Annotated in this window: 54 protein-coding genes and 1 pseudogene (1 of these 55 only partly in view); 26 read left to right on the top strand and 29 right to left on the bottom strand. The window is 59.1% G+C overall.

All coding sequences use genetic code 11. The features are described from left to right. Positions 1 to 151: 151 nt before the first annotated feature. The 4 genes from rhtA to E4P00_RS26830 all read left to right on the top strand — a co-directional run bounded on the left by rhtA (position 152) and on the right by E4P00_RS26830 (position 2,949). The gene (gene rhtA / locus E4P00_RS26815) at positions 152 to 1,039 is read left to right on the top strand and encodes a threonine/homoserine exporter RhtA (protein ID WP_078820810.1); all 888 of its coding nucleotides are present in this window, start codon (positions 152 to 154) and stop codon (positions 1,037 to 1,039) included. Between the two features lie 162 nt (positions 1,040 to 1,201). Further along, a complete protein-coding gene (locus E4P00_RS26820; RefSeq protein ID WP_003190182.1) occupies positions 1,202 to 1,483 on the top strand; it encodes a hypothetical protein in 282 nt (93 codons plus the stop codon). A 108-nt stretch (positions 1,484 to 1,591) separates the two neighbouring features. Next, the gene (locus E4P00_RS26825; protein ID WP_032876930.1) at positions 1,592 to 2,323 is read left to right on the top strand and encodes an SDR family oxidoreductase; all 732 of its coding nucleotides are present in this window, start codon (positions 1,592 to 1,594) and stop codon (positions 2,321 to 2,323) included. A 35-nt stretch (positions 2,324 to 2,358) separates the two neighbouring features. Next, complete coding sequence (locus E4P00_RS26830; RefSeq protein ID WP_078820808.1) at positions 2,359 to 2,949, top strand: 2-hydroxychromene-2-carboxylate isomerase; 591 nt, start codon at positions 2,359 to 2,361, stop codon at positions 2,947 to 2,949. 37 nt (positions 2,950 to 2,986) lie between these two features. On the opposite strand, the gene E4P00_RS26835 is transcribed toward E4P00_RS26830, so the two are convergent. From E4P00_RS26835 to E4P00_RS26845, 3 genes are all read right to left on the bottom strand, one after another. Continuing rightward, positions 2,987 to 4,795, bottom strand: a complete 1,809-nt coding sequence (locus E4P00_RS26835; protein WP_078820807.1) for an aminopeptidase P family protein — start codon at positions 4,793 to 4,795, stop codon at positions 2,987 to 2,989. Positions 4,796 to 4,844: 49 nt separating this feature from the next. Next, positions 4,845 to 6,005, bottom strand: a complete 1,161-nt coding sequence (locus tag E4P00_RS26840) for an aminotransferase class V-fold PLP-dependent enzyme (protein WP_078820806.1) — start codon at positions 6,003 to 6,005, stop codon at positions 4,845 to 4,847. Positions 6,006 to 6,238: 233 nt separating this feature from the next. Further along, positions 6,239 to 6,508, bottom strand: coding sequence for a hypothetical protein (locus E4P00_RS26845; protein ID WP_032876941.1), 270 nt, complete (start codon positions 6,506 to 6,508; stop codon positions 6,239 to 6,241). 421 nt (positions 6,509 to 6,929) lie between these two features. Here E4P00_RS26845 and E4P00_RS26850 point away from each other — a divergent pair, with 421 nt between their 5' ends. Next, positions 6,930 to 8,033: a sigma-54 dependent transcriptional regulator gene (locus E4P00_RS26850; RefSeq protein ID WP_078820805.1), complete on the top strand. Its 1,104-nt coding sequence runs from the start codon at positions 6,930 to 6,932 to the stop codon at positions 8,031 to 8,033. On the opposite strand, the gene E4P00_RS26855 is transcribed toward E4P00_RS26850, so the two are convergent. Further along, positions 8,022 to 8,387, bottom strand: coding sequence for an antibiotic biosynthesis monooxygenase (locus E4P00_RS26855; protein ID WP_005786757.1), 366 nt, complete (start codon positions 8,385 to 8,387; stop codon positions 8,022 to 8,024). The genes E4P00_RS26850 and E4P00_RS26855 overlap by 12 nt on opposite strands. Positions 8,388 to 8,487: 100 nt before the next feature. Between E4P00_RS26855 and soxR the strand changes: the two genes are divergently transcribed. Together soxR and E4P00_RS26865 are read left to right on the top strand one after the other, a co-directional pair. Then, entirely contained in the window at positions 8,488 to 8,943 is a 456-nt protein-coding gene (soxR, locus tag E4P00_RS26860) for a redox-sensitive transcriptional activator SoxR (protein WP_078820804.1), read from the top strand. Between the two features lie 74 nt (positions 8,944 to 9,017). Further along, positions 9,018 to 9,476 carry a VOC family protein gene (locus E4P00_RS26865; RefSeq protein WP_248133356.1) on the top strand — a complete coding sequence of 153 codons (459 nt, stop codon included), beginning with the start codon at positions 9,018 to 9,020 and terminating at the stop codon, positions 9,474 to 9,476. Positions 9,477 to 9,595: 119 nt separating this feature from the next. Here the strand turns inward: E4P00_RS26865 and E4P00_RS26870 are convergent, their stop codons facing one another. From E4P00_RS26870 to E4P00_RS26885, 4 genes are read right to left on the bottom strand one after another with little or no spacing between them, the layout of a single operon-like run. Continuing rightward, positions 9,596 to 10,828 (bottom strand): MFS transporter, encoded by a 1,233-nt coding sequence (locus E4P00_RS26870; RefSeq protein WP_005786751.1) that lies wholly within the window; start codon positions 10,826 to 10,828, stop codon positions 9,596 to 9,598. Then, positions 10,825 to 11,541, bottom strand: a complete 717-nt coding sequence (locus tag E4P00_RS26875) for a 2OG-Fe dioxygenase family protein (protein WP_248133357.1) — start codon at positions 11,539 to 11,541, stop codon at positions 10,825 to 10,827. Before E4P00_RS26875 ends, E4P00_RS26870 begins: the two co-directional genes overlap by 4 nt. 4 nt (positions 11,542 to 11,545) lie before the next feature. After that, positions 11,546 to 12,913, bottom strand: coding sequence for an ATP-grasp domain-containing protein (locus E4P00_RS26880; protein WP_248133358.1), 1,368 nt, complete (start codon positions 12,911 to 12,913; stop codon positions 11,546 to 11,548). Then, entirely contained in the window at positions 12,910 to 14,046 is a 1,137-nt protein-coding gene (locus tag E4P00_RS26885; RefSeq protein ID WP_236648024.1) for a radical SAM protein, read from the bottom strand. The genes E4P00_RS26880 and E4P00_RS26885 overlap by 4 nt, the downstream gene beginning before the upstream one ends. A gap of 782 nt (positions 14,047 to 14,828) precedes the next feature. Between E4P00_RS26885 and E4P00_RS26890 the strand changes: the two genes are divergently transcribed. Genes E4P00_RS26890 through E4P00_RS26925 form a run of 8 tightly spaced genes read left to right on the top strand, consistent with a single transcriptional unit; the run spans position 14,829 to position 20,982 of the window. Then, positions 14,829 to 16,031 (top strand): PepSY domain-containing protein, encoded by a 1,203-nt coding sequence (locus E4P00_RS26890; protein WP_228309650.1) that lies wholly within the window; start codon positions 14,829 to 14,831, stop codon positions 16,029 to 16,031. Continuing rightward, positions 16,028 to 16,564 carry a thiamine pyrophosphate-binding protein gene (locus tag E4P00_RS26895; RefSeq protein WP_248133359.1) on the top strand — a complete coding sequence of 179 codons (537 nt, stop codon included), beginning with the start codon at positions 16,028 to 16,030 and terminating at the stop codon, positions 16,562 to 16,564. The genes E4P00_RS26890 and E4P00_RS26895 overlap by 4 nt, the downstream gene beginning before the upstream one ends. Further along, positions 16,561 to 16,884 carry a hypothetical protein gene (locus tag E4P00_RS26900; protein ID WP_005786738.1) on the top strand — a complete coding sequence of 108 codons (324 nt, stop codon included), beginning with the start codon at positions 16,561 to 16,563 and terminating at the stop codon, positions 16,882 to 16,884. Before E4P00_RS26895 ends, E4P00_RS26900 begins: the two co-directional genes overlap by 4 nt. Then, on the top strand, positions 16,881 to 17,441 hold the full coding sequence (locus tag E4P00_RS26905) for a DUF6162 family protein (protein WP_248133360.1): 561 nt from the start codon (positions 16,881 to 16,883) through the stop codon (positions 17,439 to 17,441). Before E4P00_RS26900 ends, E4P00_RS26905 begins: the two co-directional genes overlap by 4 nt. 19 nt (positions 17,442 to 17,460) lie before the next feature. Further along, a complete protein-coding gene (locus E4P00_RS26910) occupies positions 17,461 to 18,381 on the top strand; it encodes a metal ABC transporter substrate-binding protein (RefSeq protein ID WP_078820797.1) in 921 nt (306 codons plus the stop codon). Continuing rightward, positions 18,378 to 19,124, top strand: coding sequence for a metal ABC transporter ATP-binding protein (locus E4P00_RS26915; protein ID WP_078820796.1), 747 nt, complete (start codon positions 18,378 to 18,380; stop codon positions 19,122 to 19,124). The genes E4P00_RS26910 and E4P00_RS26915 overlap by 4 nt, the downstream gene beginning before the upstream one ends. Beyond that, on the top strand, positions 19,121 to 20,020 hold the full coding sequence (locus E4P00_RS26920) for a metal ABC transporter permease (RefSeq protein WP_005786732.1): 900 nt from the start codon (positions 19,121 to 19,123) through the stop codon (positions 20,018 to 20,020). Before E4P00_RS26915 ends, E4P00_RS26920 begins: the two co-directional genes overlap by 4 nt. Then, positions 20,020 to 20,982, top strand: coding sequence for a zinc ABC transporter substrate-binding protein (locus E4P00_RS26925; protein WP_216090997.1), 963 nt, complete (start codon positions 20,020 to 20,022; stop codon positions 20,980 to 20,982). Before E4P00_RS26920 ends, E4P00_RS26925 begins: the two co-directional genes overlap by 1 nt. Here the strand turns inward: E4P00_RS26925 and E4P00_RS26930 are convergent. Next, on the bottom strand, positions 20,963 to 21,688 hold the full coding sequence (locus E4P00_RS26930; RefSeq protein ID WP_032876981.1) for a UTRA domain-containing protein: 726 nt from the start codon (positions 21,686 to 21,688) through the stop codon (positions 20,963 to 20,965). The genes E4P00_RS26925 and E4P00_RS26930 overlap by 20 nt on opposite strands. A 351-nt stretch (positions 21,689 to 22,039) precedes the next feature. Between E4P00_RS26930 and E4P00_RS26935 the strand changes: the two genes are divergently transcribed. The 8 genes and pseudogenes from E4P00_RS26935 to E4P00_RS26970 form a co-directional block, all read left to right on the top strand. Beyond that, complete coding sequence (locus tag E4P00_RS26935) at positions 22,040 to 23,116, top strand: ABC transporter substrate-binding protein (RefSeq protein WP_005786727.1); 1,077 nt, start codon at positions 22,040 to 22,042, stop codon at positions 23,114 to 23,116. A gap of 179 nt (positions 23,117 to 23,295) precedes the next feature. Then, positions 23,296 to 24,102 (top strand): alkaline phosphatase family protein, encoded by an 807-nt coding sequence (locus tag E4P00_RS26940; protein WP_248133361.1) that lies wholly within the window; start codon positions 23,296 to 23,298, stop codon positions 24,100 to 24,102. Between the two features lie 5 nt (positions 24,103 to 24,107). After that, positions 24,108 to 24,944: an ABC transporter permease subunit gene (locus tag E4P00_RS26945; protein WP_177464543.1), complete on the top strand. Its 837-nt coding sequence runs from the start codon at positions 24,108 to 24,110 to the stop codon at positions 24,942 to 24,944. Next, positions 24,931 to 25,731: an ABC transporter permease gene (locus tag E4P00_RS26950; RefSeq protein WP_032876990.1), complete on the top strand. Its 801-nt coding sequence runs from the start codon at positions 24,931 to 24,933 to the stop codon at positions 25,729 to 25,731. Before E4P00_RS26945 ends, E4P00_RS26950 begins: the two co-directional genes overlap by 14 nt. Further along, positions 25,728 to 26,717: an ABC transporter ATP-binding protein gene (locus E4P00_RS26955; RefSeq protein WP_032876992.1), complete on the top strand. Its 990-nt coding sequence runs from the start codon at positions 25,728 to 25,730 to the stop codon at positions 26,715 to 26,717. Before E4P00_RS26950 ends, E4P00_RS26955 begins: the two co-directional genes overlap by 4 nt. A 33-nt stretch (positions 26,718 to 26,750) precedes the next feature. Next, positions 26,751 to 27,404, top strand: coding sequence for an HAD family hydrolase (locus E4P00_RS26960; protein WP_078820793.1), 654 nt, complete (start codon positions 26,751 to 26,753; stop codon positions 27,402 to 27,404). Positions 27,405 to 27,765: 361 nt separating this feature from the next. After that, the gene (locus E4P00_RS26965; protein WP_228309648.1) at positions 27,766 to 29,847 is read left to right on the top strand and encodes a carboxy terminal-processing peptidase; all 2,082 of its coding nucleotides are present in this window, start codon (positions 27,766 to 27,768) and stop codon (positions 29,845 to 29,847) included. 180 nt (positions 29,848 to 30,027) lie between these two features. Further along, positions 30,028 to 31,068 (top strand): annotated as a pseudogene (locus tag E4P00_RS26970) (GGDEF domain-containing protein); the annotation flags it as partial. Here the strand turns inward: E4P00_RS26970 and E4P00_RS26975 are convergent. The 4 genes from E4P00_RS26975 to E4P00_RS26990 all read right to left on the bottom strand — a co-directional run bounded on the left by E4P00_RS26975 (position 31,065) and on the right by E4P00_RS26990 (position 33,356). Beyond that, the gene (locus E4P00_RS26975; protein WP_005786715.1) at positions 31,065 to 31,436 is read right to left on the bottom strand and encodes a hypothetical protein; all 372 of its coding nucleotides are present in this window, start codon (positions 31,434 to 31,436) and stop codon (positions 31,065 to 31,067) included. The pseudogene E4P00_RS26970 and the gene E4P00_RS26975 sit on opposite strands and share 4 nt — an antisense overlap. Then, positions 31,433 to 31,771, bottom strand: coding sequence for a helix-turn-helix transcriptional regulator (locus E4P00_RS26980; RefSeq protein WP_078820792.1), 339 nt, complete (start codon positions 31,769 to 31,771; stop codon positions 31,433 to 31,435). The genes E4P00_RS26975 and E4P00_RS26980 overlap by 4 nt, the downstream gene beginning before the upstream one ends. Before the next feature lie 97 nt (positions 31,772 to 31,868). Next, the gene (locus tag E4P00_RS26985; protein WP_005786711.1) at positions 31,869 to 32,324 is read right to left on the bottom strand and encodes a DUF1232 domain-containing protein; all 456 of its coding nucleotides are present in this window, start codon (positions 32,322 to 32,324) and stop codon (positions 31,869 to 31,871) included. A 291-nt stretch (positions 32,325 to 32,615) separates the two neighbouring features. Then, positions 32,616 to 33,356: an FKBP-type peptidyl-prolyl cis-trans isomerase gene (locus tag E4P00_RS26990; RefSeq protein WP_005786709.1), complete on the bottom strand. Its 741-nt coding sequence runs from the start codon at positions 33,354 to 33,356 to the stop codon at positions 32,616 to 32,618. A gap of 247 nt (positions 33,357 to 33,603) precedes the next feature. On the opposite strand from E4P00_RS26990, the gene E4P00_RS26995 reads away from it, so the two are divergent. Then, positions 33,604 to 35,412, top strand: coding sequence for a di-heme-cytochrome C peroxidase (locus E4P00_RS26995; protein ID WP_148852238.1), 1,809 nt, complete (start codon positions 33,604 to 33,606; stop codon positions 35,410 to 35,412). Positions 35,413 to 35,441: 29 nt separating this feature from the next. Then, positions 35,442 to 36,575, top strand: a complete 1,134-nt coding sequence (locus tag E4P00_RS27000; protein WP_248133362.1) for a catalase family protein — start codon at positions 35,442 to 35,444, stop codon at positions 36,573 to 36,575. A gap of 270 nt (positions 36,576 to 36,845) precedes the next feature. Here E4P00_RS27000 and E4P00_RS27005 read toward each other — a convergent pair whose 3' ends face one another. Beyond that, positions 36,846 to 37,037, bottom strand: coding sequence for a hypothetical protein (locus E4P00_RS27005; RefSeq protein ID WP_050549313.1), 192 nt, complete (start codon positions 37,035 to 37,037; stop codon positions 36,846 to 36,848). A gap of 189 nt (positions 37,038 to 37,226) precedes the next feature. Here E4P00_RS27005 and E4P00_RS27010 point away from each other — a divergent pair, with 189 nt between their 5' ends. Beyond that, positions 37,227 to 37,802, top strand: a complete 576-nt coding sequence (locus E4P00_RS27010; protein ID WP_050549314.1) for an acyl-homoserine-lactone synthase — start codon at positions 37,227 to 37,229, stop codon at positions 37,800 to 37,802. Here the strand turns inward: E4P00_RS27010 and E4P00_RS27015 are convergent. The 15 genes from E4P00_RS27015 to ileS form a co-directional block, all read right to left on the bottom strand. Next, on the bottom strand, positions 37,795 to 39,333 hold the full coding sequence (locus E4P00_RS27015; RefSeq protein ID WP_078820789.1) for an amidase: 1,539 nt from the start codon (positions 39,331 to 39,333) through the stop codon (positions 37,795 to 37,797). The genes E4P00_RS27010 and E4P00_RS27015 overlap by 8 nt on opposite strands. A gap of 37 nt (positions 39,334 to 39,370) precedes the next feature. Then, a complete protein-coding gene (locus E4P00_RS27020) occupies positions 39,371 to 40,075 on the bottom strand; it encodes a LuxR family transcriptional regulator (RefSeq protein ID WP_050549315.1) in 705 nt (234 codons plus the stop codon). A 191-nt stretch (positions 40,076 to 40,266) separates the two neighbouring features. Beyond that, the gene (locus tag E4P00_RS27025; protein WP_032877002.1) at positions 40,267 to 41,658 is read right to left on the bottom strand and encodes an aromatic ring-hydroxylating dioxygenase subunit alpha; all 1,392 of its coding nucleotides are present in this window, start codon (positions 41,656 to 41,658) and stop codon (positions 40,267 to 40,269) included. Between the two features lie 39 nt (positions 41,659 to 41,697). After that, complete coding sequence (locus E4P00_RS27030) at positions 41,698 to 43,686, bottom strand: alpha/beta fold hydrolase (protein WP_050549316.1); 1,989 nt, start codon at positions 43,684 to 43,686, stop codon at positions 41,698 to 41,700. Positions 43,687 to 43,720: 34 nt separating this feature from the next. After that, positions 43,721 to 45,298, bottom strand: a complete 1,578-nt coding sequence (locus tag E4P00_RS27035) for a class I adenylate-forming enzyme family protein (protein ID WP_248133363.1) — start codon at positions 45,296 to 45,298, stop codon at positions 43,721 to 43,723. Positions 45,299 to 45,367: 69 nt separating this feature from the next. Further along, on the bottom strand, positions 45,368 to 45,751 hold the full coding sequence (locus E4P00_RS27040; protein ID WP_050549317.1) for a Rieske (2Fe-2S) protein: 384 nt from the start codon (positions 45,749 to 45,751) through the stop codon (positions 45,368 to 45,370). Further along, entirely contained in the window at positions 45,741 to 45,983 is a 243-nt protein-coding gene (locus E4P00_RS27045) for a hypothetical protein (RefSeq protein ID WP_032877005.1), read from the bottom strand. Before E4P00_RS27045 ends, E4P00_RS27040 begins: the two co-directional genes overlap by 11 nt. A gap of 144 nt (positions 45,984 to 46,127) precedes the next feature. Then, on the bottom strand, positions 46,128 to 48,365 hold the full coding sequence (locus tag E4P00_RS27050) for a polyketide synthase (RefSeq protein ID WP_078820784.1): 2,238 nt from the start codon (positions 48,363 to 48,365) through the stop codon (positions 46,128 to 46,130). Beyond that, a complete protein-coding gene (locus tag E4P00_RS27055; RefSeq protein WP_032877008.1) occupies positions 48,362 to 48,682 on the bottom strand; it encodes an acyl carrier protein in 321 nt (106 codons plus the stop codon). Before E4P00_RS27055 ends, E4P00_RS27050 begins: the two co-directional genes overlap by 4 nt. Continuing rightward, a complete protein-coding gene (locus E4P00_RS27060) occupies positions 48,676 to 49,449 on the bottom strand; it encodes an SDR family oxidoreductase (protein ID WP_078820783.1) in 774 nt (257 codons plus the stop codon). The genes E4P00_RS27055 and E4P00_RS27060 overlap by 7 nt, the downstream gene beginning before the upstream one ends. Continuing rightward, positions 49,446 to 50,801 carry a fatty acid--CoA ligase family protein gene (locus E4P00_RS27065; RefSeq protein WP_078820782.1) on the bottom strand — a complete coding sequence of 452 codons (1,356 nt, stop codon included), beginning with the start codon at positions 50,799 to 50,801 and terminating at the stop codon, positions 49,446 to 49,448. Before E4P00_RS27065 ends, E4P00_RS27060 begins: the two co-directional genes overlap by 4 nt. A 47-nt stretch (positions 50,802 to 50,848) precedes the next feature. Continuing rightward, complete coding sequence (locus E4P00_RS27070) at positions 50,849 to 51,778, bottom strand: VOC family protein (protein ID WP_216090991.1); 930 nt, start codon at positions 51,776 to 51,778, stop codon at positions 50,849 to 50,851. After that, positions 51,775 to 53,139, bottom strand: a complete 1,365-nt coding sequence (locus tag E4P00_RS27075; RefSeq protein WP_032877012.1) for a cytochrome P450 — start codon at positions 53,137 to 53,139, stop codon at positions 51,775 to 51,777. The genes E4P00_RS27070 and E4P00_RS27075 overlap by 4 nt, the downstream gene beginning before the upstream one ends. A 125-nt stretch (positions 53,140 to 53,264) precedes the next feature. Then, entirely contained in the window at positions 53,265 to 54,116 is an 852-nt protein-coding gene (locus E4P00_RS27080; RefSeq protein WP_078820780.1) for a 4'-phosphopantetheinyl transferase superfamily protein, read from the bottom strand. 60 nt (positions 54,117 to 54,176) lie between these two features. Then, on the bottom strand, positions 54,177 to 57,105 hold the 3' portion of the coding sequence (gene ileS, locus E4P00_RS27085) for an isoleucine--tRNA ligase (RefSeq protein WP_078820779.1). 164 nt of this gene lie beyond the right edge of the window; the window shows 2,929 of its 3,093 coding nt (coding positions 165-3,093); its start codon lies beyond the right edge, outside the window; the stop codon is at positions 54,177 to 54,179.

Here is a 57,105-nt window from a genome sequence, read left to right on the forward strand (position 1 = left end):
TGGGTTTTCTATTAAATCCGCGGCAAACTCAAGAATTACACTATATAGACAACCACTGCGTGCGATTTGAGCAATATATTGCTCATCGCTTGACAGTTAAGCATCATAGCGTCTTCTGCTTATTGACTACGACCTCAGAAGAGCCCTCTCAATGACCACTTCACCCCGCAGCCTGGCCTCGGCACTGTTTCCCGTCGGCCTGCTGTTGATCGCCATGGCCTCCATTCAATCCGGGGCATCATTGGCCAAGAGCATGTTTCCCGTTGTCGGCGCACAAGGCACCACCGCCCTGCGTTTGATTTTTGCCAGTGTGATCATGCTGCTCATATTGCGACCATGGCGCGCCAAGCTGACGGCCAAGTCACTGCGCACAGTGATCATCTACGGGATGGCGCTAGGTGGCATGAACTTCCTCTTCTATATGTCACTGCGCACTGTCCCCCTGGGAATTGCCGTAGCGCTCGAATTCACAGGCCCGCTTGCTGTAGCTATCTATGCCTCACGCCGAGCTGTCGACTTCGTGTGGATTGCTCTGGCGATCATTGGCCTGCTTCTGTTGATTCCGACGGACAAGGCCAGTAGCGGCATTGATCTGATAGGGGCCGCTTACGCGCTGGGCGCCGGCGTATGCTGGGCGCTCTACATTTTGTTCGGCCAAAAGGCGGGAAATGACAATGGCGTCCAAACCGCCGCGCTCGGGGTAATGATTGCCGCCCTCTTCGTTGCACCGATCGGCATCGTGCATGCCGGCGCCGCGCTGCTGACGCCGGCACTGATCCCTGTCGCCATCGGCGTGGCGATTCTGTCCACTGCCCTGCCCTACACCCTTGAGATGGTCGCACTAACACGCCTTCCCGCCCGTACTTTCGGCACACTGATGAGTATCGAGCCGGCGTTCGGCGCCCTCTCCGGCCTGTTTTTCCTGCACGAGCATCTATCGCTCGCCCAGTGGCTGGCCATCACCTGCATTATCCTGGCCTCGGTCGGTGCCACTTTGACGATGAGCCACAAATCCAAACCACTGGTACCCGCCGACTGATCATCTTTAACCCCAGCTCTGGTATTTGCCGCTCATTTAGGCCATGTTTAGGCCGTAACCGAATGTCATTCATGGAGAATTTCGACACGGACTGCATGAACGCTTCGCTCGAGAGCGAGTAAAGCAGCCCTGTTCTTTGCAGGGCGGCTATTAAGGATGGGAATGAAACGAATTTTGATACTGTTGCTGGTTGTGGGCATCGCGGGGTGTGCCGCCACCACTAAAACAGAAGTGAAACGCGGTAAAAAAGGACTGCATATCAACTGTTCGGGCCTGTCCTCCTCCTGGGACCAGTGCTACACCAGTGCCGCCAATTCATGCGGCGCCAAGGGTTATCGAGTGATTGCCAAGTCCGGCGACAACTCCGAAGAGCCAGGGGACTATCCCTTCGGTCTCAACCCTGCCGGCTATACCAGCCGCAGCATGATCGTCATCTGCAAATAGCTGCCCGAGCAGTCTCCCTGACTGCTCATCTTAAATTTCCACACAGGCCAGGCCATTTACGACATGGCGACTAAACTCCTGCTCGATCATCGAGCCAATGGAGTTCCCATGACGCACAACAACAAAATCGTATTGGTGGTAGGCGCCGGTGACGCAACCGGCGGCGCCATAGCCAAGCGCTTTGCCCGCGAAGGTTACATCGCCTGCGTTACCCGTCGTAGTGCCGACAAACTGCAACCACTGGTAGACAGCATTCAATTGGCGGGCGGGCAAGCCCATGGCTTTGCCTGTGATGCACGTAAAGAAGAAGACGTGATCGCACTGGTAGAGCAAATCGAAACGGAGCTGGGGCCCATTGAAGCGTTCGTCTTCAACATCGGTGCGAACGTGCCTTGCAGCATTCTGGAAGAAACCGCACGCAAGTACTTCAAGATTTGGGAGATGGCGTGTTTCTCCGGCTTCTTGAACGCGCGCGAAGTCGCCAAGCGTATGGCCACCCGTAAACGCGGCACCATCCTGTTCACCGGCGCCACTGCCGGCTTGCGTGGGGCCGCGGGATTTGCCGCATTCGCCGGGGCCAAACATGGTATCCGCGCCCTGGCCCAAAGCATGGCGCGGGAATTAGGCCCGATGAACATCCACGTCGCCCATGTAGTAGTCGATGGCGCCATTGATACCGAGTTCATTCGCGAAAATTTCCCGCAAAAATATGCCCTCAAGGATCAGGACGGCCTCCTCAACCCTGACCACATCGCCGAAAACTACTGGTACCTGCACAGCCAGCCCCGGGACGCCTGGACGTTCGAGCTGGACCTGCGCCCCTGGAACGAACCCTGGTAACACGCCCCTATAACAATAAGCAGCGAGTATCGACCATGAGTAAAACCCTGGAATTTTTCTTTGATCTCGGTAGCCCCGCGACTTACCTGGCCTATACCCAACTACCGGCACTCTGCACCGAGACCGGCGCGCATCTGGTCTATCAACCGATGCTGTTGGGCGGCGTATTCAAGGCTACTGGCAACGCCTCACCGATCACTGTGCCGGCCAAGGGTCGCTACATGCTGGATGACTTGGCGCGCTACGCCAAACGCTACAATGTACCGCTCAGGTTCAACCCGCACTTTCCCATCAATACACTGGTACTGATGCGCGCAATCACCGGCATACAAATCCATGAGCCTGAGCGCTTCTCCGACTTTATCGACTGCCTGTTCCGCGCCCTCTGGGTGGAAGGCCGACACCTGGGCGATCCCGAGGTCGTGGCCCACGTGCTGACCGAGCATGGGTTCGACCCAGAGCAGGTATTGGCCCTGTCCAATGATGAAGCCGTCAAAAACGCGCTCAAGGACAAAACCGAACAAGCCGTTAAACGCGGCGTGTTCGGTGCCCCCAGCTTTTTTGTAGGCAATCAGCTGTTCTTTGGTCAGGACCGACTGGACTTCGTGCGCGAAGCCCTCAGCTAAATATCGCTTGCAGCCGGCGCAGGCCGGCTGCAGCCAATCAAATAGCTGTGGTACGCACCTGCAACCACTCAAGCGCCGCACCACTGAGCAGCGGGCTCAAGCGCTCACGCACCTCGGCGTGATAGGCGTTGAACCATTCGCGCTCATCCGCCGTCAGCAACGACGGTTCCAGGCAACGGGTGTCAATCGGGCACAAGGTCAGGGTTTCGAACTTGAGGAACTCCCCAAACTCGGTCTTGCCCGCTTCACGGTTCAACACCAGGTTTTCGATGCGTACACCCCAACGACCAGGGCGATAAGTCCCCGGCTCGATGGAAGTAATCATCCCAGGTTGCATCGCTGTTTGTGGCGCGGCAGCGGCCTGGTAGGCAATAACCTGCGGCCCCTCATGCACATTGAGGAAATAACCTACGCCATGACCTGTACCGTGACCGTAGTCCACCCCTTCGGCCCAGATCGGCGCACGGGCAATCGCATCCAGCAACGGTGAGAGAATACCTTTGGGGAAGTGTGCACGGGACAGGGCAATCACCCCCTTGAGTACCCGCGTGCAATCGCGCTTCTGCTCATCACTCGGGGTACCGATGGGCACCATCCGCGTGATGTCCGTGGTGCCGCCCAGGTACTGGCCACCGGAATCGATCAATAGCAAGCCATCGCCTTCGATCAGGGCATGCTCTTGTTCAGTCGCGTGGTAATGCGGCATGGCGCCGTTGGCGTTGAACGCAGCAATGGTGTTGAAGCTCAGCGACACATAGCCAGGGCGGCGGGTACGCGCCGCAGTCAAGTGTTCGTCGATCGTCAGTTCGGTAATGCGCTCGCGGCCCAGGGCGCTGTCGAGCCAGGCAAAAAATTCGCACAACGCAGCGCCATCCTGCTCCATGGCCTGACGAATATGTTCCGCGTCCGCCAGGCTCTTGCGGGATTTTGCGAGCGTAGTCGGGTTGAGTCCTTCAACCAGCTTGACGCCGGCATCGAGATTTTCCAGCAAGCCGGCCGTCACGCGTGCGGGGTCCACTTGCAAACTGGCCCCCGACGGTACGGCACGCAGTGCATCGGCCACTTCGCTGTAGTCGCGCAACGTCACGCCATCCTGCTCGAGCATCACCCGCAACTCGGCATCGACCTTGCCCAGCGCGACAAACAACGTAGCCTGCTGTTGGTTGATCAACGCAAAAGATACAAATACCGGGTTGAAGGACACATCACCGCCACGCAGGTTGAACAACCAGGCGATGTCGTCCAGCGTCGCGATGAAATGCCAATCGGCGCCCTTGTCTTTCAAGCTGGCGCGCAGTGCGGCGAGTTTCTCGCCACGGCTGACGGTGGCTTGAGGCGGCAGATGCTGGTAGATCGGCTGGTTTGGTAGCGTCGGGCGGTCTTGCCAGACTTCGTCGAGCAGGTCGATATCAGTGCGCAAGCGGGCGCCGCGCTCGGCCAGCTTGCCCCCCAGAGTACGTGCCGAAGCCACGGCCATGACCGCACCGTCCACAGCCACTACGCCACCTTCAGGGGTTTGCTCGGCCAGCCATTCCAACGGCCCAGGCTGGCCCGGTTGCAGCTTTACCAACTCAATGCCACTGCCCTTGAGTTCCTTGGTCGCCTGCTCCCAGTAACGGCTATCGGCCCAGACCCCGGCAAAATCCGCCGTGACGATCAGTGTCCCCACCGAACCATGGAACCCCGACAACCATTGGCGCCCCTGCCAGTAGCCCGGCAAGTATTCGGACAAGTGCGGGTCAGCCGATGGCACCAGCAGGGCGTGAATGCCCTCGCGGCGCATCAGTTCACGGGTATGCGCCAGGCGCTGGGGAACCGTTCCATGGGTCAAAGGCTGCGTACTCATTGTGTCTCCTGCTAACCACGAATAATTGTTATATGTTGCCAATGATAAATCAGACCGCCCAAAACGCCGGGGCGCTGGCCAATGCTGCCTTGATCAACTGTGCGGCTTCGTCGATGTCCTGTTCGGTGGTAAACCGGCCAAGGCTCAAGCGAATGGTACGACCGGCGGTGCGAGCATCATGCCCCAGGGCCAGAAGCACATGGGACGGTGCGTTGCTTGCCGAATTGCACGCCGAAGTCGCGGAAAAGGCAATGCCCGCGCTCAGTGTGGCAGAGTTGAACTCACCCTCGCTGAACGTAAGGCTCAGGGTATGTGGAATACGCTGAGTTGGGCTGCCATTGAGGCGCAAGCCGGTAACTGACGTCAGGTGATCCAGCAGGCGCTGGCGCAACGCTGCAATCCGAGCCTTCTCATCAGCAAAGGACGCTGCCGCCAAGGCAAACGCCGTCCCCATGCCGGCAATCTGATGGGTCGCCAGGGTGCCAGAACGCAAGCCCCCTTCGTGTCCACCGCCATGAATCTGCGCCAGCACTTTCTGCTGCGCCAAAGGCCCGACATACAACGCGCCGATACCTTTGGGGCCGTACAGCTTGTGCGCGGAGAATGACATCAAATCCACCGGCCACAGGCCCAAGTCGATGGCTACCTTGCCAGCCCCTTGCGCCGCGTCCACATGAAACAACGCGCCATGCTCACGTACCCGCGCACCGATGGCCGGGATGTCATTCAGGGTGCCCAGCTCGTTATTGACCAGCATCAGCGAGACCAGGAAGGTGTCCTCGCGCAGGGCTTCGCTGACCGCTTCGACGCTGATCAAGCCGTCCGCATCCGGCACCAGGTAGGTCACCGCCACGCCGGCTTCCTGCAGTTGCCGCGCAGTATCCAGTGTGGCCTTGTGCTCGATCTGGCTGGTGATGATATGCCCACCCGCCACGCCACGGGCCTGGGTCACCCCCTTGAGCGCCAGGTTGTTGGACTCCGTGGCGCCGGAGGTCCAGACGATCTGCTCCGGCTGGGCGCCGACCAGTTCAGCGACCTGGCGACGCGCCTGTTCAACCGTGTGCCGGGCCGCCTGGCCGAATGCATGGGAACTGGACGCCGGGTTACCAAAATTGGCATTGAAGCCCAGGCACTCGACCATCACCTGGATAACCCGTTCATCCACCGGCGTGGTAGCGGCGTAGTCAAAATACAACGGACGTTTATTCATGACGTTAGAACTCGCAGAGCGTGCTCCCGAAAGCAGCGTCTCGGGGGGGCATCGACCGGAACAGAGGTCGTCAGGTTTAACCGATCGAATGCCATTAAAGAAGGTAACTTTATTTAAATGTGCGTAGGAACGCTCCTGGAATTGAGCTTAACAGGCTGAAGTAGCTCCATGGCAAACAAAAAGCCCGAGGTTCCTTAAGGGAATCCTCGGGCTTTTTATCGCAAGAGGCCGGCTCAACTGGGGCGACCATGCAGGACTACGCTGCGCTCGGCGTTCATTTCACCCTGGCGATCAAAAGAGAAAGGCTTCTGTGGCTGGCCAAGCAACGCAGCGCGCTGCTGCTGATATTCGTCAAACGACAAGCCGCGACGGCTCAGCGCCTCCAGGGCCAATTGCCGGGTCTCCTCGGCGGTGTATGGACGCAATTCCGGGGCTGGATGGGACGCACATCCGGCAAGGACAGAGGTAACAAGTAGCAGCGAAACAGCGAGGAAACGGTTCATGGCGGCGGCTCTGCGAGAGGGGGTTCAAGTCAATGAACACAGGCTACTCCCGGTCCTTCTCGGTGAAAAATCATCGCCCGTGATAGTCGCTATCAACCGGCACGCCACCTTCAACAATCGGCTGCTAATATTCCTTAAAGATCTATAAATATGCAAACACATCCATTTACGGAATAAATCATTTTCTCTATAAATAGCTTCACACGTCAGCAACTGTGCAGTGGCAACAGCCAACCCCAAAACTGGGGTCAGACAACAACTCCCTTTCTCGGCAGCGAGCGCCATACCCATACAGATCAAAGCCTGAACCCGTTGGTACAGCCCTTGTTCAACCTACTTCACCTCTGTTGCTCAGTACCCCGCCGTTAAAATTGAGCCAGTCCCTGCCGATCCCGACGTTCTACTCCTGAGAGAGGTGCCCATGCAGCTTTTGACCCTACCGCCCTCGCCCGCCCTTGCGACCTCGATCCGCGCCACGGCCCAGGTCTTCGAAGACCCCAAATCCCAGGCACTGCTCGACCATATCCAACAAGTGGCGCCCAGCGAAGCCAGCGTGCTGATCATCGGCGAGACCGGCACCGGCAAAGAGCTGGTGGCGCGGCATATCCACAACCTCAGCGCTCGGCGCAACCGGCCGTTCGTAGCGGTGAACTGCGGGGCGTTCTCTGAATCCCTGGTGGAAGCCGAGTTGTTCGGCCACGAGAAAGGCGCGTTTACCGGCGCCCTCAGCGCCAAGGCCGGCTGGTTCGAAGAGGCAGACGGCGGCACCTTATTTCTCGATGAGATCGGCGACCTGCCGATGGCCATCCAGGTCAAACTGCTGCGGGTGTTGCAGGAGCGCGAAGTGGTGCGCCTGGGCTCACGCAAAAGCATACCTATTGATGTAAGAGTCCTGGCCGCCACCAACGTACAACTGGAAAAGGCCATCAACGCCGGGCATTTTCGCGAAGATCTGTACTACCGCCTCGATGTGGTCAGCCTGGAGCTGAGCCCGCTGCGCGAGCGCCCCGGCGATATCCTGCCGCTGACCCGCCACTTTATCCAAGCCTACAGCCAGCGCCTGGGCTACGGCCCGATCACCATCAGCAGCGAGGCCGAGCACAAACTCAAGCGCTACAGTTGGCCGGGCAATATTCGCGAGCTGGAAAACGTGATTCACCACACCTTGCTGATCTGCCGCAACGGCGTGATCGAGCGCGACGATCTGCGCCTGTCGAATATGCGCATCGAGCGCCAGGACGACAGCCAGCACGCCACCGACAACAGCGCCGAAGCCTTGCTTGCGCGGGCGTTTCAAAAGCTCTTCGAGGAACAGGCCGGCGCCCTGCATGAAAAAGTCGAGGACGCTTTATTACGCGCCGCTTACCGCTTCAGCCATTACAACCAGGTGCACACCGCCAACCTGCTGGGCCTGAGCCGCAACGTTACGCGCACGCGCCTGATCAAGATCGGCGAGCTGGCGGTAAACAAACGCCGGCCCGGGCAAACGCTGCAGGGCGAACGGATGCTGCATTTATCCATTTAAGCGGCAGTGCAAAGCATCGTCCTGACTGCGCTCAAAACTGCGCAACACCTGGAATGATCCGAAGGTCACAGCCGTCGCTTGATGCGCGCGGATCAGTGTCCAGAAATCTTCGTCGCCGTGCTCGAAACGCTTGAAGGCTGCTTCTCCGTCCTCGCGGGATTGCCATTGCAGGTAATTGAGCACCCGCCGCCCATCATCGCTGACCTGCACACTGGCACTCAGAAAGCCACCATGGCTTGCCGCGAGGCGCTCGCTCTGGGTGGTCAAGGCCGCCACCAGGGCTGATTGCTGGCGGGGCTCGATCTGAAATTCGATCAATTGAGTGAAGCTGCGATTTTTCTCTGATACCTGCATGAGCACTCCCCTTTCTCTGTAGGCAGAATCTTGCGATTCGATGTCACGCAGGGTAAAACCTCTAGTTAAGTCGAGGTCAAGCACTGTTTGGGAGTCTTACATGCTCAGCAACGAACTCAGCGTCGGTCAGTTGGCCGCCCGCAGCGGCGTAGCGGTCACCGCCCTGCACTTCTACGAATCCAAAGGGCTGATCAAGAGCAATCGCAATGCCGGCAATCAACGGCGATATCCACGGGACGTACTGCGCCGGGTGGTGCTGATCAAAATTGCCCAACGCCTGGGCATTCCGCTGGCGACCATTGGCGAGGCATTGCGGGCCCTGCCCGATGGGCGCACACCGAACGCTCACGACTGGGAACGGCTGTCGGCCTTGTGGCGTCAAGATCTGGATGAGCGCATCAACAAGCTGACGCTGCTGCGCGACAAGCTCAATGGTTGTATCGGGTGCGGGTGCCTGTCGATGGAGGCGTGCCCGTTGCGCAATCACGATGACCAGTTGGGTGAGCGTGGCCCTGGTGCGCAACTGCTGGAGCCCACGCTTGATTCCGATCGGTAAAGCCGGTTGCGCAATGCAACGTGACCTATAGTGAAAAGGCTGTAACTCCATAACCACAATCAAAGGAGAACGTTATGAGCGTTAAACCTATTCCCGAGGGTTACCACGGCATTACTCCCTACCTGGGCATCAACGAGGCCGCAAAGGCGATAGATTTCTACAAAAAGGCCTTTGGCGCCTCGGTGTTCATGCGCCTGGACATGCCCGACGGCAGGGTCGGCCATGCGGAGCTGCGTATTGACGAAGCGGTGATCATGCTAGGCACGCCCTGTGACGAAACGGCCCTGCGCAATCCCGACTCACATCCCAGTGTCGGTTTGCACCTGTATGTGAATGACGTGGACGCACAATTCAAACAGGCGGTTGATGCCGGCGCCAGCGTAGTGTCCGAGCCGCAGGATCAGTTCTATGGGGATCGCTCGGCGAGTGTGAAGGATCCGTTCGGTCACCTCTGGTTCCTGGCCACCCATAAGGAGGACCTGACCGAGGAGCAAATCCGCCAGCGTGCCATGCAGATGTTCAAGCAAAATTAACCCTGTGGGCGTGAGCTTGCTCGCGCCTGCAACACGCCACGCCTTGCCCCAGGTTCCAGCCGGCCAACACGCGTGGCCTGCTCCGGCAAGCTAAAGGCCTGTGTGGAGTCTGGAACACTTCAAGGGTTTGTCGATCTGACACCCCGGTACGCATTGCGCCCCAGCCATATCGTCATGACCAACAAGGCGGTCAATGGCAGCCCATGGAACAACACGATCACCTGGGCCGGCGTCCACGTCACATAGAACGGCCCGACCACCAGCATGCCCACGCCAAAACCGGCCATCTGGATCAGGGTCAAGAGGCTGAACAGCGGCAAGCGCAAGCTATCGGGCTCGCTTTGCGCACGGGAGATCAACGCCACCTCGGACAATCCATCGCCCAGCCCTGCCCACACCACCAGCAACAGCGCCAGCCACAGTTCGGTCTGCTGGAATGTCAGGATAAAGCCGCTGGACATCAACGCCACACCGAGCATGAACAAGCGCTCCATGCCTTGGGTGCCACGACCTTTCAACACTGCACTGGCGATGCGCGCGCCAACAAACTTGCCACAGGCCCACACGGCCAGCAGATAGCCCATGACCGTCTTGGCCGTGTCCGGTGAAATGTACTGCGACAGCACTGGCCAGCCGACGTTATGGGCCGCGCTGCCAAGGGTGTCGAGCATGCTGATCAGCAACATCGCGGCCAGCACCGGCGCACCGCGCAACCCCTTGGTCAGCTCGTGCCATTCGGCGGCCAGCCCGCGATGCGCGGCAACAGCAACGCTAAACAACGCGCGCAAGGGCAAGACCAGGCAAGCGGCAATCACATAGGTGCCGATGTTGACGGCAAACACCGCTTCAAATCCGCCCGTGGCGATCAGCAAGCCGGAGAGCAAACTGCCGAAGACCGCGCCGGTGGCGGCCGCCGAGGTGATCCATGCATTGGTATTCACCCGCTGCTCCAGCGCGACCCAGGTGGGCAACTGACTGTTGAGGCCAATGGCAAACAGCGAATTGCACAGGCCGATACCGAAGGCGATAAAGGGAAGAAGGGTGAGTTGATGGGCCGGTAACAACACCAGCAGCGGCGTCAGCAACAGCGCCCGGGCCAGGTCCAACCCCGCCAACGTCCCACGCCCGGCAAACCGCCGAAAAAACGGGATGCCAAACAGGCTGGCGACAATCCCGCCGGTGACCCGGCACGCCAGGAAAATGCTGACAAACACTACGCTCTGGCTGAGCCAGTACACATAAGTGGACAACGCCACCATGTTGAGGAACGCGCCAAAATCCGACACACCGCGAGCAAAGATGATCAGGCGAGCGTTGCGGGTCGACAGATTCAGTTGTTGATCGTGGCTCATGCAGGCTGTGCCTCCTCGACACTGCGCAGGCTTACCAAGAGCACATCGCGCCAGGCCGGTGCCGTCTCCACCCGCGGTCGCACCTCCCCGGCCCGATGGTAGAACCCACGGTCGTTGATCACGATAGTCTCCAGAAATTTCTCCATCGGCAGTTGCAGCAGCCGGCTGTGCTCCGTTTCGTCGGCAAACACCTCCGACACCACCGGCACCGTGTTGCATTCGCCAATAAAGTGCATGAACACCCAATCCAGGCCGTCCTGGTGAATCCCCGAAGTGGTCGGGCTGCTTGATGGCCCATCCGCCCGCACCCGGAACTGATGGATATCGATCGTATAAGTCTGTTCGCCCAGGTGCGGGGCAATCACTGCAAGGTCCGTCGCCAGCAGCTTCTGCATGATTGGGTGCTCGATAAAGCCCTCCTCGCTATAGCTCAGGTGGTTCACGCCCTGGCGATAGTTCACCGCGTAGGTGACCGGCGATTTGAACGCCGTATTCCTGTCGATCTGCAATTGCCGTGACGGTAACAGACGATAGCGCAAGATGCGCCGTTCGCGGTGGGTGTAAGTCCTGAACGCCTCGTCGCGCACCAGGTTATCCCAATACGCGCGAAAGCTTTGCTCCTCACCCGGTTCAACTTTGACCAGTTCGCGAAAGTCCGGGCGATGACAGAAGTGATGTTCGCGCAAAAGCGCCGAAATCTGAGGGATGTCCATATCGCTATCCTGCAACCGGTGGATCGATGAGGATGCGCAGGTGTTGCTGCAACGCATCGTGCAAGGCATGGGCGTCGGCGGCATTGCCAACCTGGGCCCAGCATTTGAGCAAATAATGCTCCTCGATATCCGCGTCAATGTAGTGGCCGGGGTCCTGCGGGGCGTATTTCAGCACCGAGCGGTGTTGGTCCAGGAACTGCAGGCCGTCAATGCCCCTGAAAAGGCCACTGTGCTGCGGATAAATCGCCAGCATCGCGTAGTGTTGCCGCGCCTCGGCGATCTTATGTGCACCGGCCTCCAACTGTGCATTGATGCCCTTCTCGCCCAACAACAATCCCATGTACAACTGATAAGGATCGACACCGGCCAAGTCGCGGAACGCCGAGTTCACATACAGTCCGCCCAGGCGCGGGTTGATCTCGATGACCACCGGCCCTGCGTCCGTCATGCGAAACTCGAAATGCACCACAGCGTTGGTCAGGCCCACCGCGTGCAGGCAGTCCACCGCGTACTGGCGGATCTGCTCACACTGGGCCTGGCTGAACGACGTCGGCGGGGAAATCAGCAGGTTCTCAAGGACTGTGCCGCTGCGCTCGGTCAGCAGCAGTTTTTCATTGATCAGCAGCGGATGGACACGCTCGCCGGCAATCACACATTCCACACTGCCTTCGATGCCAGGAATATAACCTTCCAACAGAATGCTGCGCCCTGGCAGGTATTCACGCCGCAGCCCACCCTCAGGCGGCAGGGCGTGCGCACAGCCGTAGAAGTCCGCATAAGCGGCGGCGCCATGATCACTCACGAAATGCCGATAGTGGCTACGTAGCTCCTCCCAGTTCGAGCATTTTTTGATAAACGCCGAAGCCCCGCCAAAGGGCGGTTTGGCGATCAGTGGATAACCCACGCGCTCGGCGCCTTGCTGGAGTTCCTGTTCGTTGTTGCACAGCACGAACGGTACCGAACGCAACTCATGCTGTTTCAACACGCGGCGCATCAAGAACTTGTTATTGCACGCCGCAATCGCCTCTGGGTGGCTGTAGACCAAGCCCAACCGCTGACACGCCTGCGCAACGATACAGCCCACCTCCCCTTGTGCGGACGGGTGCCCGGCCTGGCAGAAAATCCCCCGCACCTGATAACGCCCGTCCAACTGTCCGACCAACTCCAGGATGGACTGCTCACTGAGCGTTTCGAGCAGGAACACTTCGTCACTGTCGTCCCTGAGTCGTTGCAGGTGCTTGCGCCCCGCCACGGCGGCCGTCAAACACGCCAAGCCGTGGGCGCGGGCCACCGTGAAATGCGGTTCCCGGTAGCGGTAGCGAGCGCAAGCGCTGTCATCCACATCAATAAACAGAATCGCACCCTGTTTCATACCGCATCCTGCCAACTGCACCATTGGCCCTCCCAGTTGCGAAAACGGTAAGTACGCTGCCCATCGCGAACTTCAAAATGCGGTAAGTCTTCAGGTTTTTCAAAGTCCAACAACGGCACGGTGAACTTGCCTTGTGCGTGAGGAAGTACATATTCGGGCAGGGCAATATTGGATACGCGGCGTTTGAGCCGATCCATTATGACGATGGCTTGGCTGATCGAGGCCTTATACTCTGAAGCACCGGGTGAAAACGGCATGAAGTGATATAAGTAATAGGGCTTTACGCCCAGACGATAAAGATCAATGAATAATTTATGCAACGTCGCTTCATCATCATTCACGCCACGCAACAGCGGCATGTTAGAGAATACTATCGGCACCACGCCCTGAATCCGTTTAACCGCGAGGGCAAAATCAGCACTGAGTTCAAGCGGGTGGCAGACATGCACACCAAATGCATTGACTTTGTACTTGTGCAGCATCGCCACCAACTCATCGGTCACGCGAAACGGGTTGAAACTCAAAGCCCGCGAATGAATGCGTATCAGCAGGTCATCACGAATGCCGCGCAATGCGGCCAGCATCTCCTCAAGCTTGCGGTCGGCCAGCATCAGTGGGTCACCGCCACTGAGAATCACCTCTTCAATCGCCGGGTTAGCGCGGATGTACTCCACCGAATCCTTGAACGAGTCGGTGTTGGCGTTAGCTTTGTCGGTGCCCACCTGCAGCGTGCGCAGCGCCTCGAAACAGAACTGGCAATAGGCATTGCAGGTGTTGGTGGTGCGCAGGATCACGCGGTTGTCGTACTTGTGCTGGCAGATGGGCGTCTTCATCTCATGATTGAGTTCCCAGTTTTCGGAACTGCCGTCATAGTCGCCCTGCACCTGTTCGCTCCAGTACGGTACTACCTGGCGCCACAGTGGGTGGTCCATCACTTCGCCGGTGGTGAGTGAACGCTTGATCAAATCAATATAGTAAGGCGTGATCTGCATCTTGCGATCTTGCAGGTTGTGCTCGATATGCGCCGTTGTGGCCTCGCCCCATCCACCGCAGGCATTGCGCAGTGCAGGTTCATCGCGGATGGCATTCTTCTGCTGCCAACGCCAGTCTTGCCACTGAACTGAACGATGCATGGCTTGATCAAAAATCGACATGAGTTTGAACTCTCTGTTAAGGCATAGGGACGCGTACTTTTCCAGCGCAGGAAAAGTATTATTCGCAGCAATGGCAATCGACGGAGATACGACAGACCACGATCAAGTAACTAATTTGATCACCGGCACCAGAGAGATATAACAGTTCGCCACTTGAGGGCGCGAATAAACGACTAGCACGGTCATGCAATCAACTTCCTTTTTATAATATTTCGACTTCCAAGTCCGCACCCACTAAAGCCGATACCCGCCAATGTGTCAATACAATAAACTTGTAATTTGTCTGGAATTAACCTGCACCCGCGCCAACACCCTTTAATGACAAGGGGGGGCTTTCGTTCAAGCCAAGCTATTTGAAAAACAAATAATACTGAAAGCAACGCGCGCCGCTGTTATAGAGAGCGTTATTTCTACTTATATAACTACGTAGCCGCACTTCCGCTGAGCCAGGGGTTGGGCGCGAGGCAGTGGCGCTCAAATGCATGGCTGATGACGAAATCACCCAGCGGCATGATCACGTCCCTGGAGGTCAGGCCCGGCCTCACGCAAGCCGCTGAACGCCTGCGGGCTGGTGTATTGCGTGTTCGATCAGCTCTCAAATGCGGCCTGAATGTGAACCTGAAACATTTTCTTTCATATGCGCCTTAGGGATTTCTCATTCTCATTCGTCTTAATTTAGATACAGCCCGTCGCGTCAGCAAAAGCTACGACTGGCCTTTTCCGGGCTTTCATTGCCCCCTTCGCTCAAGACCCTCATTCATATGTCGAAGAAGTCACGCTCCAAACTCTGGTTTCTCGTACATAGCTGGCTGGCGTTGCCCATCTGGTTCTTTGTACTGATCGTCTGTGTCACCGGCACCCTGGCCGTGGTGAGCCAGGAAATCGTGTGGCTGGCCAACCCGGATATCCGTGCGAGCAAGCCGTCGGATGACGCCCAGCCACTGAGCTTTGACCAGGTGATCGCGGCCATCAAGCGCGATGAGCCCAAGGCAATCGTCCAGTCCATCATTCGCCCGGATGAGTCGCACTTCGCCCTGAGCGTCGGCCTCAGCTACCCGGATGGGCGCTCGGTGGACGTCTACGCCAACCCCTATACCGGAGCGATCCAGGGCATCAGCCCCTCGTTCAACTTCCAGCAATTTACCCGCGCGCTGCATGGCTGGTGGCTGGTGCCGTTCACCAATGGGTACAGCTGGGGCTGGTACCTGGTATCCGCGCTGGGCTTGCCACTGCTTGCCTCGCTGATCACCGGGCTGGTGGTGTACAAACGCTTCTGGAAAGGTTTCCTGCGCCCTACCCTGCGTATCCGACACGGTGCGCGGATCTTCTGGGGCGACTTTCACCGCCTGAGCGGCATCTGGTCCATCTGGTTTATCGCGGTCATTTCAATCACCGGCACCTGGTTCCTGATCGAGGCGGCCTTGAGCGACAACCAGATATCCATTTCCAGTGAGCCCATCGTGCCGGTGATTGCCCGTGAAAAGGTGCCATTGTCGGCGTCGGGCGTCCCGGCACCGATGATCCCTATCGATAAGGCCATCGACATCGCCGCCGAAAAAATCCCAGGGCTGGACGCCAGCTTCGTGTTCATGCCAAGCAACGCGTACAGCCACCTGCAAATCGGCGGGCGCGGCTGGTACCCGTTGATGTTCCAGACCGCGCAACTGAACCCCTATGACGGTGAAATTGCCGTCTCGAACCTGTTGTCCGACCGCACCCCCCTGGAGTTCGTCACCGAGTCGATGCGCCCGTTGCACACCGGTGACTTCGGCGGCTTGTGGATCAAGTTGATCTGGGCCTTCTTCGGCCTGGTGCTGAGCATGATGGTATTGAGCGGCTTGCTGATCTGGACCAAGCGCACGGCCCTGGCCACCCTCAATGCCCTCAAGCGCGAAGCCAAGACGCAACGTCAGCCCGCTTCTATCCCGGCCATGCAGGCCAAAACCTCGGAGGCACAGCGATGAGCAAGGTCGCGACCGCACCGCCATCCCCCCTGCGCGCCTTCTGGCTGAAATGGCGTTTTCACATCAATGTTCTGCTGTTGCTGATACCGCTGGGGTTCATGCCCAAGTACTTCGCCGACGCCGCACTGTTTCGCGGGGATACCGGCATCGGCGAGCGCGTAGCCGGGCAAGTGCAAGTCGGCCCCTGGAGCCTGACCCTGGCCGAGTTCCGCAATGAAGGCCCGAGCCCAAACCCGGCCGGGCCGATGAAATTCTTCAACGCCGCCCTGTGTGACACCTGCGCCAACGAAGTCAAGGCCACCTACCTGCGTATCGGTAAACCCCGCAGCCTGCGCGCCGCCGGGGTGATCTTCTTCGGTACGCCATACCGCATGGGCGCCGCCCTGCCAGTGCCGGAACGCACACCGGTGGACGCCGAAGTCTGGGTGACCATGGAAGGCTGGGACGGCAGCATGCACCAGGGTTCCATCCCGCTGAACCAGGCTTCGCCTGCCACCATTGCCTGGCTGAACAAGCAAGGAGTCAAACCATGACGTTCAAGCGCCTGACCCGCGCCGCACTGTTACTGTGCGCCGGCTTGAGTACCACCGCCTTTGCCCACAACCCGATGTGCGAATGCAAGGAAATCCCCGGCGAGCAGATCCAGTGCAAGGGCGGCTTTTCCGACGGCAGTGGCGCACCCGGCGTGACGCTGGATGTGATCGGCTACGACGAAACCATCCTGGTGCCCGGCAAGCTCGGTGAAGATTCGACCCTGACCTTCAAGAAGCCCGCAGCCGAGTTCTATGTGCTGTTTGATGCAGGCCCCGGCCACGTGGTGGAAATCGACCAAGCGGATATCCAGGCGCAATGAGTACCACACAGGTTGTACGCCCCGCCGGTGCCGGCCATGAAACGCTCTATGTGTTGCTGCTGTGTCTGCTCATCCTGGCGGTGGCGAGTACGGTCGTGGCGCTGCACGGTGAAACCCAGGAAATTGCGGCGCTGCCAAGCCACCAGTTGGACGCCCGCCGTGACCTGAGCGCCGCCGAGCAAGGCATCTACGCCGACCTGCGGGTGACTCTGGATGAAATCCACTTGTTGCAGCAGGAGCAAAGCGCCCTGCCGACACCTGAGCAACTGGCCGACGAAGGCTTCGCCCCCTTTGCCCAGGATGCCAGCTCGGTCAGCCGTGGTGGCCATCGCTGGCAGTTACTCCCCTCGGCAGCCTACCTGGGCTTGAGCCAGGCACCGGCCACCAGCGGCTCGCTGCTGATGCGCGTGCAGGGCGACGAGCCGGATATCTGGCTCAACCGCAGCGTCAATCTTGCCGCCCCCGCCGACCTCACTGACCAGGCACTGATCGCAGCCGGCTGGCAGCAAGTGGTTGCGCAATTCGATGCCGGCGTGACCCGCCAGCATCGTCACTGAACGAGAAGACCGATTGCCCATGTCTATTTCATCACCCCTGTTGCGCCTGTTAGTGGTCAGCTTCCTCAGCCTGCTGCTCGCTCCCCTGGTGAATGCCGAAGCAGCGAAACGCCTGCGTATCGGCATCACCCTCCACCCCTACTACAGCTACGTGGCCAATATCGTCGGCGACAAGGCCGAAGTGGTACCGCTGATCCCGGCCGGCTTCAATCCACACGCCTACGAGCCCCGCGCCGACGACATCAAGCGCATCGGTACCCTGGACGTGATCGTGCTCAACGGGGTTGGCCATGACGACTTCGCCGACCGCATGATCGCCACCAGCGAGCGCCCGGACATCAAGGTGATCGAGGCCAACGCCAACGTGCCGCTGCTGGCGGCCACCGGCAATGCCGCGCGCGGTGCGGGCAAGGTGGTCAACCCGCACACCTTCCTGTCGATCAGTGCATCGATTGCCCAGGTCAACAACATCGCCCGCGAGTTGGGCAAGCTCGATCCGGACAACGCCAAAACCTACACCCAGAACGCCCGCGCCTATGGCAAGCGCCTGCGCCAGATGCGCGCCGACGCCCTGGCCAAGCTGACCAGCGCCCCCAACCCGGACCTGCGCGTTGCCACGGTGCACGCAGCCTACGACTATCTGTTGCGCGAGTTCGGCCTGGAAGTCACCGCAGTGGTAGAACCGGCCCATGGTATCGAGCCAAGCCCCAGCCAGTTGAAGAAAACCATCGATGAACTGCGCGCCCTGGATGTGAAGGTGATCTTTTCGGAGATGGATTTCCCGTCCACCTACGTCGAGACCATCCAGCGTGAATCCGGGGTCAAGCTGTACCCGCTGTCGCATATTTCCTATGGCGACTACAGCGCTGAAAAATACGAAGTGGAAATGACCGGCAACCTCAACACCGTGGTCCGCGCAATCCAGGAGTCAGGGGCATGACCGCGGCGCAACAACTGAACGCCGTCAGCGTCGGCCCGACCCTGAACTTCGACCAGGTCTCGCTGACCCTGGGGCGCACCGTGATCCTCGATGACGTGAATTTCCAGGTACAGCCAGGCAGCATCCATGCGCTGGTCGGTCCGAATGGCGGCGGCAAAAGCTCGCTGATCAAGACCCTGCTCGGCCAAACGCCCCACCAGGGCCGTTTAAGCCTGGAGTGGCCGGCCGCGCCCGGCACCATTGGCTACGTGCCTCAGGCGCTGGAGTTCGACCGCGGCCTGCCGATGACCGTCGACGATTTCATGGCTGCCATGTGCCAACGGCGGCCTGCGTTCCTTGGCCTGTCCCGGCATTACGCAGCGGCGATCGGTGACGCACTTGAGCGCGTCGGCATGCACGACAAACGCAAGCGTCGCATGGGCGCGTTGTCCGGCGGTGAACGCCAGCGCGTGCTGCTAGCCCAGGGCCTGATCCCTGCACCGCAACTGCTGGTGCTGGACGAACCCATGTCGGCCCTTGATGAAGCCGGCATCCAGGTGTTCGAACGGCTGCTCAATGATTGGCGCCTGGCCGGGATCACCGTGCTGTGGATCGAGCACGACCTGGAAGCCGTCGGCCGCCTGGCTGACCGTGTCACCGGCCTGAACCGCCGCGTGCTGTTCGACGCCACGCCAAAAGAGGCGCTGACCCCAGACCGCCTGCTGACCCTGTTCTCCACTCACCCGCGGAGCCCGGCGCAATGAGTTATGAAGCCTTTCGCTTGATGGTCCAGGGCTGGGCGTCTTCCGGTTACCTGCCGGAAGCCCTGGCCTACGGGTTTGTGGTCAACGCCCTGCTCGCCGGCTTGCTGATCGGCCCGGTACTGGGCGGCCTGGGTACCCTGGTGGTGGTCAAGCGCTTTGCGTTTTTCTCCGAAGCGGTCGGCCATGCTGCGCTGACCGGCGTGGCCGTAGGCATCCTGCTGGGCGAACCCTACACCGGGCCCTATGGCAGCCTGTTCGGCTACTGCCTGCTGTTCGGCATCCTGCTCAACTACCTGCGCAATCGTACCGGCCTGGCGCCGGATACCTTGATCGGCGTGTTCCTGTCGGTGTCGCTGGCGCTGGGCGCCAGCCTGCTGCTGATCCTGGCCGGCAAGATCAACGTGCATATCCTCGAAAACGTTTTGTTTGGCTCGGTACTGACGGTCAACGGCAATGACTTGCTGGTACTGGCAATCGTCGGTTCGCTGGTCATGGCCCTGGCATTGCCACTGTACAACCGCATCATGCTCGCCAGCTTCAACCCGCAACTGGCAGCGGTGCGCGGTGTGGCGGTGAAGACGCTGGACTACCTGTTCGTGATCCTGGTGACGCTGATCACCGTGGCTGCGGTCAAGGTGATCGGCGCGATCCTGGTCGGTGCGCTGCTGGTGATCCCTGCCGCCGCGGCGCGCCTGTTGAGCCAATCGCTCAAGGGCTTCTTCTGGGTCTCGGTGCTGATCGCCACTGTGAGTACCCTGTGCGGCATCCTGCTGCCGATCATCTTCGACCTGCCGATCCCGTCCGGCGCCGCAATCATTCTGGTTGCCGGTATCGCCTTCGCCTTCGCCGCCATCGCCCGCGGCACCGTGCCCAGCCTCAAAGGGAATCTTGGATAATGCGCACTGTCTTTCGCCCAATGGCCCTGGCCATCGCTTGCTTGATCAGTACATCGGCACTGGCTGCCGTTGATGGTTTTGACCCGAAGGAATTCAAGGCCAATCACGGCCTCGGCCATGCCGCGCTGACCAAGGCCAAGTCGGTCAAACCGGTCAAGGTGCTGGCCTCGCTGCCCATTACCTACGGTTTGGCCGAAGTGCTGCTCAAGGATACCGACGTGCAACTTGAACGCGCCGCGCCAGCCAACCTACCTGGCTCGCGGCAGGTGTCCTACTTCACCGGCCGCGGCGCGGCGGCACTCAACACCTTGGCGCAGGACGCCGACGCCGCCATCGGCTTGCGCTCGCTGTGGGCCGATGATCCGCTGTACCCCGTGGCACGGCGCAGCAATATCCGCATCGTTGAAGTGGACGCTGCACGCCCGGTGGACGGTGGCTTGCCGGGCATTGCGGTACAACCGGGTGTCACCGATGGCCTCAACAGCCAACCCTGGCAATCGAGCAACAATCTGGGCCGTATGGCCGATGTATTGGCCGCCGACCTGAGCCGTCTCGCCCCAGGCGCCAAACCAAAGATCGATACCAACCTGGCGGCACTCAAACAACGCCTGCTCAAGCTCACCGCCGACAGCGAGGCGCGCCTGGCCAAGGCCGATAACCTGAGTGTGGTCAGCTTGAGCGATCACTTTGCCTATTTGATCAGCAGCTTGAACCTGGAACTGGTCAGCACCGATGCTCGCCCAGACGCAGACTGGACGCCTGAAGCGCTGCAAAAACTCAGTGCGCAGCTCAAGGACAACGAAGTGGCGGTGGTGTTGCACCATCGTCAGCCGAGTGAAGTGGTAAAAGCAGCTGTCACTGCAGGTGGCTCCACACTGCTGGTGTTGAATGTGGACGGCGCCGAACCGGTGACAGAGTTGCAAACCAATGTGGATCAGGTGATCAAGGCGCTGACGCCATAACGTCTACCCCCACATGAATCGCATCATGGCGCCAGAACTCCAGGTCGCAGTCGATCAAACGCTGGTGCTGGTCATAGTTGACCCGGGCGATGCGCAAGCCCGGGCTGCCCACCGAGACGCGCAGCGCAGCGGCCGCTTCCACCGGCAGTGAGGTCGGCACAATCTCGAAACGCACCCGCCCGTAGTGCAAGTCATATTTGCTGGCATACAGCTCAGTCATCGACTGATTCAAATCACACGCCAGGATCCCCGGAAAATACTGCGGGTTCAGGTAGTGCTCCACGTACAACACCAGGCGTCCGTCAATCCTGCGGCCCCGGCAAATCTGGATCACGCTCGACAACGCCGGCAACTGCAACCACGCGCACACCGCCGCCGACGCCGGTTGCAAGCGTGCGGAAATGACCTGCGTGGAAGCCTCGCGCCCCTGGTCGCTGACCATCGCGTGAAAGTGGCTGCGCTGCATCAGGTTATAGGCCAGCCGCGGTGGCGAGACGAACCAGCCCCGGCGCTCTTCGCGATAAATCTGCCCTTGGGCCTCCAGTTGTAACAAGGCTTCCCGCACGGTAATGCGGGTGGTACCAAACAACTCGCTGAGCTTGCGCTCGGCGGGCAATTTGCTGGCTGGCGGCAACAAGCCGTGGTCGATCTGCTCTTGCAGTGCCAGACCGATGGAGGTTACCGCCTTGATTGCCTCATCCCGCATCAACTTTACCTATCTGGACTAGACCAGCACCGTTCAGGTGCACAAATCGCGCTCTATCTGGGCTTTTGCTGCTGCGAGCCAGCCTAGGCATTACAGATGACCGACAGATGACAGCCGGTATCCACCGCCTGCACCACACCCTGCAATACATCGGCCAAGTCCAGGGCCTGCGGGCTGTTGGGCATGGTCTACGCTAAGTCTGAACTGAGCGACACCCGTGCTTCAAAAACGACATCGACATGAAACTGTCATCCATCGGGCCTAAATTGGCTCAGGTATTGCTGACCTAGACCACACCCTCGCCAACGTTCGTATAAGACGCCGCGTGTAAAACGCCCAAAGGAGCTTCGGATGAAACAGCTTTTCCTGGCATCACTGTTAGGCTCGACCATTGCCATGTGCACCGCCGCCATGGCCGCTGATACCGATCTAAAAACACTGGAAGCCGCCGCCAAGGCGGAAGGCGCCGTCAACAGCGTCGGCATGCCCGATGATTGGGCCAACTGGAAAGGCACCTGGGAAGACCTGGCCAAGACCTACGGCCTCAAGCACATCGACACCGACATGAGTTCGGCCCAGGAAATCGCCAAGTTCAAAGCCGAAAAAGACAACGCCAGTGCCGATATCGGTGACGTGGGCGCAGCCTTCGGCCCGATCGCGGTGAAGCAGGAAGTCACCCAGCCATACAAACCCTCCACCTGGGCGCAGGTTCCGGATTGGGCAAAAGACAAGGACGGTCACTGGGCCCTGGCCTATACCGGCACCATCGCGTTTATCGTCAACAAAAAACTGCTGCACGGCTCCGAAGTCCCGACCAGTTGGGCCGACCTGCAAACCGGCAAATACAAGGTGTCGGTGGGTGATGTAAGCACCGCAGCCCAAGCCTCCAATGCGGTACTCGCCGCCGCTATCGCCAACAAGGGCGACGAGAAAAACATCGCACCGGGCCTGCAGTTTTTCACCAGGATCGCCCAGCAAGGTCGCCTCTCACTGTCCAACCCGACCATCGCCACCATGGAAAAAGGCGAAGTCGAAGTTGGCATTGTCTGGGACTTCAACGGCCTGAGCTACAAAGCCAAGATGGCCAACCCGGATGACTACGTGGTGCTGATTCCATCGGATGGCTCGGTGAAATCGGGCTACACCACCATCATCAACAAATACGCCAAGCACCCGAACGCCGCCAAGCTGACCCGCGAATACATCTTCAGCGATGCCGGCCAACTCAACCTGGCCAAGGGCAATGCGCGTCCGATCCGTGCGGAAACCGACCTGAAGCTGCCGGCCGATATCGCCAAGAACCTGATCCCGGGCGAGCAATACACCAAGGCCAACCCGCAGCCGATCAAAGATGCCGATGCCTGGGAAGCGACGTCCAAGAAGCTTCCGCAGATGTGGAACGAGCAGGTCATCGTAGAGATGAAGTAATCGGTCTCTCTGATCGAAGTGCGGTCAGTGTGGGAGCTGGCTTGCCTGCGATAGCGGTCTGACATTCAACATTGGTGTCCACTGATACACCGCCATCGCAGGCAAGCCAGCTCCCACATTTGATCCGGTTTCAACCGAAAAAACGATATCTGCCCATCTGTCGCGGAGCCCCAGCCCCCATGAAGCACACTGTCATCCTTGTCGTGCTCGACGGCCTGAACTTCGAGGTCGCCCAGCACGCCATGGGACACTTGCAGGCCTACGTCGGCGCAGGACGCGCAGCCCTCTACAAACTGGAATGCGAACTGCCCGCCCTGTCCCGCCCGTTGTATGAATGCATCCTTACCGGCGTGCCACCGATTGACAGCGGCATTGTCCATAACAACGTCTCGCGCCTATCCAACCAGCGCAGCATTTTCCACTACGCCACCGATGCTTGCTTGGCCACAGCAGCGGCGGCTTACCATTGGGTCAGCGAGTTATATAACCGCACGCCCTTTGTCGCCGCGCGTGATCGCCACACCGACAACAAGGCACTGGCGATCCAGCACGGGCATTTCTACTGGACTGACCACTATCCGGATTCCCATCTGTTCGCCGATGCCGAGAGCCTGCGGCTCAAGCACGCGCCCAACTTTTTGCTGGTGCATCCGATGAATATCGACGATGCCGGCCACAAGCATGGCCTCGACACCGCGCAATACCGCAACAGCGCCCGTTCGGCCGACATTATCCTGGCCGACTACCTGCAAGGCTGGCTCGACGCCGGCTACCAGGTGCTGGTCACGGCCGACCACGGCATGAACAACGACCGCTCTCACAACGGCCTATTGCCGCAAGAGCGCGAAGTGCCGCTGTTTGTCCTCGGTGACGCCTTCAGCCTGGATGCTGACGCCGCGCCGAAACAAACCGATCTGTGCGGTACCGTCTGCGAGCTGCTTGGCGTGCCGCACGACAAACCGGTGTGCCGGGAGTTGCTCAAGTGAATTCGATGACCCGCGGCAAATGGCTGGCCCTGCTGTGCCTGGTGCCCTTCGCACTGTTCTTTATCGTGTTCGAGATCGCGCCGCTGGTATGGGTGCTGATCAACAGCCTGCAAACCGAAGAGGCCGGTTGGGGCCTGGAAAACTTCACACGGATCTTCAGTTCGAAGTTCTACCGGCAGGCGATTCAGTTCAGCCTGGAGATCAGTTTCTACTCCAGCATCTTCGGCATCGTCATCGCCACCTTGGGCAGTTATTCGTTGCGCCGGGTGGATTCGCCGCTGCGCAACTTCGTCACGGCCTTTGCCAACATGACCAGCAACTTCTCCGGCGTGCCCCTGGCCTTCGCGTTCATCATCCTGCTGGGCTTCAACGGCAGCATCACCATCATGCTCAAGCAGGCCGGGATCATTCAGGACTTCAACCTGTACTCCAAGACCGGCTTGATCATCCTCTACACCTACTTCCAGATTCCTCTTGGTGTGCTGTTGCTCTACCCGGCCTTTGATGCATTGCGCGAAGACTGGCGTGAGTCGGCTGCGCTGCTCGGCGCCAATGGCTGGCAGTTCTGGCGACATATCGGCTTGCCGGTGCTCACCCCTGCCCTGCTTGGCACTTTCGTAATCCTGTTGGCCAACGCCCTTGGCGCCTACGCCACGGTCTACGCCCTGACCACCGGCAACTTCAACGTGCTGCCGATCCGCATCGCGGGGCTGGTCTCTGGTGATGTGTCGCTGGACCCGAACATGGCCAGCGCCCTGGCCGTGGTACTGGTGGCGCTGATGACGGTGGTCACCGTGGTCCATCAACTGCTGCTCAAGAGGAGCTACCATGTCTCGCGCTGATGCCGGCCCGGCCTCCCTCTACCATCGGGTAGTGGTGTACCTGCTGTTCCTTATTCTGGTACTGCCGCTGATCGGCACCTTTGTCTACTCGATCTCCAGCAGTTGGTCGGCGACTATCCTGCCCGCCGGATTCAGCGTGAAATGGTACGTACAGCTGTGGAGCGACCCGCGCTTTCTGATGGCGTTCGGGCAATCGTTGCTGGTATGTGTGGGCGCGTTGATCCTTTCGGTGGTATTGATTTTGCCGCTGCTGTTCGTGGTGCATTACCACTTTCCCAAGCTTGATGCGCTGATGAACATTCTGATTCTGCTGCCCTTCGCGGTGCCGCCGGTGGTGTCTTCAGTCGGTTTGCTGCAACTGTACGGTTCCGGGCCGTTGGCGATGGTGGGTACGCCGTGGATTCTGATCGGCTGCTACTTCACCGTGGCGCTGCCGTTCATGTACCGGGCGATCACCAACAACCTGCAAGCCATCAACCTGCGCGACCTGATGGACGCCTCGCAACTGCTCGGCGCCAGCACCTGGCAAGCGGCGATCCTGGTGGTGCTGCCTAACCTGCGCAAAGGCCTGATGGTGGCATTGCTGTTGTCGTTCTCGTTCCTGTTCGGTGAGTTCGTGTTCGCCAACATCCTCGTCGGCACGCGCTACGAGACCCTGCAGGTGTACCTCAACAACATGCGCAACAGCAGCGGCCACTTCACCAGTGCCGTTGTGATCTCCTATTTCTTCTTTGTGCTGGTGCTGACCTGGGCCGCCAATATCTTGAACAAGGACAAAAGCCAATGAGCTTCGTCAGCGTCCAACATCTGCAAAAAAGCTACACCGGCACGCCAGTGTTCAGCGATATCAACTGTGAAATCGCCAAGGGCGAGTTCGTCACCCTGCTCGGCCCGTCCGGTTGCGGCAAGTCCACCCTGCTGCGTTGCATCGCGGGGTTAACCTCGGTAGACAGCGGCACAATCCTGCTGGATGGGCAGGACATCGTGCCCCTGAGCCCGCAGAAACGTCAGATCGGCATGGTGTTCCAGAGCTACGCGCTGTTCCCCAACATGACCGTGGAGCAGAACGTCGCGTTCGGCCTGCGCATGCAAAAGGTCAACGCCGACGACAGCCACAAGCGCGTGCAGGAAGTGCTGCAATTGGTTGAGCTAACGGAACTGGCCGGCCGCTATCCGCACCAGATGTCCGGCGGCCAGTGCCAGCGCGTCGCCCTCGCCCGCTCCCTGGTGACCCGCCCGCGCCTACTGTTGCTCGATGAACCGCTGTCGGCATTGGATGCACGTATTCGCAAGCACTTGCGCGAACAGATCCGCCAGATCCAGCGCGAACTGGGGCTGACCACGATTTTCGTGACCCATGACCAGGAAGAAGCCCTGACCATGTCCGACCGCATCTTTTTGATGAACCAGGGCAAGATCGTGCAGAGCGGCGATGCCGAAACCCTCTATACCGCCCCGGTGGATGTGTTTGCCGCCGGTTTTATCGGCAACTACAACCTGCTCGATGCCGACAAGGCCAGCCAGTTGTTGCAACGGCCAATCAAGGGGCGCATTGCCATTCGCCCCGAGGCCATCGAGTTGAGCCGCAGCGGCGAGCTCGATGCGCTGGTGCGCAGCCACAGCTTGCTGGGTAACGTGATTCGCTACCGCATCGAAGCCCGTGGCGTGGAATTGGTGGTCGACGTACTCAATCGCTCGGCCGACGACCTGCACCCGGACGGCCAGCGCCTGGCACTTTCCATCGACCCCAGCGCCCTGTGTGAAGTAGCCTGACAGGCAGCGACCTATTGAGAGAGAACATGACGGATGGCATTGGTAATTTTTGATCTGGACGACACCCTGATCCACGGCGACTGCGCCACCCTGTGGAGCGAACAGATGGGCCGCCTGGGCTGGGTAGACCCTGAGTCGTTCATGCGCAGGAACAACGAATTGATGGACGCCTACAGCCGAGGCGAGTTGCGCATGGAAGACTTCATGGACTTCAGCCTGGAGCCGATGATCGGCCGCACCCCGGAAGAAATCGAGCATCTGGTGGAGCCGTGGGTTGAGGACGTGATCGAGCCGCTGATCTATAGCGACGCCACCAAGACCATCGCCCGCCACCGTGCGAATGGCGACCGGATCCTGGTGATTTCCGCCTCGGGCACTCACCTGGTCACGCCGATTGCGGCGCGTATCGGTATTGAAGAAGTGTTGGGGATTAACCTGGACGTCGGCCACGGCGTGTACAGCGGCAGCACCGTAGGCGTGCTGACCTATCGTGAAGGCAAGATCACGCGCCTGCTGGAATGGCTGGAGCAGGAAGGAGAAACGCTGGAGGGGGCGTATTTCTACTCGGATTCGCGCAATGACTTGCCGCTGCTGCTCAAGGTGGATCACCCGCAGATAGTGAACCCGGACCCGGTGTTGCGCGCCCATGCCGAACAGGCCGGCTGGCCGATCCACCACTGGACCTGAATCAATAGAGATCAACCTGTGGGAGCTGGCTTGCCTGCGATAGCGGTGCAACAGTGAAGAATTCTTCATCTGGTGCACCGCTATCGCAGGCAAGCCAGCTCCCACACTGACTGCATTTCAATCCAGGATTCGGTCAGGCTGTTGGCAATATGGACTACATCGAATGTAGGACTGGGTTCTTCTAACCCTCCACATGCCCCTCAACGCCTTGCAATGCTTTCACAGTGCCTCCATAGTGAGTCTGGACTGAGCCCGTAGCAGTAGCGTCGGGCTTTTTGCATTATGCGACCGGACCATATGGAACCGGCTCCCTCAAAGACGGCCTAATATGCGTTATCAATTGCCCCCGCGTCGAATCAGCATGAAGCATCTGTTCCCCAGCACCGCCCTCGCTTTTTTCATTGGTCTCGGCTTCGCGTCGATGTCGACCAATACGTTCGCAGCCAATAGCTGGGACAACCTTCAGCCTGATCGCGATGAGGTGATTGCCAGCCTTAACGTTGTCGAGTTGCTCAAGCGCCATCACTACAGCAAGCCGCCGCTGGACGACGCTCGCTCGGTGATCATCTACGACAGCTACCTCAAGCTGCTGGATCCGTCGCGCAGCTACTTCCTGGCCAGCGATATCGCTGAGTTCGACAAGTGGAAGACGCAGTTCGACGACTTCCTCAAAGGCGGCGACCTGCAGCCCGGCTTCACCATCTACAAGCGTTACCTGGACCGCGTCAAAGCGCGTCTGGACTTCGCCCTGGGTGAGCTGAACAAAGGCATCGACAAGCTCGACTTCACCCAGAAGGAAACCCTTCTGGTGGATCGCAAGGATGCCCCTTGGCTGACCAGCACGGCAGCGCTGGACGACCTGTGGCGCAAACGCGTCAAGGACGAAGTGCTGCGCTTGAAGATCGCCGGCAAAGAGCCCAAGGCCATTCAGGAACTGTTGACCAAGCGCTACAAGAATCAGTTGGCGCGCCTGGACCAGACCCGTGCCGAAGATATCTTCCAGGCCTACATCAACACCTTCGCGATGTCCTACGACCCGCACACCAATTATCTGTCGCCGGATAACGCGGAAAACTTTGATATCAACATGAGTCTGTCCCTGGAAGGCATTGGTGCCGTCCTGCAAAGCGACAATGACCAGGTCAAGATCGTACGTTTGGTACCGGCAGGTCCGGCGGACAAGACCAAGCAGGTCGCCCCGGCAGACAAGATCATTGGCGTGGCCCAGGCCGACAAAGAGATGGTCGATGTGGTCGGCTGGCGCCTGGACGAAGTGGTCAAGCTGATCCGTGGCCCCAAAGGCAGCGTGGTGCGCCTGGAAGTGATTCCGCACACCAACGCACCGAACGACCAGACCAGCAAGATCGTGTCAATCACCCGTGAAGCGGTGAAGCTCGAAGACCAGGCGGTGCAGAAGAAAGTCCTCAACCTCAAGCAGGATGGCAAGGACTACAAGCTGGGCGTGATTGAGATCCCGGCCTTCTACCTGGACTTCAAGGCGTTCCGTGCCGGTGACCCGGACTACAAGTCCACCACCCGCGACGTGAAGAAGATCCTGACGGAACTGCAGAAAGAAAAAGTCGACGGCGTGGTCATCGACCTGCGCAACAACGGTGGCGGCTCCCTGCAAGAAGCCACCGAGCTGACCAGCCTGTTTATCGACAAAGGCCCAACCGTGTTGGTCCGCAATGCTGATGGGCGTGTCGACGTGTTGGAAGACGAGAACCCGGGCGCCTTCTACAAGGGGCCGATGGCGTTGCTGGTCAACCGTCTCTCGGCCTCGGCTTCAGAGATTTTCGCCGGCGCCATGCAGGACTATCACCGTGCGCTGATCATCGGCGGCCAGACTTTCGGCAAGGGCACCGTGCAGACCATTCAGCCGCTGAACCATGGCGAGCTGAAACTGACGCTGGCCAAGTTCTACCGGGTTTCCGGGCAGAGCACCCAGCATCAGGGCGTGCTGCCGGATATCGATTTCCCGTCGATTATCGACACCAAGGAAATCGGCGAAAGCGCACTGCCTGAAGCCATGCCATGGGACACCATCCGCCCTGCGATCAAGCCGGCGTCGGATCCGTTCAAGCCGTTCCTGACGCAGTTGAAGGCAGACCACGACACCCGCTCTGCCAAGGATGCCGAGTTCGTGTTTATCCGCGACAAGCTGGCCCTGGCCAAGAAGCTGATGGAAGAGAAAACCGTCAGCCTCAACGAAGCGGATCGCCGTGCACAGCACTCCAGCATCGAGAATCAGCAATTGGTGCTGGAAAACACTCGCCGCAAAGCCAAGGGTGAAGATCCGCTCAAAGAGCTGAAGAAAGAAGATGAAGATGCCTTGCCGACCGAAGCGGATAAAACCAAACCGGAAGATGATGCCTACTTGGCCGAGACTGGCCGGATCCTCCTCGACTACCTGAAGATCACCAAGCAGGTGGCCAAGCAGTAAATGATGGCAATTTAATGTGACCGCTCCACGCAGTGTCATCATATAGACATCATTCTGTCGTGAAATGAAAGGACCGCAGGCTTAACGCCTGCGGTCCTTTTTTTTCGATCGAGATCGCCATGACCGTGACCGAACCGCTGAATGCATTGGGCTCAATCCTGGCTCAAGGCAGTTTGCACACCGCAGGAAGCGCGCCTGATGTTGCCCAAGCCGGATAACACCACGACTGCCCTCAGCGATGAAGGCAGTGACCTCAGCGCCCTGCTGAACGAACAGCCAGCGGTGGATCAAGACACCGCCACGGCTCAAGTGCTGGAAGCGTTCCATCACCAGGCCAATCTCAATTCACTGGCGGTGCTGGATGGCGGCGGTCGCCCGATTGGAATTGTGCACCGACACTCGCTGTCGGACGCGCTGCTCAAGCCGTTCGCGACCGACTTGTTTGCGCGCAAACCGATCAGCCGATTGATGAGCGATGATTTCCTGGCGGTGGAGTTGAGCCAGTCCTTGCAACAGGTCAGCCGTTTATTGACCAGCCGCGCACGGCAGCGCATCGAAGAAGATTTCATCATCACGTTGAACGGTGACTATCTGGGCCTGGGCCGGGTGATCGACGTGCTCAAGCTGATCACCGAACTGAAAATCCAGCAGGCGCGCTACGCCAACCCGCTGACTTTGCTGCCAGGCAACGTACCGATCCAGCAATGCCTGGCTCGGCTGTTGCAGCAACAGCGCGAGTCGCTGATCTGTTATGTGGATATCGACAGTTTCAAGCCGTTCAACGATATCTACGGCTACGGGCGTGGGGATGAAGTGCTGCTGTGCCTGGCGCAATGCCTGAACGACCAGGTAGACCCCTGCCGCGACTTTGTCGGGCATATTGGCGGCGATGACTTTTTGCTGGTGCTGGGCCCGCAGGATTGGCGCAAGCGGCTCAACCAGTTGCTGGACGACTTCCATACCCAATGCCGACGCTTTTACCGCGCCGAGCACGTGGATGCTGGTTGCTTCGTGTCACTCAACCGTCAGGGCGTGCGCCAGGAGTTCGCCTTGCTATCGCTGTCTATCGGTGTGGTGCATCTGTATCCACAGGCCTGTGCGCAACTCGATGCCAGCCAGTTGGCAGAACTGGCCTCGCAAGCCAAGCACCATGCCAAGGACGTGGCCGGCTACAGCATCCATGTGATCGACAGCCTGGACATGTACTCAGCAGCGCTTTAAGCCTCGGCGGACTCCGGGTATTCGTACTCGAACACCCGCACCACTTCCGAAGCGTGCCAGGACGCAGCCGCCACGCCATCGGAGGGTCCACTGAAGCGCCCTAGACGCTCCACACACTCAAAGAACCCGGTACGTGGCAGGCGGCTGGCACCCTGGCTGATCACCAGGGAACTGCGCAGCGGCTGCTCGGCCTTGGCATCCAGCGCCGCCAGGTGCTCCAGGGCAGCCGCCAGGGTCTGCATGGCTGGCGTCGGAAATTGCAGGCGCTCAAGCAGCGCCCGGTACGTCAACAAATGGCGCTGGCGACGCGCCTGATCCAATTCGTTGAGCAACCCATCCCAGTGTTGACGGCTGATACGTAGGCTCAAGACTCATCCCTCCAACCTGCCACGCCCAATTCCCAGGCCAGGCTGCGGCGAATTGCGGCATCCGGCTGGCGTTCACCACTTTCAATCAAACCAAGGTACGAGGGGCTGATCCCCACCGTGCGTGCCAGGGTCTCGATAGCCAGGCCCTTGGCTTCACGCAGGCCGCGCAGGTCTGCGAGCGGGCGCAGGTCCTGGTCGATGGCGGTAGAGGCGGCAGGAGAAGAAGCGGGTGTAGGTGGCTGCTGACCGGCAGCTCTTAGCAGTGCCTGGTACTGGTCCCATGGCAACACCGCATATTCGGGTGCGCCATCGCGTGAAATGATCTGAATATCCATGACTGCCCCGTAGGATAAAAACACTTACTAAGTAAGTTCTTTCCTTAGAAGTGTAATCCTAACAGCCGCGAAGGTCGCTGGGGGATCCCCGGCATCATTAGTTTTTTTGTGGGTTTTCCTGGGCCAGCAGCTCAGGCGTTGCAGGGAGGCGCTCAACCACCGCGAGTTTTTCCGGGCGTTGCGCATCCCGCCAGGCGCGAAAGGCGCTCAGTTCGCCGCTCAGGGTCTTCATGACCCATGCCAGCACCGCGATGTCGTCGAACATGCCGAACATCGGGATGAAGTCCGGGATCGCGTCAATCGGGCTCAGAAAGTACATCAACCCCGCCACCACCGAGATCAACGCCTTGGGGCTGATCGCTCGGTATTCGCCGCGCCAGTAAGCCAGGCAAAGGGCTTGGAGCAATTTGAGATCATCCTTGAGCTGGCCCAGGCGATTGCCCTGGCTTGAGCCTTTGGCCGCAACGGCAAACAGCAAGGTCGGCAAACGTCCACGGCCCAGCAGGCGCGCGGCCATGGGCAGAAAGCGGGTGAAATTGAAGGGTGGTTTCATCAGGCACTCCAGTTCCAGGCGAGGTAAAAGGTTATCCACACAAATTGTGGATAACCTTGTGAACAGAGCCTGTTTTATCAGCTGAAAGCCACGGTCTATAAGGCTTACAGTCAGATCGGGCGTTTTTTGCGCACATAAAAAAAACCCAAGATTTCATTGACTTGGCCTGTATGTGCGGCTACCCGTGCTCGAGTCTTACATCAGACTGCGCGCAATGCTGCGGGTTCTATCGGATTTACCCAGAAACAACAACGCCCCGTCGAGACGGGGCGTTGTGTGTTCAGGCGCCGATTACTTCTTGGCGGCTGGTGCAGCAGGTGCGTCAGCAGCTTCTGCCTTGGCTGGGTCCTTGATGCCCAGCAGTTCCAGGTCGAATACCAGCACGGAGTTGGCTGGAATCGCCGGGCTCGGGCTCTGGGCGCCGTAGGCCAGGTCGGACGGGATGTACAGCTCGACCTTCTCGCCAACGTGCATCAGTTGCAGGCCTTCGACCCAACCCGGGATCACGCCGCTGACCGGCAGGTCAATCGGGCTGCCGCGATCCACGGAGCTGTCAAAGGTGGTGCCGTTGGTGAGCTTGCCGGTGTAGTGAACAGTCACCACGTCGGTTGGCTTGGGCTGTGCGCCGTCGGCCTTCTTCACGATCTTGTACTGCAGACCGGAAGCGGTGGTGACGACGCCGTCTTTCTTGGCGTTGTCTTCGAGGAATTTCTTGCCGGCAGCTGCCGACTCTTCGCTCATTTTGGTCATGCGCTCTTCGGCACGCTTTTGCAGCGCGGCGAAGGCTTCAACCAGCTCGTCATCTTTGAGCTTCTGCTCTTTCTTGCCGACAGCATCTTCGATGCCTTGGGCTACCGCTTTGGAGTCCAGGTCATCCATGCCTTCTTGGGCAAGGCTCTTGCCCATGTTCAGGCCGATGCCGTAGGAAGCTTTTTGCGCCGGGGTTTTCAGCTCTACGCTGGTCTGCGAATCACAACCCGCAAGTACCAGGCTAACCAGGGCCACCGCCGCCGCCAACCGATGCTGTTTCATGCTATTTCCTTGTTCATGCGCCAAAAGGGCATTCGAATAAAGTCGCGAGCTTATCAGGCGGCCACGACCAATGGCTACCGGCATGTGAGCAGGAAACTTCTGATAAGTTCACGTGTTTAAAAGCATTTCCATTTATCATGGGGCACCGCGACGGATCGCGGGACCGCCTGCCAGCAGGCTCATCGCTACTTGCCGCACCTGTGGCGCAGTGGCATAACAACGCGACAATTCGACAAGGATAGTTATCTTGCGCACTTTTTCCCGTGTTTTACTCCTGATACTGATCGCCCTGGGCCTGATTCTGGCCGTGGTGCTCTATTACACCCTCAACCCCAAGCTACCGGACTACGTGCCAGTAAAGCAGGTGCACTACCAGGATCAATGGAGTGCCGCTGACCGTCAGACCTACTACTTCACGCCCCAGGGCACCCAGGTAAAGGGCCTGCACTACGATTGGTTCACGGCCCTGGAGCTGCCGTTCTCCGAGCAACGCTTTGCCGCGCCGGAGTACCTGGCGCGCTTTGGTTTTCTGGTCGACCCCAAGCAAGTGCCCACCCCGCAAAACCCTGGCAACCTGCCGGTAGGTTTTGCCCGACACCAGAACGCCGACAGCCAGGTTCAATACCTGGATATCACCTGTGCGGCCTGCCACACCGGTCAATTGCACTTCAAGGGCCAGGCCCTGCGTATCGACGGTGGCTCGGCGCAACACGTGCTGCCCTCCAGCGTACCCACCTTGCGGGGCGGCAGTTTTGGCCAAGCCCTGGTCGCCAGCCTTGCCGCTACGTATTACAACCCGTGGAAGTTCGAGCGCTTCGCCCGCAAAGTCCTGGGTGATCAGTACGATACCCAGCACAATCAGCTGCGCCAGGACTTCAAACAATCGCTGAACCAGTTCCTCAAAGTCGCCTGGAATGATACCCATCGCGGCCTCTATCCCACCGAAGAAGGCCCCGGTCGTACTGACGCCTTCGGGCGCATCGCCAATGCCAGCTTTGGCGACGCTATTTCCCCCGACAATTATCGTGTCGCCAATGCCCCAGTGGACTACCCGCAGTTGTGGGATATCTGGACATTCGACTGGGTGCAGTGGAATGGCTCGGCTCAGCAGCCCATGGCGCGCAATATCGGTGAAGCCCTTGGTGTAGGCGCAACCCTGGCCTTCTTCGACAGTGCCGGCCAACCGCTCCAGGGCGACGCTCGCTACCCGTCCAGCGTACGCGTGCGGGACCTGCACCTGATCGAAGAAACCCTGCAACGCCTCAAGCCGCCAACCTGGCCGGAGGACTTGTTCGGCGCCATCGACAAACCCCTCGCCGCCCAAGGCCGAGCACTCTTCGCCGAAAACTGTGCTGGCTGCCATATACCCGCGGTCACCGAGGAAAATGGCCGCCCGGTGCAGCAGTTGAAAATGCTGCCGGTGGACTACATCGGCACCGACCCCGGCACCGCCAGCAACATTGCCGACCAGCGTTATGACCTCAGCGCCCTGCAATGGGACCCGGCCGAACTGGCCCAACTCAATGTTGAACTACACCCTGCGCCCACCGCGCCACTGGATCTGAAAAAAATGTCCGTGGCCCAGGGGCTGGCCTACGTCACCGCCTTTGTCGAAGAACATGCCTACCGCGCTGCTGGCGTGACCCCGGCCGAGCGCCCGAGCCTGGACGGGTTCGGCCTGCCGATTGGCGTGCGCGAATTGCGTGCCTATAAAGCGCGACCACTGGCAGGCGTATGGGCTACCCCGCCGTTCCTGCACAACGGTTCGGTGCCGACGATCTACCAACTGCTTTCGCCCCAGGACGAACGCAGCACCACCTTCTATAAAGGCACGTTCAACTACGATCCACGCCATCTGGGTTTTGAAACCGCCTCGTTCAAGAATGCCTTCCTGTTCGATACCCGAATCACCGGCAATCACAACAGCGGCCACGAATTCCGCGCAGGCGCGCGGGGCAATGGCGTCATTGGCCGTGGCTTGCTGCCCCAGGAGCGCTGGGCGCTGCTCGAGTACCTCAAAGTACTGGGCGGCCCGCTGGAGCACCAACTGCCATGATTATTCGATCACAAAACAAGGAACGTTCCATGCTCGCTCGTCTCTGGCTGCGTCTCGGCGCTTTTCTCGGCAAGACCCTGTTGTGGCTGGTGGGCGTTGGGCTGTTGGGGTGGCTACTGGCGACCGTATGGTTCGCCTGGCAGCACAGTGGCCCGGTGTCAGCGGATGAACAGATCCCGCCGGGTGAAGCAGCGATGACCCAAGGCATCATCCAGACCGCCGTACGCATCGTTGACCAGCACCGCGAAGGCACTCGCTACCTGCGCGATGCCCATGCCAAGGCCCATGGTTGCGTGAAAGCCGAGGTCAGCGTTCTGGCGGATCTCGACCCGGCCTTGCGCCAGGGGGTGTTCGCAGAGGCGGGCAAGACCTGGCAGGCGACGATGCGCCTGTCCAACGGCAACGCCTACCCGCAATTCGACAGCATCCGCGATGCCCGCGGCATGGCGATCAAGCTATTGGATGTGCCGGGCAAGCAATTGATGGCCGACCAGCAAGCCCGCACCGAGCAGGATTTCGTGATGTTCAGCCACCCGAATTTCTTTGTCAGCGATGTCGCCGAATACGCGCAGAACATCGGCGCGCAAGCGGATGGCAAGAAGGTCCTGGCGTTCTTTCCCAAGCTCGACCCGCGCAGTTGGCAAGTGCGCCACCTGTTTATCGCCCTGGCAACGCTGGCGCCCGCACCGGCCAGCCCGACGCAGACGACTTACTTTTCAGTGTCGCCCTACAAGTTTGGCGCGGCCAACGCCAAGTTTCGCGTCGCGCCCGACCCGCAAAGCTGTCCGGATTATGCGCTGCCCAAACAGAACCAGGCCCTGCCGAACTTCCTGCGCAGCGCCCTCAATCAGCAACTGTCCACCGACCGCGTAGCGGCCTGTTTCGTGCTGCAGATCCAACGGCAGAACCCGCAAAAGTTCATGCCCATCGAAGACACCAGCATCGAATGGAAAGAAAGCGATGCGCCGTATGAAACCGTGGCCAAGGTCAGGATTCCTGCCCAGGATTTCGACACGCCGGCGCAGAACCTGGCCTGCGATAACCAGTCGTTCAACCCTTGGTTCGGTGTGGAAGCACACCGCCCCATCGGCGGCATCAACCGGTTGCGAAAGGCGGTGTATGAAGCGGTCAGCGACTACCGTCACAGCCGCAATACGCCGTAGCGGCCGTTGCGCGTAAAGAGCGCGTAACAATGGGCCCGGCGCCGTAAGGTTTGCGTCGGGTCTATTGAAGCCAGGAAGCCGAGGCCCTAGCGTGATCGTCAACTCAAATCTACGCAGGAAATCACCGTGGAAAGCTCAACTCTCGGCATGCTCGTGCTTTCAATAATTGCAGTGTTCGGCACTGCGTCGTTTATTTTCGAACACTTGGCCGTTCGCCAGACACGCAAGAAAAAACTCAAATAACCCAGCAGTACTCGCCTGGCTTGGGAGTCAGCCGAACCTGTCCGAGGCAGACTTGCCCATACGCTCGAACTCCAACTCAAGATCATCGTCTGCAATAACCCCTGCGCAGTACAAGCGCAGCAGCATGTACAACGGAACAAGCATCCGCCCCGTCTTTTCAATTCGACTTCCTGAACTCTGGGTGACACCAAATTTCGCCCAGAAATCCGCCTGGGTCATCCCTTTTTTCGTTCGAAAAAAAATGACCTCATTCACAAACTTTGAACATCTATACATAAACGCCCAACTCCCGCTCAGAAGAAGGGGATCTTCACATACTCCTTGATATCAGGATACCTATCAACACTTATAGTTTAACGCTTATGCAATCTGCATAAAGCTATGCACTTCGAAGCCGAGGAAGCCAGCATGAAATATCTAATAGACAAACGCGAGAACATATCACCACGTTATCTGGAGGGCATGCATAAACTTCGGGCTTCAATCTTCAAGGATAAAAAAGGCTGGGATGTGTCGATAATTGCCGACATGGAGATAGATGGTTACGACGCCTTGGCCCCCACTTATATGCTGCTGATCGATGATATCAACGAAAACAAAGTGGCGGGCTGCTGGCGTATATTGCCAACCACAGGTCCCTATATGCTCAAAGACACGTTCCCCAACCTGTTGACCACTAAAAAACCTCCGCGTGCCGCCAACATCTGGGAGCTTAGCCGATTTGCCATAAGTGCCAGTGAGCGCGGCGGCTTCGGCTTTTCCAATACCGCCATGAAGGCCATTGGTCACCTCATCAGGCATGCGCACTCGCAGCACGTTGAAAAGCTCATCACCGTTACTTCCGTGGGTGTCGAAAAGATGCTGATGAAAGCGGGGCTGGAGTTGGTCAGACTAGGCCCGCCCCTGACTATCGGCGTAGAACGAGCCATCGCTGTTGAAGTTAACTTGAGCAACAAGACCCTGGACGCAGTCAATGCTATTTGATCTGAGTACTTGACGCCGCTGAAGAGTGAGGCGGGCTACGATGTCGCCAGGGCCGTGCAACTTCAAGCGAACGTGCAAGTTGCAGCAGCAAGGCCTCATTGCCCATCTTTGCGATGAACTGTGTGCCGATGGGAAGTCCTGTTTCGTTCCAGTACAGAGGCACACTCATCGCCGGTTGCCCGCTCATATTGAACGGTGTCGACCACCCCATATATTCCATGACAGTGCGCGAATGTTCTGCAAGGCGATTGCCCAGTCGCAGGGGCCAGTCCATTCCCCATTTACCTAATACTCTACGCGATAGGCGATCCTCCAACGGACTCAAGCGAAACGCTCCCACCTTCGATGCCAACTGGTTGGCTACCGGCGTCACCAGCACATCGTAGTGTTCATGAAAGGCGCTCATGATGCGCCCCTGATGAAGCGCCAACTCTCTCGCCCTGGCGAGATCGACCGCTTTGAGGATATGGCCCTGCCGGGCCAGGGCCCAGGTCCCGCTCTCGAAATCCGCGTAAGTCGCCACGCGATCAAGCATGCGCCCCGCGTTCTGCACCAGGCTCGCCATTTCCCCGCACACCAGGGTCAGCATGGCTTCGCATAATTGATCGGGGGATGCCAAGGGTGGATGGGCTTCAACCACCTCGTGCCCAAGGTCCGTCAACAGCTTCAAACTGCTTTCCAACGCGGCGCGACAGTCGGGACTCAAATCCCCACCCAGAAAAGGCTTGAAGGTGTAAGCAATGCGCAGCCTGCCAGGCGCATCGCCGATACCCGCAAGAAACGATTGAGCCGGTGCGGGCCAACGGTAAGCATCAGCATCATCACTCCCCGCAATCAGGATATCGAGCATGGCAGCACTGTCGCGCACGCTTTTTGAGACCGCGTGTTCAACTACCAGACCCTGCCATAACTCTGAAAAATGCGGCCCGCAGGGAGACCGACCACGTGTTGGCTTGAGGCCGAAAACCCCGCAATGGGAAGCGGGTAGCCGAATTGAGCCACCTCCATCGCTGCCGTGGGCAATCGGGGTCATGCCCGCCGCGACCGCTGCACAGGCACCGCCGCTGGAGCCGCCCGGCGACAGTTCCAAGTTCCAGGGGTTACGTGTGGCACCGGTTGCATCAGACTCGGTATAGGGATGCAAGCCCAACTCCGGCGTCGCGGTTTTACCGACAAAGATCAACCCCGCCTGTCGATAACGCTTGATCGTCTGCGAGTCCTCCCTGGCAACATAGTGCGCGAACAGCCGGGAGCCGTTACGTGTGGGGCAGCCCTGAATTTCCGCAAGCAGGTCCTTGACCAATAGGGGGACGCCGGACAACGGGCCGTCTGCCAATGGCACCTCGCATTGTGCCTTGGCCTCGCGCTCAAGAAGATGCACCACCGCGTTGATCGCGCCATTTCCTGCGTCGATCCGCTGAACGGCGGCGCTCACAAGCTCCAGAGGGGTTACTTCTTTAAGGCGCACCATCTCAGCCAGCGCAATGCCGTCCAACTGGTCGTATTCAGGAAAGTGGAACGCGCTGACCATAAGACCCCTTAATTGAAGGCGTTATCGATAATCCGCATCAGGGCGTGACCAGGCCGGAACGGATGCCGCTGATCACGGCGTGCTGGCGTGATTCAGCATTGAACTTACGCATAAAGTTGGTGACATGGTAATTAACTGTAACTTCTGCACAGGACAGAATTCGCGAAATTTCCCAAGAGGTTTTACCGGCGGCCACCCACTTCAGACATTCCAGCTCACGAGCGGTCAACTTCGGTGGTTTTTCGACCTCCTTTTCAGCAGCACTCTGTATTTTCTGGAACGATTCGATCAGATAATCACGCATCAAGGCAAATTGTGGCAGCCCCTTGGAACGAATGACGTCGGCCGGTGACTTCTCATCCGTAATAAAGTTCAACATTCCGAACTCTCCGCGCGGCCCATGGATGGGCATACACAGCCCTGAACAAACACCACTGGCACTCGCAGCCTCATACAATTGCTGTTCGGGCTTGTTAATAAAATTTTCCTTTGTCCAGACCAACGGCAATGAACTGTTCAAGCAATGAAACACAACAGGGTCGACTTCGTAATAGGCATTCGCGTCATAGATACTGCGCCATGACCTGGAATAATTACTGATGATGGTCGAAGAGCTGAAAGGCGTACTGATCGTGGGCTTAACCCCAAACAGCACCGAAGAAAATCCATACTCTTTCGCCAAGGCAAACAGCACTTTACTCCAGGCCTCCAGCGTCTCACACATCAGAATGTCTTCAAGCATCTTAACCTCCTTGTTATATGGGGACTATTAGTGGCCGCCCCACATTGAATGGCCACTATTCGAAGAGCAACGCTCACCTTGCCAGGCAGGTTGGATCCAATCCACTTCAAGAAGTAAGTTAACGAAAAAACATAGATTGTCAAATTAAACAAAAGTCATAATGGCGCGCATTAAGTCCCGTGACGAATGGTTCAATCGCGCCTGTCAAGATAGTGCATAAGTGTGTTATGGAAGTGCCGTATCCTGGATTCATGAAGATCGCTCAATACCAGCGGGTCATTGCTCAAGGCTTGCAGGCCCGCACGCATATTCTTGATATTGTCCATGTCCTGATCGTATACATAGCCTAACCAGTCAGGCAGTACACCGGCGTGCTCATAGGTGTCGTCCGGCCCCATTTCCACGGTCGCTGCAGGCTCGGGCCGCTGCGCGCCCTTGGGTATGTCGACCAAGTAGAAAAGATCGAAGATGCAGCTGTTATGGTCGTTTTGGTTGGGGCGAAAACGCAGCACGGGCGGCAGAGAAATGCCGCGAAAGAAGATCATATTCGGGAACAGCGAATACTGCAGTACATCGACGGCTTCAGCGTCAGACAACCCACTGACATCCCTGCCACTGGCCAACCCGTATTGCAAACGCATCACACTGGCCATGTAGCGCCTTGCTGTCATGCCGGCCTGAAGGTGAGGGGCGTAGGGGCCGCTTTTCCCATTGAGTACGTTGCGATGAAATTGATCCATGATCGCCTGTTCGGACAGCGGCTCATGATCCTCGCAGACCGATAGCCCGACCGCGTGAAAACTGCGGCTCACATGACGCTCATCGGGTCGAACATCGTATTGCAGGGTATCGCTCAGATGGGCCCATGTATGCCCGTGCGTCTCGGGGGCATGCAACCCTTCCATGAAGGACTCCATGACGTTTTTCCAGTTCGCCGGGAGTATGTGCCGGCTGTGCCCCGCAATGTACTTGCCCTCATACTGATTGATGGCCAACTCACCGGGCAGGCTCTCCATATAATCGGCCAAAGGCTCGCAGGCAGGATCCATATTGATGAAAATGAAACCGCCCCAGGTGTCTGTCTTGACCTCCAGCAAACGGCGACCCTCCCAGTCAAGGTGGGCAAAATCCCATGCCGCCGGTATGCGCTTGAGGGTGCCATCCAGGTCCCAGGCAAATCCGTGATAGGGGCAACGCAGTTCTCGCACGCTCGAATCGCCCGAGCACAGGCGCCGGCCACGGTGACGACAACTGTTGTAGTAGGCCTTGATTTCCAGTGCTTCGTTACGAACGAGGATGAAGGATAACTCGCCGATCTCGTAGAGCGTCAAATCCCCCGCCTCTGGAATTTGTTCCTCCCGCGCAGCCATCTGCCAAACTCGAGACCACATCCGATCCATTTCCAGTTGATGAAAACCGGCAGACAGATAGGCGTCGCGATCAACCTCCATCCTGTACCGGCCTGCGGGAAAATGCTCCCGCATATCGGCCGGGACACTGCTCTGATCGTCGCGTGCCAGGACCTCTTGATAATCGATGGGCATGGACAAGTCCGCGACGTGCTCGATCAATTTGCTTTTCATCTTCCCTCCTTTGATGCCGTGTGGATGAGCAGGCTGGACTTATGCATCCGCCTGGGAACCCGGCATCACCGGGCTGAGGTTCTTGATATACGCCGTCACCACCCCCAACAACCCCAGGTGGTTATACAAACCAAAATGATCCATGCCAGCGATTTCCGAATAGTCAGCACCCTCATGCAGTTCGATAAAGCGCTTTGACTCATGGGGGCTCACAGCTTCATCACAGGTGCCGGCGATGACATGGCACGGCACCCCGAGTTGCTCATCCTGCAGCGGGTACTCGCCGACTTGCAGCGCGGTAATAGCCCGACTATAGCAATACAGCGACTCCGCGGATTCAAAGGGCAGGCTCGTCAGGTGGATAAGGTTCGGATCCGTCGCGTCGAGGATCTCGCTGGATTGGCGGCTCTGTGTCGCACTCTCGGTATTCTCACTGCCGGAGCGCGCAAAAAACGACGCGTGAAAGCGCTCTGCCTGGCTACGCGACTGTGAAATAAGCGGCAACACCTGCCGCAGGTTGCGCATGAAAGCGGTCTCCTCTTCCTCTGCGCTCACCAGACCATACGCGCCACTGATAAGCGTCAGGCTCGCGACTTCTTTCAACTTGCGGGCGTGATAGGCGATGTAGGCCCCCGAACACCAGCCGATCAGATGTGCTTTTTCTATATTGAAGTAATCAAAAATCCGCTGCAGGTCGCCGATATGCGCCGCAACACTGACGTCAATGGTGTCGATATCATCCACGGGGCTGGGGATACCGCGGCTTTCCCAGGTAACAAAGCGGAAGTCATCTTCCAGGGCCTCCCTGAGGCGGTTGGCCAGTTCCAAAGGCATGCCGACTGCGTTGATGAAGACCACGGTTTCCTTGCGCTTGTCCGCCGAGGCATAGACATTGAGGGGCACCCGGTCTTGTGTATCGATCACGTATTGACGCAAGAGGTCAGGTTTGCGTTGGCTCAGCGCCACCACCCCACCCTTGATGTAGCCCTCGACGTCTGCAATCGTCAGCGCACAGCCGCCTCCATCGGCCCGAAGAAAGGTCTTGGTGTTGTGGATGTAGGGGTTGTAAAACACGGTTTTACGGGCCAGCAGTTTCTCGATGGCCGAGGGGTTTTCCAGCCCGCTTTCATCGATCTGCAAACCACTGAGCTCAATGGCCCGGGAAATAATATCGAGCAACACGCGCACTTCGATATTGGTCGACGACGTGGCGTGGAAGATGCCCCGCGGGCAACTCGCCAGATTGTCGTACACCCGCATGATGTCCTGGCACACCTGATCTACTGGCACCAGGTTGACCCTGGCGTGGGGCTTACCCGACAGGCGCACGGTTTGTTCAGTGTTGCGCATGGCGCGCTTGAGGCGGTTGACCTCCCTCAGGAACCCATACAGGCCAGTGGTGCTGCCACCTGCGGATTGAGTGGCCTGCGGACCGATAACAATCGACGGTCGGATAATCACCAACTCAATTCCACTGGCAGTGCACAGGCGGTCAATCAAGTGCTCGGCCGCACATTTGGTTTCTTCGTAATAGTTATTGAATTCAGTGCTCTGGTGCAGGCATTCCTCCACCTCACCCGAACCAACGCCTGCGGTATAAGCAGTCGAGATATAGAAAAACGTCTGGCAGCCCAACGCCTGTGCTGCATGGAACGCATGGGTCAGGCCGTTGATATTGTGCTCATAGATAATGTCGCGGTTCTTTTCTTCGAAATTGAGCGATGAAGCAAAGTGCAGGAAGACCGCCTGCTCCGAGGCCTGCGCCCGGGACTGAGCGATATCCATCCCCGCCAACGGCTGGGTGATATCGGCGCGCCGGGCTTTCAAGCCGGCAAAAGAGAGTCGCGCGTCAGTGGCAGGATAATGCTGGCCCGCCGAGAGCACCGCATCGCGGATACGATGTCGGCACTCATTGTCGTCGCGCCCCCTGACCAGGCAGGTCACATCGAACTCACCGGTGAGCAAATGCCGATAGATAAAATGGCTTCCCAGAAAACCAGTGCCGCCGGTCACATAGAGCTTTTTCATGTCGCCTTCCTCAAACGGTAAATGACGGGCCTGCTCAGGCCGGTTCATGGGCCTGTTGCAAAGCCATCTGGCGCAATTGATTTTTGGCAATCTTGCGCAAGCCGGCACGGGGAAAATCTTCCAGGAAAATAATTTCGCGAGGCCGCTTGAAGTCGGCCAGGCGCTCGCGGCAGGCCTGTTCGATATGCCGCCTGGCGAGCGCCTGGTCCTCACGACCTCTAGCGTTGAGCACGGCAAACAACACCGGTGTTTCCGTCAACAAGGGATCGGGGCGCGACACTACCGCCACTTCGCTGATCATGGCGCTGGCGTACGCAGCGAACTCAATCTCCGAAGCCGATACGTTTTCCCCGCCCACCTTGATGATGTCTTTCAAGCGCACATCAAAAAACAGCACGCCCTCGGTAGTCTCGAAAAAGCGGTCGCCGGTGATGTACCAACCGTCCTCTGTGAAGGCGTCGCGGGTTTCGCCAGGCTTGTTGAGATAGCCCAGAAACAGATTCTTGCCGGGTTGCGCGTTGAACTGCAGATCGGCACTGATTCGCGCATTGAACGGCCCGGCATTCGTGACGGGATCGGTCAACCGATAGCGGTAGCCACTCACTGGCTTGCCAATCGAATAATTGAGGTCCGCGCTGTGCTGCTCGCTCGTCACACTGCCAATGGCAAACAGCTCAGTCATGCCCCACCACCCTACGGTCTTCACACCAAACAGCGCCTCCACGTCGGTGTTGCGGCTGGGAAAGCCCCAAAACCTGAAGCTGTGTCGAACCGGTTTCTCCAGGGCTGCCAGGGCATGACAAACGAACGGCAGGATCGCGGCCCATGTGCATTCAAAGTGTGCCGCATCGCTCCAGAAGCGTTGGGGGCTGAACACCCGCCGCAGCACCATGGCGGCTCCCGAAAACAATGAGGTGAGCACTTGATAGGAAAAAGCCATGGTGTGGCAGAGCGGAAAAAACACCAGCGTCACATCGTTTTCGGTGACCTGCAGGTGCTCGATATTGGACTGCGCTGACCACACCAGGTGCGCGTGGGAGATGACGACGCCCTTGGGCTGGCTGGTAGTGCCCGACGTATAGAGGATCAGCGCTGGATGATCGCCTGCGACGCACGCCATGCCGACGCAGGCCCCCCGCATGGAGACGAGCTCATCGATGCCAGGAAAAACGGAGCACTCGCCGGTGTCCTCGTCCGAGGCTGCCACCACTACCATGGAAGTATGCAGGTCGCCGGCAAACAACCCCAGGTCATTGAGTGAGGTGACGACCATCTTCGGCGCAGCATCGCTGACGATGTAGCGCATTTCTTCCTGACTGAGGCGATTACCCACTACTACAGCGGTCGCTCCGAGATAGGCGCAGGCGAATACCAGGATCAAGGCATGGGCTTCGACATCGAGGCACAGCACGATTCGATCGTCACGCTTGATACCCAGCCCGGCCAAGGCCACCGCTGCGTTGCTGATAGCTTGATGAAGCTGGGCATAGGACAGCTTCGCGGCACTGCCCAGATCCGGTAAGTGCAGCGCGGTACGCTGGGCATGCCGATCGCACACCTGCGCTAATGCCAGGCATACATTTGCACCGACGCCAGGGGTCAACTGTTCCATCTCACATTCCCTTGCCATACCAAAAATAGAAGACGCACATTGCCAGCCGCGGTGCCAGGCGAAGCAGGCTCACGTACCGCACTCCGGCCTGGCCTGTGCGCGTTGCTCGATCATCACGTCGCTGTCGATCAGATGCACCTTGTAGGTCGTCAGTGCGCAGCGGGTATGCGGCCCCAACGCCTCGCCCGTCTCCAGGTCGAACCTGGCGCCGTGGTGCGGGCAAATCAGTTGGCCGCGCCGGATCAAGGCGCCGTCCATCGTCTTACCCTGATGCGGGCAGCGGTTTTCCACGGCATAGACCGCCTGCCTGGCCTGGCAAAGCAATATCGCCTGCCCTTCTACTTGAACAGCCAGCGTGCCGCCTTCCTCCAGCGCATCCCGCTTCGCGGCGAACTGACAAGCGGGCGGATGCTCTACCAACGGCGACGACGCCTTCACGACCTCACTGCTCACGTTGGGCGAACCACTGGACGATCTGGTCGATACTGCAACCGTAGAGGCCAACTGCATCCTTTTGCGCAACGGTGACCTGGCTGACACGCTCAAGCTGCGCGAACAGTGCCATCATGGTCAGCGAGTTGATTTTCAATCGAGTCTCGATCAGTGGCACATGTGGCTCGACCGTCACGGCTCGGCCCAGGGTGGCCTGCAACGCGTCCTGGACGGTCTGGCGAGTGATCTGCATCTACGCCTCCTGTGGATGCCGGCGACCCGGGCATCGGTGCGGATTGGATTTTTATATTCCCCATCTTCCTGGCGGCCATCAACCTATAAGCCTTATGGGGAGACATCTTCCCGCGCCCATGAAAAACTTACCGCACGCGGGCTTTCAGTCTTCAACTGGCCAATAGCGTTGACGGGCGAACGGATACGTGGGCAATGACAGTTTCTGTGCCTTTACCAAGCGGTAATAATCCAGCCAATCAAAGCTGATTCCGGCCTGCACAACGTCGCAGGCAAAGCGTTCCACGTCAGCGAACGTCAGCATTTCCTCGGCCAGATGCACGCAGCGCCCGGACGATGGCACGGTTACAGCCCAGGCCTGGCGGCTGACGACGAGCACTGCAACCTGGGCCGAATCAGGCCAGCCAGGGGAAGCAAGCTGGGCGGCGCCCTGCCCCTCCTGCACAAACGCGCTCAACCACTCAGGGCTAGCGTCTAGTGCCGACGATGCGCCGCACCCGAGCTGCAGACAGCGGTTGATCCAGTGGCCGTAACCCCTGTCGATCACGGCCTCGAACACCATCCCCCAGCGCACCAACTGTTGATACAGCGCCACTTCGAACGCCAGTTCGGCGCAGCGAGCCGCCGCTTCAACGGTCTGTGGCGTACTGGAGAGACGGCCCAGGCACTCTGCGTAATCATCGGCCATGCGCTGGTATCTCGGCGCCGCCAGCCATGCCTGCCGACTGGCATCGTCAAGGTGCTGCGGCTGCTCGCACAGGTAATACACCAGGCGCGGCGTGAACGTCGCCGGCGCATCCAGCACGCTGTGTGCGGCCTCTTCAAAAAACCTGTCCACGTCTATGCCTGCTTTCAACACACCAGCGAACCGCTCGCGATGTGCGCTGCGGCTGATGTTTATGGTATGCGCCAGCGCCAGACGATCAATTGGCCCGCTGTCACGGACGAAATGGGCGAACCGCAGCAGGTATTGGCGTAGTTGCTCTCGCGTTGCGGCAGACAGACAAATCGGCACGTCCACCGCTGCGTCGGTCCCGCGCACCAGAGCTGGCGCAACGGACTGCAGCACGCTGAACACATTGGTGCCGCCGATCCCCAGGCAATTGATCGCTGCCAACCGCGCAGTGTCGGCGGGTTGCTCCAGCGCCTGCGACCACACCCGGGTGTCCTGGCTGACCCGGAACGGCGAATGCTCGAAATCGATGCGCGGATTGGGCGTGGTGAAATTGAGTGAAGGCACCAGGGTGTCGTGCTTTAGCATCAACGCCACTTTGATCAGGCTGGCGATGCCGGCTGCCTGTTCAAGGTGACCAATATTGGATTTGACACTGCCTATCGCACAAAAACCGTGGTCCTGGGTATCCAGGCGGAAGGCTTTTTCAAGCGCCTTGATTTCCAGAGGGTCGCCCAGGCTGGTGGCGGTACCATGACACTCCACATAACTGATCTGCCGCGCATTGGCGCGCGCCAGCGTGATCGCCCGCACCATGGCTTTGGCCTGCCCTGGCACACTGGTGGCGGTGTAGCCGATTTTCATCGCCCCATCATTGTTGACATGGCTGGATTTGATCAGCGCATACACATGATCACCATCGCGTATCGCGTCGGCGTGGCGGCGCACGATGACGCTCGCCACGCCGCTGCCGAACAACGTGCCGCTGGCATCACTGGAAAACGGACAGCAACGACCGTCGCGAGACAATAACGGGCTCTGTCCGAGGGGATAACCGGTATGGTGTGGAATACGAATGGCGGCTGCCCCCACCAGCGCAGTGTCGACCTCCCCCAGGCGCAGAGCGTTGCAGGCCAGGTGCAACGCCACCAGCGAACTTGAACACGCGGTCTGCACGGTCATGCTCGGGCCTGTCAGGTTGAGCTTGAAGGACAGGCGCGTGGCGAGAAAATCCTTGTCGTTACCCTGGTGAACCAGGCTGGCGGTTTCATGATGCAAGGGGTCGAGACGGTCACCAAACTGATGCAAATAGCTGGTGGTGATGCCCCCCATGCATGCATAGACACCCGTCACGCCGGCTTGAGCCGCCTTGACATGCCCGGCATCCTCAAGCGCCTCATACCCCACCTCCAGCAACAGTCGATGCTGCGGATCGAGCAATATGGCCTCGCGCGCGGAAACCCCGAAGAACCGCGCATCGAACCATTCGATGCCTTCAAGCACCGGGCTGCGCCGGATATAACCAGGCTCGCTCCATTGCTCGCGGGTGACACCCGCCGCGCTCAGTTGCTGATCGTCAAGGTCAACGATCGACTCGCGGCCCTGGCGCAGGTTCTCCCAGAACACTCGCTGGTCAGGTGCACCCGGAAAGCGGCATGCCAACCCGACAACGGCCAGGTCGCCCAGATGGCTCTCTAGGGCCTGGCTCACAGTTGGCGCAGATCACGCAGTTGGGCGTCCAGCGGGTCCGGACTCGGCCCCGGCACACCCTGTTGCGCATACGCTCGACACAAGTCCGCCACGGTCACGATGCTGGTGATCGCCACGGCATCGGCGAAGGGGTCTGTTCCATAAACCGCTTCCAGGTTGCTGATCAGCGTCGCCAGGTCCAGGGAGCTCAGGCCCAAGTCGCTGAAGCGGCTGTCAATTTCCACCGCCACCAAAGGCCCACCCTTCGCCCCCAGAACCTGAGCGATCTGGTGCTCTACTTGATCGAATACTTGATCCATGACTTGATGATTCAGCATGTGAAACCTCCATCGACTGCGATGTTTTGACCGGTGACAAAGGTGCCCCGGTCTACCAGGTACAGGATCAGATCCGCGACTTCCTGCTGGGTACCCAGACGCCCCAACGGTGTGCGGCGCTCGATCCTGCTGAGTGTCTGGGGGCTCAGGTCCTTGACCATGTCACTGGAAAAGTAGCCAGGCGAAACCGAGTTGACGCGAATGCCCCGTGGGCCCAGCTCCTTGGCCAGGCTGCGGGTCAAGCCATCCATCGCGGCCTTGGTTGCGCTGTAAACCGTCAGGCCGGAATGACCCCGCAGGGCATTGATAGATGACACATTCACCACGCTGCCCGCGCCACGCTTGAGCAGCTTGGCCGTGACCAGCTTGGTCAGGTACAACTGGCCCTTGAGGTTGATATCAAGCGCACTGTCGATGTCCGCCACGCGCATCGTGCTGAGGATGCCTTCAACACCGGTGGCGGCATTGTTGACGAGCCCGTCGAGGCCACCGAAGCGCTTTTCCACCTGCTGGACGAAGGCGGTGAGCGCTGAGTAGTCGGTGCAGTCCAGTGCCTGCCAATGAAAGTCGGCACGCTCGCTCAACTCCGTGACAGCCGGAGACTCTCGACGACTGAAGGTCGCGACGTTATAGCCTGCCTCCAGGAAACATCGGACCGTCGTCAATCCCAGGCCCTGGCTACCGCCACTGACAATGATGGTGCCCTTTACCGCAGATGGAGCGCTGTCATGGCGAGTGTGTAAAGCGTCAGAAACTGCATCAGTCATTGCGAGGCCACCTTGATTTTCTTGAATCGATCGCTGTGCAGGCGCCCGGTCACAAATTCGATATGACGCGGCACCTTGAAATCTTCCAACCCTTGCTGGCAATGCAGCATGATCTGGCGCTTGGCGTCGTCGGTGTCCAACTCACCCTCCAGAACGACCGTGGCGGCCACGATCTGCCCGGTGACCGGACTCTTGCGCCCCCATACCACGGCATCCTTGACGAAGGGGAGGCTCAACAGCCGACTCTCGACTTCTACCGGCAGCACTTTGAGCCCTCCCACATTGATCAGGCTTTCTCCACGCCCGAGGATGCGGAAATAATCGCCACGGGTTTCAACCAGATCCCCCGTGCATAGCCAGCCCTCCTGATCGATCACCGACGGCGCGTTCAGATAGCCGAGCATCGCGGTGCGGGTCTTGATCCACAGAATCTGATCAACCACCTTCACCTGCACATCGTCAGTGGCAATTTGAATCCACAGCGAGTCACTCGACTCCGAGCGCGTGGAGAGGATGCCCAGCTCGCTCATGCCATAGGTCTGCTTGAAACGCACAGCCGGGAACACCTCGTTCAGCGCGGCCAGGGTCGATTCGGGCATGGTCTCGGTGCCGTAGGTCACCAGTTCCAGGCTGGAAAGATCGTAGGTCTCGTACGCCCGTCCCCATAGCAGCATGTTGAGAAATGTAGGGGTGGCGGGAAGGAGCTGGATCCGGTGTTCAGCAATCTGCCGGCAAATGCTCACGGCGTCGCGGGAATCGAGCTTGACCAGTGTCGAGCCGCTGAATAAACAGTGCAGCAACGTATTGAAACCGCCGATATGGTCCAGCAACAGGAATGCAGCCGTGGTACGAGGCCTTGAGCGCGGCGCATCGCGGTATTTGGCAAAAAGCCTTTCGAGGCTGAGCAGGATGGCCTTGGGCTCGCCGCTGCTGCCTGAACTGAGCAATATCAGACCGGCTTCTCGGCGATCGAACAGGCCTGCCACCAACTCGTGGGTGGGCAACTGTGTGGTTAACGCCTGCAGATCGCCGGAGTGATCGGCGTCGATGATCCAACTGGCCCCTGTCGTACGTGCCACCGCCGCGCAGCGTTCAGACGAACTGCGATTGAGTGGCACCACCACGCAATGCCGGGTGTACAAGGCCAGAATCGCCCCCACCATCGCGCAGCTATAATCACCATTGATGATTACCGTGCAGCACGCGATGTTCTGGTGCGCCAGAAGCGCCTGCCAGGACATCATCGCTTGCCCTATGGCGTTGAAGGAGGACTGCTGCCCATCGGCGATCAGCGCAATGCCGTCGCCGAACGAAGCCAGGCGGTCGCTGATCCAATTACGTTCCTCTCTCATGTCTGCCTGTGCTCCTGTTGCTGTTTGCCAAAACACCGCACGAACGCTCAAGGCGATGCGCGAGCCATCCTGGCCGACAACCCGACCAGCCCTCCAATCAGTAACCGCGCCAGCCTGGCCAACCTTCCGGGAGCGCGAAAGCCCCAGATGGCATCCATCCAGGCGGGCAATTGCAGCAACTCCACCGACAGCCCAGCGCGGCTGCGCAGGTACACCACGTGGGATAACCCACCGCCAACCGGCGGCGTGCTTGAGCTGAAGCCTTCACGCAGCACGCGTCGGTAAAGGGCATTGAAGTGGCTTGGGCGGCGTACGCCCAGGGCGACATTCATCAGTCCGGGTTCATTGAGTGGTCGTACGGCGCCCACGCCTTGGCGGTGCACCAGTTCGATCCAGTGCTCACCCGCATCCAGGGCGCAGCGCGGCGTGTCGCAGCTGACCGTGGCCGAGGGCTGGCACGCCGACAGCGGCAGCCCCAGCGCCCGATGAAAATAATCCACGGCGTCCTCCAGATCTTCGACCACCAGCCGTACGCCGATAATGCGCCCGACCGCGCCGCCAGCCTCAGCCTCCACCAGTTGCACCGGTACGCCATCGGGGTCGCGCAGCACTGTGCCGGCGAGGTCGACGGGTATACCGGCCGCCTGCAAGCGCGCCACGGCGGCGTCTATATCGGCTACCGCGACAAACAAGCGCTCGTAGCCGCTGCGTGTGCGCGTTGCCGCCGGCAACCGGCACGGTTGGCTGAACTCGAAGAATTCAAGCTGAAAAAATGCCTGTGCGTCAGCCATCCAGTAATTGACGCCCTGCACCACCGTCATCTCGAACAGTCGGGCAGCCATGGGTCCGCGAACCTGAAAACTGCCGGTGGCACGCAAACCCAACAACGCGGCATAAAACTGCATGCTGGTGGTGGCGTCGGCGGAGCAGATTGCGACCTGGCACAATCGCGGTGGCGCAAGTTCGGACCTGCTCACGGGCGATTCCGTGGCGTAAAGGAAATGGCAAATCGCTCGCTCAAGCCTGCGGCGGGGTTGGAGAAATCCATCTTGATATCGCTGAGCTTGCACGCCGGGCGCAAATCGGTGTGATACAAAAACAGCGCCAGGTTCAACGACAACAGGATATTGGCCAGCCCCGCCCCGATGCAGGTGTGCGGCCCACGACCGAAGGGTGCCCAGGCGCCGCTGGCGCGGTGTTCAAGCCGCGGCTCTTCATAGCGAGTGATGTCGAAGACCTGAGGGTTCTTGAACCACGCAGGATCCGTGTGGTTGGCAGTGGTGAATAGAATGATGTCCTGCCCTTTGTCGATCGAGTAACCCTGGAACTCGAAGTCTTTCGCTGCCGTACGGCGCACGGCGTAGGCCGTTGGATAAAGACGCATCACCTCGCGGATGAAGTTCTTCAGGGTCTCCATGTTTTCCAGGCCATCAGCGTCCGGCAATCCCTGGCTGAAACAGGCATCCACTTCATCACGCAACGCCTGGTGCAAGTGCGGCTGCTTGAAAAGCTCCAGCAACATGAAGCTCAAGGTGGCACCGACGGTGTCGATGCCTGCCAGGTAGGAGATGATGGCGTGGTTGCGCATATCTCCTGGGGTAAACCACTGGGGCTGGACCATCTGCCCTTTTTCCTTGAGCGTCTGGAAGTAACCCTGGGTTTGCTCCTGGGTCCGTTCCGACTCGATAATCCGGTCGGCCAGCGCCTGCACCTGCTTTTTCGCCGCCCGGTAACCCGGCAGGCGCAACGCCAGCCGCGGCCACTTTTTCAGGGCACAAACGTTCATGGCGGTATTCTGATACCGCATCAGCGCCTCGACTTCATCCGGCGTGGGTTGATAACCCTGCAGTGATCCACCAATCTGCTGCGACAGCACATGCCGAAACAGCGCCGACACCTTTTGATCAACGCCGTAGCGCGCTTGCAGGGTATCCGTGAAGATCTGCGCAAGCATGGGAATGCGCTCGTTGAACGCCGACTTGGAGAACAGCGGCTTCATCAGGTTGCGCTGGAAGCGATGGGCATCACCATCCACGCCGATGAACGAATGCGGGCATTGCATCTCTTGCAAGGTCGCTTCCCAGAACCCGCTTGAGACAAAGCAATCCTTGCCCTTGTCCGCCACGAATCGGTTCGCCTCCATGCCGGCCAATACCACGAAGTTCATATGCGCGGCCTTGACCCGGTAGACATCGCCATAGGTACTGCGCGTGGTTTGCAAGAAGCCCAGGGGGTTGCGGATCAAGGCAAGCGCACTGCCGAGCAGTGGCCAGCCCTTGACCACGGGAAGCTGGCGGTTGCCGGCCCCACTCGAGACCTCTCTTTCCCACGATGTCATCGTTGCTCTCCCGGATGGCGTTTGGTCTATGCATTGCCGCGCCCTGCCTGCGACACATCAGTGCCCAGCGAAAAAAGCATAACCAAAAGCGGCGCGATCCAAACCTATAAGCACTGATAGGTAAATTAGCCGAGGTCGATCTCGGGTGTGGCGCAGATGCCCGGCAGCCTCCATGGCGGCGTCACCGTGTGGGGGGCCGCTTGGCGCCGACACAGGCAGGCCAGGTCGAGGGTACGCACGCGGGGAATGACTTCCTGCACGCGCAGGCAAAACCTGGCCCGAGGCGATTCATGACAGGCAGCCACAGCCAGGCAGTAGCGCGCCAGCAGCAGTGTTGACCAGAATTGCCAATGCCGGGCGTCGGTTGTCGGTGGGTTGAATTGAAGGGAATGCCCGCAGCTTGGCCCCAGCCGGAAGGCAAAGCTGTCGAGCGGTACAGCAAGACCTTCGCCGCGGGCCTTTATGTAGGCTTCCTTGAGTGTCCATATCTCGAAAAATCGCTGCGCACGGTGCGCTGCGCCACACTGCTGCAGGTCGTGGCGCTCGGCGGCCGCAAAGAACGTATCGGCCACCGAAACGCCGTCGCCCTGGCGCTGCAGGTCTTCAACATCGATGCCGATTGCCTGTCGCGACACGGCCATGACGATCAAGCCATCGGTATGGGAAACATTGAAGTGCAGGGACTGCGAGGGGTCCAACACCGGATCGATACACGGCTTGCCGTGATCGTTGTAGGCAAAGCACCAGTGCTGCGGGGGAATACCGGGGCGATACATCGACAACACATGACGCACAAGCGCCCGGGTAACCAGGTACTGATGGCGATGTCGGGCAAAATGAAATTGCGCCATCCGCTGGCGCTCACTGTCACTGAGCACCGCGGCATATTCGGCCAACAGGTCAGCCGCGACGATCAACTCATCACGACAGACCCACAACTGGATATCGCCCGGTGGTAACGGCCACTCACGATCCATCGTGACTCCAGCGGCACCACCTGGTGCCGCTCGACAGCGCGGCACCAGGTCGGCATTGCCTCAGGCCAGTACGCTACGGCGCAGTTGAATACGCACAGGGTCGCCCTCGGGCAGCTCGACTTCGTCCACTGCCAGCGGCGCCTCAAGATCGCTGCGCAACAAGCTCTGGACCAGTAACTGGCTCTTGAGCCAGTCCTCGTGGTGCACCAGGATCTCATCGACATAGGCACCGCCGAGCACGGCGATGTCGACTTTTTCGGTGTAGCCCAGCTTGGCTTTCTTGCGCAGGTCTTGCAGCCTGCGGTTGAGCTCACGTACGGCGCCTTCGCGCTTGAGCGAGGCATCGATGTCCAAGTCCAGCCAGACCACCATGTTCTCGACAATCCCGACGTTATTGAGCGTGTCACGCACGGTCAGGCGACGCTCGAACTCGTGGGGCTGGATCGTCTGCCCTGCGGCAACCAGCCCCCCCTGTTCATCGATTACATACTCTCCAGCCTTCACCGCTGTGGTGACCGCCTTCATCGCCGGGCCCAGTCGCTTGCCGAGCAAGGAGAAGATCAATACCACCACGGGCTGCGCCCACTCGTCGGCATCGGCGGCCCACTGGACCTGCTTGACGTTGAGTTCCTCCTCGAGGAACTGTGCATAGCGCTCCAGTACGGCCTGTTCGATACCCGCGACGCGAATGCTGCGCAACGGAAACTTCTGCGAAACCCCATTGGTTTCGCGCACATTGCGCACGCTGGCGATCAAGTTACGCAGGCTGCTCATCTCATCGGCCAGCTCGTACGACAGGTACTGGCGATCGATGCTCGGCCAGTCTTGCAGGTGCACAGAGTCGGCATACCCCAGTTCGGTGTAGACCGCCTCAGCCAGAAACGGCATGAAGGGCGCCAGCAGACGAGCAAAATTAGATAACGCGTAGTGCAGCACTTCATAGCACTGGCGCTTGTCGTCATCCAGGCCATCGCGCCAGATGCGTGCCTTGTTCAAGCGCAGGTACCAGGTACTCAAGACGTTGATGAACACTTCGATACGCGAATAGATCTTGGAAAAATCCAGAGACTCCATCCACATCTTGATATCCGATTCCAGCGCCGCCAACTCATGCAACAAGTAGTGGTCCAGGACATTGTCCAGGGGCTGGCCAAGGTCGCCGGAAGGACTGAACTGGTCGATTTCGGTGAACGTTTTATAGAACTGCAGGCAATTCCAGAACAGCAGATGGTAGCGGCGCACCACGTCGCGCACCGACTCTTCACTGAACTTGATGTCCTCTCCCTTGCAGACCGGCGATGCCAGCAAGGCCACGCGCAAGGCGTCCGAACCGTGGGTCTGCATGAGATCCATCGGGTTGGGGTAGTTCTTCAGGCGCTTGGACATCTTGCGACCGTCCTTGGCCAGAATCACCCCGTGGCACATGGCGTTCTTGAAGGGGTTCTGCTCGAAACAGCCGGTGGAGATGACCATCATCGTGTAGAACCAACCGCGGGTCTGCGCAAGGTACTCGACGATGAAGTCGGCAGGGAAAGTCTGTTCGAACTCCTGCTTGTTTTCGAACGGGTAGTGCCGACTGGCGAACGGCATTGCGCCCGATTCGAACCAGCAATCGAAAACACCGGTCACCCGACTCATGGTGCCCTCGCAGCACTGGCAGGCGAAACGATGCTCGTCGATATGAGGCACATGCAGGTCTTCGACCTTGCGCCCGGAACGCGCTTCGATCTGCGCGATGCTGCCCATCACCTCGACGGTGCCGCACTGGTCACAGCGCCATACCGGGATGGGCGCACCCCAGAAACGGTTGCGTGACACCGCCCAATCGCGGGCATTACGGATCCAGTCCCCGAAGCGCCCTTCCTTCACATGCTCGGGCACCCAGTTGACCTGGCTGTTGTTTTCCACCAACTGCTCGCGCAGCGCCGACGCGCGGATGAACCAGGACTCTACCGCGCGATAGATCAGAGGGTTATCGCAACGCCAGCAGTGTGGATAGTTGTGTTCGATCTGTTCTTGCTTGAACAGCAAGCCACTGCTCTTCAGATCTGCAAGGATGCGCGGCGTGGCCTCGAAAATATTCTGCCCGGCATACTGCGCCACCGCATCGGAAAAGGTACCGTCGTCGCGAACAGGGTTAGGTGCAGGCAACTCGTATTGCTGCCCGAGCAAGGCGTCGTCCTCACCGAACGCAGGGGCAATGTGGACAATGCCAGAGCCATCGCCCATCTGTACGAAGTCGGCGGTGACCACGCGATGGGCCGAGGCATCGATCACCTCGCCGACCACCGGCAGATAACGCAGCCCAGCCAGCTCTGCGCCGGTACAGCGTTCCAGGATCACCGGCTCATCGAACAAGCCGCCCAGGCAACCTTCGGCCAGCCATAGGCGCTCTTCGCCGTGCTCGATGCACACATAGTTTTCATCGGCGGCCACGGCCAGTGCGACGTTGGCAGGCAACGTCCAGGGTGTGGTGGTCCATGCCAGGAAGAAAGTGTCCGGGCGATCTTGTTGCCTGAACTTGACATAGGCGGACATATCGCGGCGCGGGCGGAAGGCGTCGTCCAGGCGCGCCTCGAAATTCGACAACACCGTCTGGCAACGCACGCAGTAAGGCACGATCTTGCCGCCCTCGTAGACATGCCCCTTGTCATGCAAGGTTTTAAAGCCCCACAGCACCGACTCCATGTAGTCGTTATCCATGGTCTTGTAGGCGCCATCGAAATCGACCCAACGGCCCATCCGGTTGACAAAGCCACGCCAGTCATCGGCGTATTTGAGCACCAGCTCTCTGCACTCGTCGTTGAACTGCTCCACGCCAAACTCGAGAATATCGCGCTTGGACTTGAAGCCCATGGCCTTCTCGACTTCGAACTCCACCGGCAAGCCGTGGCAATCCCAGCCCCAGCGGCGTGGGACCTGTTTGCCGAGCATCGTCTGGTAACGCGGTATGACGTCTTTGATATAGGAAGTCAGAATATGGCCGTAG

This window comes from Pseudomonas sp. B329 (assembly GCF_023127835.1).
Lineage (GTDB): Bacteria > Pseudomonadota > Gammaproteobacteria > Pseudomonadales > Pseudomonadaceae > Aquipseudomonas > Aquipseudomonas synxantha_A.

Bases quoted from the DNA above. Each gene is read 5' to 3' on its own strand.
- E4P00_RS26890 (WP_228309650.1), top strand. From the start codon at position 14,829: ATGTCGAAGAAGTCACGCTCCAAACTCTGGTTTCTCGTACATAGCTGG.
- E4P00_RS26845 (WP_032876941.1), bottom strand. From the start codon at position 6,508: ATGAACCGTTTCCTCGCTGTTTCGCTGCTACTTGTTACCTCTGTCCTT.
- E4P00_RS26885 (WP_236648024.1), bottom strand. From the start codon at position 14,046: ATGCATCGTTCAGTTCAGTGGCAAGACTGGCGTTGGCAGCAGAAGAAT.
- E4P00_RS27055 (WP_032877008.1), bottom strand. From the start codon at position 48,682: ATGCTGAATCATCAAGTCATGGATCAAGTATTCGATCAAGTAGAGCAC.
- E4P00_RS26900 (WP_005786738.1), top strand. From the start codon at position 16,561: ATGACGTTCAAGCGCCTGACCCGCGCCGCACTGTTACTGTGCGCCGGC.
- E4P00_RS26955 (WP_032876992.1), top strand. From the start codon at position 25,728: ATGAGCTTCGTCAGCGTCCAACATCTGCAAAAAAGCTACACCGGCACG.
- E4P00_RS26965 (WP_228309648.1), top strand. From the start codon at position 27,766: ATGAAGCATCTGTTCCCCAGCACCGCCCTCGCTTTTTTCATTGGTCTC.
- E4P00_RS26875 (WP_248133357.1), bottom strand. From the start codon at position 11,541: ATGGACATCCCTCAGATTTCGGCGCTTTTGCGCGAACATCACTTCTGT.
- E4P00_RS27065 (WP_078820782.1), bottom strand. From the start codon at position 50,801: ATGAGAGAGGAACGTAATTGGATCAGCGACCGCCTGGCTTCGTTCGGC.
- E4P00_RS27060 (WP_078820783.1), bottom strand. From the start codon at position 49,449: ATGACTGATGCAGTTTCTGACGCTTTACACACTCGCCATGACAGCGCT.
- E4P00_RS26835 (WP_078820807.1), bottom strand. From the start codon at position 4,795: ATGAGTACGCAGCCTTTGACCCATGGAACGGTTCCCCAGCGCCTGGCG.
- E4P00_RS26865 (WP_248133356.1), top strand. From the start codon at position 9,018: ATGAGCGTTAAACCTATTCCCGAGGGTTACCACGGCATTACTCCCTAC.
- E4P00_RS27030 (WP_050549316.1), bottom strand. From the start codon at position 43,686: ATGAAAAAGCTCTATGTGACCGGCGGCACTGGTTTTCTGGGAAGCCAT.
- E4P00_RS27075 (WP_032877012.1), bottom strand. From the start codon at position 53,139: ATGACATCGTGGGAAAGAGAGGTCTCGAGTGGGGCCGGCAACCGCCAG.
- E4P00_RS26985 (WP_005786711.1), bottom strand. From the start codon at position 32,324: ATGAAACCACCCTTCAATTTCACCCGCTTTCTGCCCATGGCCGCGCGC.
- E4P00_RS26980 (WP_078820792.1), bottom strand. From the start codon at position 31,771: ATGGATATTCAGATCATTTCACGCGATGGCGCACCCGAATATGCGGTG.
- E4P00_RS26960 (WP_078820793.1), top strand. From the start codon at position 26,751: ATGGCATTGGTAATTTTTGATCTGGACGACACCCTGATCCACGGCGAC.
- soxR (WP_078820804.1), top strand. From the start codon at position 8,488: ATGCTCAGCAACGAACTCAGCGTCGGTCAGTTGGCCGCCCGCAGCGGC.
- E4P00_RS26855 (WP_005786757.1), bottom strand. From the start codon at position 8,387: ATGCAGGTATCAGAGAAAAATCGCAGCTTCACTCAATTGATCGAATTT.
- rhtA (WP_078820810.1), top strand. From the start codon at position 152: ATGACCACTTCACCCCGCAGCCTGGCCTCGGCACTGTTTCCCGTCGGC.
- E4P00_RS27010 (WP_050549314.1), top strand. From the start codon at position 37,227: ATGAAATATCTAATAGACAAACGCGAGAACATATCACCACGTTATCTG.
- E4P00_RS26850 (WP_078820805.1), top strand. From the start codon at position 6,930: ATGCAGCTTTTGACCCTACCGCCCTCGCCCGCCCTTGCGACCTCGATC.
- E4P00_RS26945 (WP_177464543.1), top strand. From the start codon at position 24,108: ATGACCCGCGGCAAATGGCTGGCCCTGCTGTGCCTGGTGCCCTTCGCA.
- E4P00_RS26905 (WP_248133360.1), top strand. From the start codon at position 16,881: ATGAGTACCACACAGGTTGTACGCCCCGCCGGTGCCGGCCATGAAACG.
- E4P00_RS27015 (WP_078820789.1), bottom strand. From the start codon at position 39,333: ATGGTCAGCGCGTTCCACTTTCCTGAATACGACCAGTTGGACGGCATT.
- E4P00_RS26950 (WP_032876990.1), top strand. From the start codon at position 24,931: ATGTCTCGCGCTGATGCCGGCCCGGCCTCCCTCTACCATCGGGTAGTG.
- E4P00_RS26820 (WP_003190182.1), top strand. From the start codon at position 1,202: ATGAAACGAATTTTGATACTGTTGCTGGTTGTGGGCATCGCGGGGTGT.
- E4P00_RS26935 (WP_005786727.1), top strand. From the start codon at position 22,040: ATGAAACAGCTTTTCCTGGCATCACTGTTAGGCTCGACCATTGCCATG.
- E4P00_RS27020 (WP_050549315.1), bottom strand. From the start codon at position 40,075: ATGCTTGAAGACATTCTGATGTGTGAGACGCTGGAGGCCTGGAGTAAA.
- E4P00_RS27080 (WP_078820780.1), bottom strand. From the start codon at position 54,116: ATGGATCGTGAGTGGCCGTTACCACCGGGCGATATCCAGTTGTGGGTC.
- E4P00_RS26830 (WP_078820808.1), top strand. From the start codon at position 2,359: ATGAGTAAAACCCTGGAATTTTTCTTTGATCTCGGTAGCCCCGCGACT.
- E4P00_RS26870 (WP_005786751.1), bottom strand. From the start codon at position 10,828: ATGAGCCACGATCAACAACTGAATCTGTCGACCCGCAACGCTCGCCTG.
- E4P00_RS26930 (WP_032876981.1), bottom strand. From the start codon at position 21,688: ATGCGGGATGAGGCAATCAAGGCGGTAACCTCCATCGGTCTGGCACTG.
- E4P00_RS26940 (WP_248133361.1), top strand. From the start codon at position 23,296: ATGAAGCACACTGTCATCCTTGTCGTGCTCGACGGCCTGAACTTCGAG.
- E4P00_RS27000 (WP_248133362.1), top strand. From the start codon at position 35,442: ATGCTCGCTCGTCTCTGGCTGCGTCTCGGCGCTTTTCTCGGCAAGACC.
- E4P00_RS26920 (WP_005786732.1), top strand. From the start codon at position 19,121: ATGAGTTATGAAGCCTTTCGCTTGATGGTCCAGGGCTGGGCGTCTTCC.
- E4P00_RS26990 (WP_005786709.1), bottom strand. From the start codon at position 33,356: ATGAAACAGCATCGGTTGGCGGCGGCGGTGGCCCTGGTTAGCCTGGTA.
- E4P00_RS26895 (WP_248133359.1), top strand. From the start codon at position 16,028: ATGAGCAAGGTCGCGACCGCACCGCCATCCCCCCTGCGCGCCTTCTGG.
- E4P00_RS26825 (WP_032876930.1), top strand. From the start codon at position 1,592: ATGACGCACAACAACAAAATCGTATTGGTGGTAGGCGCCGGTGACGCA.
- E4P00_RS26915 (WP_078820796.1), top strand. From the start codon at position 18,378: ATGACCGCGGCGCAACAACTGAACGCCGTCAGCGTCGGCCCGACCCTG.
- E4P00_RS27025 (WP_032877002.1), bottom strand. From the start codon at position 41,658: ATGAAAAGCAAATTGATCGAGCACGTCGCGGACTTGTCCATGCCCATC.
- E4P00_RS27035 (WP_248133363.1), bottom strand. From the start codon at position 45,298: ATGGAACAGTTGACCCCTGGCGTCGGTGCAAATGTATGCCTGGCATTA.
- E4P00_RS26925 (WP_216090997.1), top strand. From the start codon at position 20,020: ATGCGCACTGTCTTTCGCCCAATGGCCCTGGCCATCGCTTGCTTGATC.
- E4P00_RS26880 (WP_248133358.1), bottom strand. From the start codon at position 12,913: ATGAAACAGGGTGCGATTCTGTTTATTGATGTGGATGACAGCGCTTGC.
- E4P00_RS27005 (WP_050549313.1), bottom strand. From the start codon at position 37,037: ATGACCCAGGCGGATTTCTGGGCGAAATTTGGTGTCACCCAGAGTTCA.
- E4P00_RS26840 (WP_078820806.1), bottom strand. From the start codon at position 6,005: ATGAATAAACGTCCGTTGTATTTTGACTACGCCGCTACCACGCCGGTG.
- E4P00_RS27045 (WP_032877005.1), bottom strand. From the start codon at position 45,983: ATGCAGATCACTCGCCAGACCGTCCAGGACGCGTTGCAGGCCACCCTG.
- E4P00_RS26910 (WP_078820797.1), top strand. From the start codon at position 17,461: ATGTCTATTTCATCACCCCTGTTGCGCCTGTTAGTGGTCAGCTTCCTC.